The sequence below is a fragment of the Helicobacter pametensis ATCC 51478 genome (genome assembly GCF_000518225.1).
Classification (GTDB): Bacteria; Campylobacterota; Campylobacteria; order Campylobacterales; family Helicobacteraceae; genus Helicobacter_G; species Helicobacter_G pametensis.
Genome location: NZ_JADE01000010.1, coordinates 1 through 57,671, shown reverse-complemented (window position 1 = coordinate 57,671; position 57,671 = coordinate 1). Strand labels below are relative to the sequence as shown.

Genomic DNA, 57,671 nt, shown 5'->3' with positions numbered 1-57,671 from the left:
GTGGGGGATCGAACCCCAGTCCAAAAACCAAACCCACAAAGACCTCTACATGTTTAGACAGAGTTGAAAAACTTAAACACAGGAACTCAACTCCCAAAATACCCCGTATCGCAACCTATGTTCTTAGTTTGCACCCCTAGGTTTGATGCAAAAGCAGCTAGCGAGGATGACGACTGGATGGGTTAGCTAGCATGGCCTACCCAATCGGCTCCGAAGAGTTGGTTAAACTTACGCTACTTTTGCGTAAGCTGGAGCGAAATTTGTATTGTTTGCGTTTAATTTTAAACTGGCAGGATTACGGAATGCCATCCGACATGCAGTCTAAGCTATTTAGCTCCTGTCGAAAGCCAAATCAGCCCCAAAATTTTCCAGAATCGATGGAAAGTTGAGATTATACAAGCATTCTTGCCAAGACCAAATAAAAACTACTGGCAATTCACACATTCCACACTTCGATCCATCACCTGCTCTTGTGCATCAGGACTTTGACTTCTTAGATAATAAGTGGATTTAAGACCCAGTTTCCATGCAAGCATATAAATATCATTGAGCAGTTTTCCACTCGCACGATCAAGACGCATAAAAATATTCACACTCTGCCCTTGATCTACCCACTTTTGACGCACAGCAGCTGCACGGATAAGATCCATCTGATCCAAATCATACGCACTCACATAATAGTTCCAAGTCTCTAGGTTAAGATTTGGCACCACTACAGGCACAAGTCCTGAGAGATTTTCTTCAAACCATTTGCGCTTATAAACAGGCTCGATTGTTTGTGTCGTGCCCACAAGGATCGAGATAGAACTAGTAGGAGCGATCGCCATAAGATAGCCATTTCTCATCCCCTGATTTTTTACTTTTTCTCGCAAAGATTCCCAATCACAGGAGCTTCCAAAAAGCCCTCCACGATCTACAAGTCTAAGTGCTTCCTTGTTGGCCACATCAATAGGGAAAATCCCCTTACTCCAATTTGATCCTTCAAATTGAGGATAGATTCCTTTCTCTTTTGCCAAATCAGAGCTAGCAGAGATTGCATTGAAGCTGATCATCTCCATCACCTCATCAATTCTCTCCAAATGCTCAGCGCTCCCCCAAGTGATTTTTTCACTTGCTAGCATCTCTGCCTCTCCCATAACTCCTAGTCCAATCGCTCGGTTTTGTGCATTGGTTACACGCACTTTGCGATTGGGATAAAAATTGAGATCGATGACATTATCCAAGATTCGCACAGCAATGGGCACAACTCGCTCAATATCTTCTTGAGTATTGATTTTGCTTAGATTGACACTTGCAAGATTGCACACAGCAGTCAATCCATCACGCTGAATCCTTTGAGTGATAAAAATCTTTTTTCCATTTAAAGAATCAATACTTGTAAGCTTATTGGCTTTCTTTGTGATGCCACCATCTGTCGTGATCTCCTCAAACTCTTCAAACTCCTGCTTACTTCCATCCTCAAATTCCACTTCCACAAAATACTTGCTAGGTATTGTGTTTTGAAAAATCTCTGTGCAAAGATTTGAGCTTCTAATGATTCCCGCATGAGCATTAGGATTGGCACGATTGGCATTGTCTTTGAAAGCCAAAAATGGAAGTCCTGATTCAAAGTAGTTTGTCAGAATCTTTTTCCACAATTCTTTGGCCGCTATATGCTCTTTGAGGACATTTGGATTGTTTTCATACTCAAGATACTTGGCTTCAAATTCTTCCCCATATAGCTCAGTGAGCTCTGGGCACTCATAAGGATCAAAGAGCGTCCATTGTGCATTTTCTTCCACTCTCTTCATAAAAAGATCACAAATCCAAACAGCTGGGAAAAGATCATGCGTCCTTCTTCTCTCTTCACCGCTATTTTTTCGCAAATCAATAAAATCAAAAATATCAGTATGCCAGACTTCTAAATAAGTCGCGATCGCTCCCTTTCTAGTCCCTAGCTGATCGACTGCGATGGCTACATCATTAGCAATCTTTAAAAATGGCACAACCCCTCCAGCAGCATTCTTGTGCCCATCAATAAAACTTCCAAGTCCCCTCACCTTGCTAAAATCCCACCCAATTCCCCCTCCATATTTACTCAAAAGTGCCATTTCTTTGTAGGCATCAAAGATTCCCTCAATATTATCAGGTGTACTTCCAATATAACAAGAACTAAGCTGATGACGGGTAGTGCGACCATTGGCTAGAGTTGGAGTGGCAGTCACGACCTCAAACTTTGAAATCACATCATAAAATTTGATCGCCCATTCATTGGGATTGTTCTCTTTTTGAGCCAAAAACATCGCCAATGCCATAAACATATGCTGAGGCAATTCAATAGGGTAATTTTTGGAATCTTTGAGCAAATAGCGATCATAAAGAGTTTTGATTCCCAAGTAATTAAACTGCAAATCTCGCTTTGGATCGATGTGTGAGTGAAGTAGATCTAAATCAAATTTTTCCTTAAATCCTTTGAGGATCTTCCCCTCATTTTCCCCTTTTTCCAAATATTCTCTTAAATGTTTATAGCCTGTAAATCCACTAACTTTGTGATAAAGATCATAGAGAAAGAGTCTTGCAGCCACAAATGTCCAATTAGGTGTATCCACATCAATTTTATCTACAGCGGTTTTGATCAATGTTTGTTGGATTTCCTCTGTTGTGATGAGATCTTTGAAATGAAGCTTGGCATCGACCTCAAGCTCACTTTGGCTCACACCCTCCAAATCTGCCACAGCATCGGCTGTGTATTTTTGAATCTTGGTCACATCCAATGTCTCAATTCTTCCACTTCTCTTCACAACTCGCAACATTCTCTTCTCCTCCAACTATTCTAAAAACTCAACGATTTCATCCAAGGCTTGGCGATGCTTTGCTTTGGGTTCATTCAAACGATAACCAAAACACACAAGCAGAGCCACACGCTCCTCTTGAGGATTGATCTCCAATGCCTCCTCTACTTTTTCCCGCTCAAATCCTTCAAGATAACAAGAATCAATCCCCAAATACGCTGCACAATTCACCATCGAGCTTGCCATCAAATAGGCTTGCTTCATACTCCAATCCTCGATTTCTTTGCGTGATTTGAAATTTTCTTTTTGAAAATCTTCAAGGCGTTTCATATAGCGCTCATCTAGCCCTCGTCTCTGCATCGATTCTTCAATATATTGGGATGGGGCGATAATGTCTTTGACCCTAGATTTAAACACCACAAGCTCACTGCAAGTGGGGATTTGTTTTTGATTCCAGCAAAGAGGCTGAATTGTATTTTTAAGCTCTTGAGATCGAATCACCAAAAGGCGGGTATGCTCTAGTCCAAAAGAGCTAGGAGTAAGCCTACCAGCCTCTAGGATCTGATCAAACTGCTCACTTGGAATCTTCTTGGTTTCATCAAAAATTTTACACGCATGGGCAAACTTCATCGCCTCCAAAAACTTCATACTTTCTCCTTATTTGATTTGTAGTTTTTACTTTTTGGCCATTCTCTTGCGTTGATTTGGATCTAAATATTTTTTGCGGATTCGGATATTGATAGGTGTGATTTCCAAAATCTCATCATCCTCAATCCACTCCAATGCTCTCTCCAATGTGAGCTCTCTTGGTGGGACAAGCTTGATAGCATCATCGCTCCCACTTGCCCTCATATTGGTCAAATGCTTAGATTTGATGGGATTGACATCCAAATCATTATCGCGACTATGCTCACCAATCACCATTCCCACATATACTTTGGTTTGTGGCTGGATAAAAAGCACACCGCGCTCTTGAATATTGAAAAGTGAAAATGCTGTTGCATCTCCATTCTCCATAGAAATCAGTGCTCCATTGCTCCTGCTCTCCACGCTTCCACTAAAAGCTCTAAATTCCAAAAATGAGTGATTCATCACTCCCTCACCCTTTGTATCTGTCAAAAACTCACTACGATACCCAATCAGACCACGAGCTGGGATTTCAAACTCCAATCTTGTATAGCCATCTCCCATCGGATTCATAGCCTTCATCTCAGCCTTGCGTCGTCCAAGTTTTTCGATGATTGCTCCACTGAAATCTTGAGGCGTGTCAATCACTAGATGCTCAAATGGCTCCATTTTCACACCATTTTCTTCCTTGACAATGACTTCTGGACGCGAGATGCTAAACTCAAACCCCTCTCTTCGCAAATTCTCTGCCAAGATTGTGATCTGAAGCTCACCACGACCGCTGACTTTGAATTTCCCCTCACCCATTTCCTCACATCGCATAGCGATATTTGTCTGCATCTCTTTGAGCAATCTATCTTTGATTTTGTTGGCTGTGACATGCTTGCCTTCTAGCCCAGCCAAAGGAGAATCATTGACAGCAAAATACACACTCATCGTAGGCTCTTCTAAATGCATAGGATCTAGAGGCATTGGATTATTTGGATCCACTAGAGAATCTCCCACATCAATAGCATTGAATCCTGCAACTGCGACAATATCTCCTGCTTCTGCGCTCTCAATCTCTGTCCTTGCAAGTCCCAAAAATCCAATCAACTTAGTGATTCTTCCACTCTCCTTGCTTCCATCGCTTTTGGCAAGCATCACTGTTTCACCCTTTTTCACGCGCCCATTAAACACCCTTGCAATCCCAATCTTTCCGACATAATTATCATAATCAAGGGTAAAAATCTGCATCTGTAATGGATTTTCAGCTTTTCCCTCGGGTGCTGGGACATACTCCAAAATCGCCTCAAATAATGGCTCAAGATTTTTCTTCTCATCATCAAGATTTTTGATCGCATATCCATCTCTAGCTGCTGCATAAACCACAGGAAAGTCAAGCTGAGTATCATTGGCATCCATTGCCACAAAAAGATCAAATACCTCATCTACCACACGATCAGGCTCTGCTGCAGGCTTATCGATCTTATTCACAACAACAATTGGACGGATTCCAAAGCTTAGTGCCTTTTTGACCACAAATTTTGTCTGAGGCATCACCCCCTCTTGTGCATCCACAAGAAGCAATACCCCATCCACCATCTTAAGCACTCGCTCAACTTCCCCACCAAAATCAGCATGTCCAGGAGTGTCAATAATATTGATTTTTGTCCCCTTATAATGAATGGCTGTATTTTTAGAAAGAATCGTGATCCCCCGCTCTCTTTCCAAGTCATTGCTATCCATCACTCTCTCATCTACCTGTTCATGAGAACTAAAGGTTCCCGACTGGCTCAAAAGCCCATCAACTAGAGTTGTTTTTCCATGATCTACATGTGCGATTACTGCGATATTTCTGATATTTTGCATGTGACTCCGATGTCCAAAATTTAGTCAATAAAGCTTGAAATTTTAATCAAAACAGAACAAATTTAAATCCAAAATAATTCAAGTAATCCAGAGTCAAGTGATGAAAAAAATTCTTTTCAATCAAGGGGAATCTGTTGGGAATGTGTTTTGCTTATATAACTCCAAACAATACCAATTTATGAAGGACAACCCATGACTTCAAGCCCTCTTCAAATCTCTGTCTTACCTCAACCCAAAAAAGGCAAGAAAACTAGCAAATCTAAATCTATTTTGCCCATGATCCAGCAGCAAAATAAAAGCAAAGGCAAAATCAAAGAATCAAATTTCGCTCAAGTCCTTCTTCAACATCCACTCAATCCATCCAAAACACAAGAAATCCAAAACAAAGCAACACCGACAAATCTCAAAATCTCCAAATCCAAAACTTCTCTATCATCACAATCCACACAAATATCTCCCACCCAAAAGCAACTCCTCACTCAAAGCAAACTCCAGCTTCAAACTCCATCCCCAAAACCAGAAACTCAACACAATCTCAAAGAGGCACTAACCCTCAAACCCAAAAGCTCATCAAGAACTCTGCGTGATATTCAAAAAATAACACAAGATCACCAGCTCAACCTCACTAAGCTTGAAACCTCCTCCACCCAAAATAATCAAACAAAACCCAAAAAAGTGCGAGGAAAAACTCCTCAAATCAAACCTCAAGAAAATCCACAAAATATGATTCAAACCTCACCACACATCACGCAAAAAGTCCAAAAAAACACCCAAACATCCCAGATTTCCACACTCACAGAATCTTCTAATAAATCCAAACAAAGAATAGCTGCCACTCATTTCAAACCATCCATTCAAACTCACACAAACGAACACAGCAATTCTCAAATCCAAAATACTCAGTCCAATCTTCCCACACAGCCCATCCAAACCTCACAACCTACCCAATTCCCACTCTCCAAAGAGGGGACATTGGCTGCCTTATTGGCTCAAAAATCTCAAAATGACGAAATAAAAGCAGAAGAAAAGATCGAAGATAAAAAAAATGAAAAAACACAAGATCTAGTTTTAAGTGAAGCCAAAAGGGATACACAGCACAAAATCGCTCAAAGCAGAGAAACACTCAACCACTTCACGCAACGCCTAAGAGAAGAGATTGCCAACTACAAACCTCCATTTACAAAGCTTTCTATGGAGCTCAATCCACAAGAGCTCGGAAAACTTGAGGTCACCATCACCAAAAAAGGCAAAGAGCTTCAAGTCAATATCAATGCCAACAACACCAATGCACTACAAACCTTTATCCAAAATCAAAATGAGTTTAGAACCACTCTTGCCAATGCGGGATTTAGCAATGTAGAGCTTAATTTCTCTCAAGGCGATTCTCAAAAACAAAAAAACCAACAAGAAGAGCAGAATCAAAAAGGGAACAAAAATAGCTTAGAAAATCTCAATGAGACTCCATTGGCACAATCTATGGAGATCAAAATGGTGCAATACGCATAAAAAAGGATTTTTATGACAGAAACAATTTCAAAGCCTGCAACCCCTCCTTTGAACAATCCAGTCAAAGAAGAGCAGATTCAGACCAAAAAACCGCTAGAGCAGCCCAATGCCCTAGCCAAACTCACTGGCCAAGATATCAAAGAAGCTGAAAAGAAAAAAAATCAGCGCAATATCAATGAGCTAGACAATGATGCATTTATGAAATTGTTTCTCGAACAACTCAAAAATCAAGATCCAACCGCACCAATGGAGACAGATAAAATCATCACACAAACTGCTCAACTCACACAAGTAGAGATGATGGAACAAAATAAAAAAACTATGATGGAAGTCGCAGATGCGATGAAATCCACCAAGGAAGTCAATGAGGAACTCAAAAAATTCCAAGAAGCCTTTAAGGCAAGTTTGGAAGGGCTTGATAAGGGCATAGGAGAGAGTGCAAAGGCTAGTGATTCTATGACTCAAATGTCTTCTTTCAACACTGTAGCAATGATTGGAAAAATCGCTGAAACTGATGTGTTTGGAATCACGCTAGAGAAAGAAGGGAAGGCTGATTTTAGTCTCTATTTTGATGAGCCAATTGATGCCTCAAAAGGAAAGCCAATGATTAGTATTCTAGATGAGAAGGGGAATCTTGTCGCAAGTATTGATCTAAAAGACAAAAATGGAGAAAAGGGATATATCAATTTCAGCTGGGATGGCAAGCAAAAAAATGGAAATCAAGCCCAAGAGGGGACATACACAATCAAAGCTGATTACAACCTAAATGAAAAAACAGGAGAATATCATCATGCAAGAGTTGGCAGAGGTGAAGTGCAAAGTGTTATTTTCCAAAATGGAAAACCTATGCTAAGGATGGGAGAGCTCATCGTCCCCATCCAATCAGCCCTAGAATTTTATGAAAAGAGTTCATCATGAATGGAACAATCCTAAATTCCTATAGCGGAATCAAAACTCACCAATTTGGCCTTGATAGCGTCTCAAACAATATCGCCAATGTCAATACAACAGGCTATCGCGAGAGTCGCCCAGAGTTTGAAACCCTCATGGCTCCAAAAGCTTTAGGGAATGGACCAACAAGCAATGAGGTCAATATGGGTGTCACCGCAGCATCCAATGCCATCTCAACCCAAAATGGAAGCTATAGAGCTAGTGGAGGAGAATTTGATCTTGCTTATCAGGGCAAGGGATGGTTTGTCGTAGGGGAAAATAAAGATGGGGAAATGGAAGTCAAAAAAAATGGATTCACTCAAAAACAAGAGAATTTTTTCACACGAGATGGGAGCTTCAGTAAAGATGCTCAAGGATATCTTGTCAATTCCAAAGGATATTATGTCTATGGGGTCAATCTTGGAAAAATTCAAGATGGAGACTTTGTATCTTCTCCTAAAGATGATGAGAAAAATCTTGCCTCTGATAAACTCTCTCCACTTCAGATTCCTCAAAACCTCCGTTTTAAGCCTATTGAAACCACAGAAGTCAATCTTGGAATCAATCTCAATAAAACTCAAAATCCCACGAATGCTTATGGCACATTTGTTCAAGATGGAAAATTAGACGAATCTAGAATGCTCAATGCTGATGTCAATATTTTCTTTGCCAATCAAAAATCTCTTGATTCTGAGATCAACAATGAAGCCAACATCACCCTTACAGATAATGAAGGCAAACAACAAACTTATACTTTTTATTATGGAGATGGAAAAGAAAATTCTTTTAGAACATTGGGGGAACTCAAAACCCTCATCAAAGACAAAACTGGTCTAGATCTCAAAATTGCCATCCAAGATCAAAATACAAAAAATCCAACCCTCAACATCCAGCTCTCCAGTCCAGCACTTTTGCAAGATGGCATCCAAACAAGTGGGAGTTTCTTTGATAGTCTTGGTATGAGCGAGACAAAAGAGAGCAGAATCAAACCCATCACGCCCTATAGCCCAAACCAAAGCTATAAGCCAAACGAGCTAGTCTCCTATCTTGGAATCACTTTTAGAAAACTAAATGAAAATGAAAATTCAAACCCCATCAACAACTCCTCAGATTGGGAAGTCATAGACACAGAAAATATCAAAACATTTGATGGAAGCAAAACCTACACAGCTGGAGATGTGATCAAGCGTGATGGCAATGTGTATCTCTTAAATGATCAAAATCAATTCATCAAAATTAGTCAAGAAAAAAGCTTTCAATTCCCAACCTACAACCCCCAAGATCAATATGGTCAAGATACCTTTGTCGCTTTTGATGGCAAGCTCTATCAACGCATCGCAGAAACAGGCAACTCAAACCCAGCCCAAGATCCCAGCTCTTGGAAAGAGATCTCTCTTGGAACTATCTCAAGCAAACCCATTGAAGTCCCTCATTACACAAGCACTGTTGATATCTATGATGGAGATGGAAAAAAATACCATCTCATCAGTGAATATAGTCTGATTGAAGGATTGGATTTGGCAAGTCAAAACAACCAAAAATGGGAAGTAAAAAGCTATATCCAAGATATAGCCAGTGGCAATAAAGTCGGTGAGACAATCACGCATTCTATCTCCTTTGATCAGGACAACATCCCTACAGCAGATCCCATCGAGATTCCATTCAAAGGGAAAAAAATCTCTTATGACATTTCAGGGGATGGCAAGAGAAAAAGCACTAATGAACTCTATAGTGATTCCAAAATTTCTTCATATGAGCAAAATGGAAATCCAGAGGGAAGTCTTGAGAAAGTCAATATCAATGATAATGGTGTCATTTTGCTCAAATTTAGCAATGGCAAGCAAGAAGCGATGGGAAGGATTGGGATTGTTGCTTTTACCAATGATCAGGGGCTTGGCAAAATGGGAGGCAATCTCTTTGGACTTGAGAGCACGCTCATCGGTGGAGAAAAACAACTCAAAAGTGGGAATCCTATCCTAGGATGGAATGAGCAGGGAAATCTCACAATGGGCAATATCAAACAAGGCTATCTTGAGACAAGCAATGTCGATATCGGTAATGCCCTCACAGAGCTCATCTTGATGCAAAGAGGGTATTCCATGAATGCCAAAAGCTTCACTACAGGGGATGAAATGATCAAAGAGGCGATCAATCTTAAAAGATAAGAATCTCATTTATTTTTGCTTTTTAGTCTTGACATATGGGGGGGGGGGGGTAAGCTATCCTACATATTTTGTTTTGTTTTGGTTTTGTAGGAGAGATGCGATGCGTCAATTTTGGTTTCTATTAACAATCCTTTTTGTCACAGGATGCGCGATCAAAGAACCTAAGTGGAATTATGTTGAGAATGTGAGGAAATACCAATTTGTATTTATTGCTCCAACCTCAACAAAAAATGTCAAGAGTGGATCCATGATTCCTGTGTATGGATTTGGATATGTCGGATCATCTCAAGGGCAGAGCCTAGATCCAAGACAAGCCATCGCCAATGAGTTGATGAAATATGGTTTCATCATCACTGATGATAAAGATGGAGAAAATACCCTTTATGTATCCTATGGGGAAGGAGGGGATGGATATTCTCCAGAAGTTTCCATCCAAATGACTGATCTAGCCAACAAAAAATTAGTCTATTCCTGCAGCGCTAGCGGAGGTTATGCCATGAGCATGGGAACCTCGACAGATAATTTCAAATATGCAATTTCTCAATGCCTTTTAGGACTAAAAGCTTATTTTAAGGAGTAGATTATGAAAAAATTTCTTGTCTTATTGATCCCTCTAGGAATCAGCACCCATCTTCTATCACAAGAATTATCCGATTCTTCAAATCATCTCAAAAATGAAACACACACAATCAATGAAGATATCCCAAGCCAACAAGATATCAATGAACTCAAAAAAACCACAAAACAATGGGGATGGTTTTTGGGACTAGGGGCTGGAGGCACATGGGGCTCAGATTATAGCTCTCATACCTTTTTTATGGCAAATTTCAATGGTGGTATCATCCTCCCTCATTCCCCAAGATATAGCTCTATTTTTTCCATAGATATTGGCATCACTCCATTAGAGATAACAGAATCACTCTATTATTACTATCCCATTTCTCAATACCTAAACACTCACTTCAAGGGCTATACACTTGACTTTACTCTCAACTACAATCTTAGCTACACACTCTATCAGTCAGATATTTATCAATCCGCCATTCTTGTTGGAATCGGATTAGGCGGACGACACATCAATCAAAAAGTGACTTTGACTGATGTTTCAAATGTCTCCACAACAAGCTCAGTTACAACTTTTATCATGAATTCAAACTTTGGATTTAGAAATATTTTTTCCAAAAATCATGCTTTGGATTTTGTAGTTAAGTTCAATGCATTGCAATCAGGAAGCACTGGAGATACCTCGATTTATAGCACATTTGGAAGTCTTTCATTTTTTGTTGCCTATACTTTTTTGAAATTCTGATTAACAAGCAATCACCCCTCAAGCAGATCACTTTAACCCCTAAACTCAAAATAAGTGATCTCTGCCCTAGAGCCCACTCTCATAGGAGGACCCCAGAATCCACTTCCACGATTGACATAGATCTGAGTTGTTGTTGTGTGCTGATAAAGTCCTGCTAAATAAGGCTGATCTAATCGCACAAAGATTCCAAAAGGAAAGATCTGTCCCCCATGCGTATGCCCACTCAATATCAAATCAATCCCATCATCCTCCCCAATCTCTCGAGCAAATTTGGGCTGATGTGCAAGCAAAATCGTTGGCAGATGTTCATCTCTCTTGCTTAGAGCCTGTGCAAGATCGGGTTGTAAATCACCAAAACGCCTACCAAACAAATCATTCACCCCTGCCAAATTCACAAAATTTTTCCCATCTTTCTTGAGCACGATATTTTCATTTTTGAGCACATAAAATCCAAGCTTCTCAACAGCATCGATTACCTCATAAACCCCATGGAAAAATTCATGATTGCCAAGCACATAATACACACCAAGAGGAGCATTGAGCTTGCCAAGTGCACTCAAAGATTCTTGAAGATAAGCAACGCGTGTGTCGATGATATCCCCTGTGAGAAAAATCACACTTGCCCTAAGCTCCATCACGCTTCTAACGATCTCCTCCACCTCCATCTTGCCAATCAAGCCTCCGATATGCAGATCACTTATCTGAACTGCTGAGAATGGATGCTGCAACCCCTTGAGCACAAGATCAACTCTCTCAATCTTTGGCTTCATCCCTCCCTCAATCATCCCCCATCCCAAATAAGCCCCAGAAAGCACCCCACAAAACAATCCAGCCCCATCTTGCAATGTTTTACGACGCTTAAGCGAAAAGAAACTCAATCCAAGAAGAGCACGATAAAGCACCATCACCACAAAGAGAGCAAAGCATACACCAATACTAATTGAAGCCCAAAAATATACAGCTTGAGGCAATGCAAACTCATAGCGCCCTGCAAAATACACCAAAACTCCACAGAAATTGACAAGTATCCAAGCCCCAAGGATCCCGCGCACCCATCTTCTCTGAATCCATCTCTTAAAAAACAAAATATAGATTCCAAGATGCATCAGAGCAAAAATGCTCAATGCAACGACATAAAAAAGATTATTCATCTAAGCAAGCCAACAAATGCAATCTCTCAAACCCCTCATCAATTTCACATTCAGAAATTGTCAGTGGGGGTAAAAATCTCACGACATTTCTCCCAGAGCGCAACACAACAACACCAGCACAAAGTGCTTGGGAGATCACAGTTTGCTGTATTTGAGTGTCTCTAGCCTCTAGCCCACACATCAATCCTCTCCCCACCTTTTTCAAAAAAATATCAGATCGCTTAAGCAAACCCTCAAGCCTCTCCTCAAAAAGCTCAATTTTTGCTTGTAATTTCTTGCTATGGTATTCCTCTTCTAAGATCTCCAAAACCTCCAAAGCAACTCTTGAGCTGAGTGGATTCCCACCAAAAGTGCTTCCATGATCTCCTGCCACAAATACATTTTTGTGCGCACTCATAACAGCACCGATCGTGATACCTCCCCCCATCCCTTTGGCCAATGAAATCAAATCAGGCTGAATTCCATAAAGATGACTTGCTAGAAACTCCCCAGTGCGATATACCCCACTTTGGACCTCATCAACAAGAAGCAAAATTTGGTGCTGGCGCAAAAAAGCAGCCAACTCCCTCACCTCATCTTGAGGAAGAGCACAAATCCCTCCCTCACCTTGAATAAGCTCGATCATCACCCCACAAGTCTCATCATCGATTTTTTGATACACATCTTGAAGATTTTGAGCGATCACAAACCCATCAGGAAATGGTGCAAAATACTTATGATAAGCCTCCTGTCCCGTTGCTTTGAGTGTAGCAAGGGTGCGACCATGGAAGCTAGATTGCAATGTGATGATTTTGTAGCGTTTTTTAGGGAATCTGATCTCGCCATATTTGCGCGCAAGCTTGATCATCGCTTCATTGGCTTCAGCTCCAGAGTTTGCAAAAAACACATTCATATCCATCCTGCTTAGCTTGATGAGTTTTTGGGCAAGTAAGGCTTGATTGGGGATGTAGAACAGATTGGAAGTGTGGATTAGTTTTTGTGCTTGCTCACAGAGGACATTGATCATTCTTGGGTTGCCATAGCCCACACTATTGACCCCTATCCCACTCCCAAAATCAATATAATCCCTGCCCTCTACATCAAACAATCTCGCACCTTCCCCACGCTCAAATGCAACCTGCATCCTATGATAAGTGGGCATCACAAATTCATGATCTAGCGTCTGCACTTCATCAAGTTTCATCGCTCAACTCCTTGGTTTGCTAATATAATCCAAAAATTTTATCTCAAAGGAAAGCAATGGAGATTCTCAAAAAACCATTTGGAGACTATCAGACCAACTGCTATATCCTCAAAATGGAATGTGGAGAGCTTATCATCGACGCGGGTATGGGTGCGCATCGTTGGATCAAGCAAGAATGCAAAAACCCCCTAGCACTTCTTTGCACACATGGACATTTTGATCACATTTGGGACAATGCCAAAGTCAAATCACTTTTTCCTCATATCCCTCTAATTTGTCATGCAAATGATGCTTTTATGCTTGAGGGCGATTGCTTTGGCTTGGGACTTACCCCATCCTCCCCAGATCTCAAGCTTGAAGGGATCGAAAATGAGCTGAAATTCCAAGATTTCAATGTGAGATTTTTACTTTTTGCAGGACACACACCAGGGTGTTGCATGATCGAGGTCAATCACCATCTCTTCAGTGGAGATTTTATTTTCTATCATTGTATTGGGCGAAGTGATTTTGAGTATTCCAATCCTGCTGATATGAGAGAATCTCTTCAAAGATTCAAAACCTTCTCACCCAACCTTCCCATTCATCCTGGGCATGGAGAGGATACAGAAGTCACAGAAGAGCAGCGTCACATTGATTTTTGGATTGAAAGGACAAGATAAGGAGAGGAAATGCTAACAAGTGAAGAAAAAGCTCGCTATTCTCGCCACCTCATGCTAGAAGAAGTCGGCGAAGAAGGACAAGAAAAACTCAAAAATGCGCGTGTACTCATCATTGGATCAGGAGCCCTTGCAACACCCAATGCTCTGTATCTTGCTGGAGCTGGAATCGGGATGATTGGAGTGATGGATGATGATGTTGTGGATATTAGCAATCTGCATCGCCAAGTCATCTATCAAACCGATGATATCGGAAAATCCAAGGTTGAATGTGCCAAGGCAAGGATGCTTGCCCTCAATCCAGACATTCAAGTCCAAACTTATCCCAAGCGTTTTGATTTGAGCAATGCAAGAGAGATGATCAGAGATTATGATTTGATCTTGGATGCCACAGATAACTTTGTCTCCAAATTTCTCATCAACGATGCCTGTGTCTTGGAAAACAAACCCTTTATTCATGCTGGTGTGATGCGCTATTGTGGTCAGATTATGAGTGTGATCCCACACACAAGCGCTTGCCTTGGCTGCATCTTCCCTACTCCTCCTAGCAGTATGCAACTTTATAAAAATGGATTATTTGCCTCTATCACTGGACTTTTGGGATCAATTGCTGCAAGTGAGGTATTGAAATTCTTTACAGGTGTGGGAAAACCATTGATTGATTCTATTCTCAGTATCGATATCTCTTCGATGCATTTCTCCAAGCTCAAAATCTCAAAAAATCCAAATTGCCCCGTATGTGGCAAAAATGGCATCAAAGATATACGCAAAATCTCATGTGTCTAAAACTCTCCACACAACACTACCAAGCACTCCTAGAACATGCGACAAAAGATTCCAAACTAGAGTGCTGTGGATACTTACTTGGATACTCTCAACAAAACCAAAACATCCTTAATTCTATTTATCCGATGCGCAATGCCCACTCCTTTCCCCAAACCCATTTTGCCTTTGTACCACAGGAGCAACTCCAAGTTTTTCATCACTGCAAATCTCAAAATCTCCAAATCATTGGCATCTATCACTCCCACCCTTCCTCTCCTCCCATCCCCTCAAAAGAAGATTTGCGCTTTGCATACTTTGAAGAATTGAGTTTCTTGATCATTTCTTTGCAATATGGAATCAATCTTGCTTCCTATCGTATCAGCCACAACCACACAAGAGAAGAAAGAATTGAAATTCTTGGGAATTCTTTAAGGTAGAATTAGTGGTTTAGCTTCCAAAAATTAAGTTTTGCACAAAGAGGAAAAATGGATTTATCAACGATTTTGGGCATGATTTTGGCTGTGACCAGTATCTCTGTGGGTGATATCTTGGAGGGAGGGAATCCTCTGCATGTTATCCATCTTAGTTCGATTCTAATTGTGATTCCTACAGCATTATTTTCTGCAATGACTGGGACAAACTCAAAGTACATCAAAGCAGGATATAAAGAACTTAAAACCGTATTTGCTGCATCACCTGTGGATATTCCTGAGAAAATCAAGCTTCTTGTTGAGTTTTCAACTCTTGCAAGAAAAGATGGGGTTTTGGCTCTAGAATCTCGTGTCGCTCAGCTTGATGATGATTTTATGAGAGAGGCGCTGAGCATGATCATTGATGGGCGAGATGCACACTCTGTTAAAGAAGATATGGAGATTCAAATTGAGCAGATTGAAGAGTATTACCATGGAGCGGGTCATTATTGGATTTTGGCTGGTGAATCTTGTCCTGTATTTGGACTTGTAGGTGCTGTATTTGGATTGATGCTAGCCCTTCAACTCCTTGATAATCCTGCCAAGATGGCAGCAGGGATCGCTGGAGCTTTCACAGCGACAGTAACAGGAATCATGGGAGCATACGCGATTTTTACACCATGGGGCAATAAGATGATTGCCAAAAGCAAGGACATCATCAAAGAAAAGACTATGATCTTAGAAGGAGTGATTGGGATTGCCAATGGGGATAATCCAAGAAATCTTGAAGCCAAACTCTTTGGTTTCCTAGATCCTAGCCAACCTAAGATCTCTCAATTTAACTAGGATTAGTTATGGCAAAGAAAAAGAAGTGTCCTGAGTGTCCAGCAGGAGAGAAATGGGCTGTCCCTTATGCTGATTTTCTCTCATTGCTGCTCGCACTTTTTATCGCCCTATACGCAATCTCTGCGCAAAACACAGAAAAAATCAAAGCCCTCAAAGAAGAGTTTGTAAAAATTTTTGATTATGCCCCCAAACCAGAGCAGGCTCAACCCATCCTTCCTATCGCTCCAAACCCAGAAGATGGACTAGAAGATATGCGCGAACAGCAAGATGGAGGAGATATCTTCAAGCAACAATCTGAAGAGTCTCTTGCGGGTAAAATTCAGCAGGGAGGTATCCTTGAACAAGTTGAAGAAGGAGTTGTGCTCAAACTCCCGACAAACATTCTATTCCCTATCAATTCTGATAAGCTTGAAGACAAAGATTCTCTTTTGTTCTTGCAACGAATTGTAGAGATCATCAAACGCCTACCTCAAGGAATCAGAATCGATATCAGAGGCTTTGCCAATAATCCAAATATCACCAAAACACCCTATAAAACAGATTATGAGCTAGCCTCTGCACGAGCCTTATTTGTGATGAATACTCTCATCCAAAAAGGAATCAATCCACAACAGATTTTCTTCTCCTCTCAAGGAAGATTTGGCAAGCCAATTGAGGCAAAAAATGAAGAAGAACGATTGGCAAAAACTAATCGTGTCGAAATCTATTTTTTTGTAAGCGAGCAGCAAAGCCAACAAGCCAAAAATCTACTCAAAGGGATGTAACCCACCAAAGGGGGCTAGCTTACGAGATTATATAGCCTCTAGCCCTCTAGCTTTTTGACTTTGTTGCGCAATTCTTGCAAAATACACGCCAAAACATCATCATCATCTTTGCTTGCCGCCCTAAGAGTTTCTTTCTCTCCATTTTGAAGCACCAAAGAGATGTTTTGTCCATAATTTGAAATCGTCTTGATCTGACATTCTCTTCCCAAAACCTTGATCAAGATCAAATCTAAAAATTGCTTTGTCATAACATCAATTTTTCCGAAACGATCCTCGATCTCTGCTTGGATTTTAAACACAGATTCAGAATCTTTGCACAAAGATAGGCGTCGATAAAGCTCGAGCCTCAACCGATCCTCCCCGATCAATTCCGGATTGAGATAAGCGCTGACATTGAGCTTGAGATCAACGCTCTCTTGAGTAAGCTTGGATTGACCGCTAAGAGAATGGATGCAATCCTCCAACATACGCAAATAAAGACTATAGCCGATGTTTTTGATATGCCCACTTTGTGCCTCACCCAAAAGATTCCCTCCACCCCTGATCTCCAAATCATGGTAAGCCAAGCTTGCCCCACTTCCAAGATAAGAATTTTTCTCTAGTGCATTCAATCTTTTAAGAGCCTCTGGAGTGAGCTTTTCTTTGTCTTCAATCAAAAAATAACAAAACCCCTCTTTATCTCCTCTTCCCACTCTCCCTCTTAATTGATGCAAATCAGCAATCCCAAATCGATCTGCACTCTCTACGACCATTGTATTGGCATTGCTTAGATGAATCCCTGATTCCACAATGGATGTGCAAAGCAGGAGATCATATTTTTTCTCTGCAAACTCCTGCATGATCTTCTCACTCTGCACACTGGGGATCTGAGAGTGCAAAATTGCGATTCTCAAATGAGGCAAGAGCTCTAGCAAATCATTCTTTTTAGAATCAATGCTAGAGATATGATTGTGGATGAAAAAGATCTGACCCCCACGCCTTAGCTCACGACTGATCACCTCCTTGATCAATGCATCCTGATAGACTTTGACAAAAGTTCTCACCCCTTCTCTCTCCCTAGGAGGTGTGAGCAAGGTGCTCATCCCCTTGATCTGAGAGAGTGCCATATTGAGTGTTCTTGGGATTGGGGTAGCAGACATACACAATAGATGCACATTTTGGCTTAATTCTTTGATCTTTTCTTTTTGTTTCACACCAAATTTATGCTCTTCATCCACCACAACAAGTCCAAGATTTTTGAATGTTGCTCCCAAAATACTATGTGTCCCAACCACAATATCAACGCGACCCTCAGCAATATTGTTCAATACTTCAGTTTTGTTTTTGATACTTCCATCAAGACGCGCCAAACGCACACCAAAGCCCTCAAATCGCTGACTCAAACTTTTAAAATGCTGTAAGCTCAAAAGCGTCGTTGGGGCGATCAAAACGCCTTGCAAACCATTTTTGCAAGTTGCAAAAAGTGCATTCATCGCCACCTCTGTTTTGCCAAAGCCGACATCACCAGAAAGTAGGCGATCCATCACTTTTCCACTTTTGAGATCTGCAAAAATTTCTTGAATACTCTTTTCTTGATCTAGCGTGAGTGCAAAAGGGCATTGCTTTTGAAACAATACAATCTCTTCCAAATCGCAATCAATCCTATGCCCCTCAAGCAAATCCCGCTTAGCAGCCAAAGCAACAATCCCTGATGCCAGCTCAAGAAGCTTTGATCGCACTTTTTCTTTGAGTTTGGCAAAACTTCCTTTGCCCAAGCGATCAATCATTGGCACTCCACCAGAGTTTGCAATATAACGATCGATCAAGTGTAGATTCTCTACAGGAAGCAGTAAGCGATCCTCGCCCTGATAATCAATGCGAATAAAGTCCCTTACACTTCCCAAAATTTCAGTTTGCTCAATCCCCCTAAACACTCCGACACCATACTCGCTATGCACCACATATTCACCCACACTCAACTCATCAAGCAAGATTTTGGGTTTGCGCTTTTTCTTTTTGGGGATGGGTTGATTGAGTGAGAGGATCACCTCATTGGGTGTCAAGATATTGACAAATGCACTAGATTGCTTGCAGCAAACACCTTCTAAATCTAGGGAATATGCCAAATGCTCAAAATAAGATTCTTGCTGGGCAAGCAGTGTGATTGTTTTGCTTGCATGAGCTTTGAGGATGGATGCAAGACTTTTGGGATCAAATAAAATATCACTATACCCCTCAAAATGAGGCAATACATCAAGACTAGATAAAACTTCCTCATCCAAATCCAACTTCTCCCCAAAAGAAAAGAGCTCCATAGCCTCTTCTTTGGCTCCAAGAGTTATACGCGTAGAATACTGTCTGGGAAGCAAAATCTTATCTGGCAAAACCCAAAATCCAAGACTTTGAATATCAGCACTCAAAACATTACTTGATAATTGTCCAATTTTCTCTTGCAACACCTCTGGTTGATCCACTACAAACAAAGATGGAGTGATCTCAACTTCTATGATCTCATCCCCAGAGCATAACTGTGTCTCACACTCAAATCCCCTAATATCCTCAATCCATTCATCAAAAAATGAGATTCGAATCGGCCTTGGTTGATTGGGAACAAAAAGATCCACAATATCTCCACGAAAGCTTACCTCACCCTCAAGTTCTACAAGCTCCACAGGCTCATAACCATAATCCAAAATCTGCTTCTTAAAATCCTCAAGCCTCAACTGCATCTCTTTATGGATCAAAAATCCTTGGAGATGCTTGGGAGCTGGGAGTGCGAACACTGTACTAATCAGAGGAGAAATCAAGATTTTTGCTCCCTCAAAGCGATAAAAATTTCTCAATCCCTCACAAAGCAAATGAAACTCTTGAGAAAAAGATCGCAGATCATCCCCTTGCATGGCACGAAACTCAGGAAGCAAGAAAGGTTTGATTTTTGTTTTTTTATACATATACTCAAGCATTTCAAATGCATTTTGAGCTTCATTGCCATCCATGCACAACAAAAGCTCAAAATCAAGAGCAGAATCAAGAGCAAGCTTATATAAAGTACTAGCAACCATTAAGAAACCACACTCTCCCCATCTTCAACAATACTTTCACCCGTCAAAATTCCTTTGCGCTCGATCACAAGCTCATGGCTACTAACCTTCCCATCAATCTTGCCATAGGGCATAATCTCAACAATTTTAGATTTGACATTACCGATCATTTGGCCACTCACGACAAGCTTCTCAGCAAACACATCACCTCTGACGATTCCATCTTTTCCGATATTGACAGTATTGCTTGAGTGAATCACACCATCAAATTCTCCATCGATATGAAGATGACATTGGATATGAATCTCTCCTGTTATTCGTGTGCCTCCAGCGATGATGGTTGCTCCATTTGATCCATCATGGTTTTTATCGTTTCCAACAAAGACTGCCATGGTATATTTTTCTCCTTTTCAAAAATTAAGTCAAAAGTTCTCATATTCCAGTTCAAAAAATTCTTCGGATCGATATAAGCCCCCAAAAATCTTATTTCATAGTGTAAGTGCGGACCTGTGCTCTTCCCAGAATTGCCACTATAGGCAATGATTTGACCTTTCTTCACAAAATCTCCTCGCTTCACAATTAAGCGATCAAGATGTGCATAATAAGTCTTAAATCCGAAGGAATGATCGATTTTGACCATGTGTCCATACCCCCCATTAAATCCACTGCGGGCAAATTCTACCACACCATCTGCTGTGGCATAAACAGGAGTCCCAATTTCAGCACTAAAATCAATGCCTGCATGTAAATGACGACGATGCAAGATAGGATGCATGCGATACCCAAAAAAATCCGAAATCCTTCTGTAGTAATCCATGGGATAACCATTGGGGATAAATCTCATAAAAAATGCTTTTTGCACTCCAGCCAAAGATGCATTATCAATCCGATCTTGCAATCCATAATCCACCCTTTCATATTCTTCACTATCTGAGGGCACTCCGACCATACCTTCTAGATATTCCACCCTATCTCCTACAAGAGCGATCTCTTCGGTGCGCTGATTGATTTTGTCATTGAGAGATGTATTTTTTTGCAAAAGCTTTTCATAAGCTTTTTTCAAACTCATATTATCACGCTCAATCATCTCAATCTCGCTCCTAAAAGCTCCGATAGACATCACAAAAAACACAATCAAGCTCAACAAAAAAAGCACCAAATAAACAAAGATGCGCCTAAACACAGATCGCACACGGATAGAGCGACTGCCTTTAGAATCTGTCACAACAAGCACAAGATGATTGCCAAACATCTAACGCTTCTCTCTCTCCACATAAGACTGGAGCTGCTTGAGATCTTGGATCGCCCACAAAAGACGATTCCAATGGATTTTGCTACTTGCTTGAAAAATCTGATCAAAATGCTCTCTATCCCATTTGGCAAAAGCAAGCGCATCCTGATAGCTCCCCAAAAATCGAATCTCATAATAAAGTCGCTCACCGTTACTTGCACCACTCCGCCCAGAATAGCCAATCATCTGTCCCTTGCGCACAAAATCTCCCTTCTTCACTAGCACCTTGGAGAGATGTCCATACATTGATACAAAGCCATAGGCATGAGTGATCTTGACTAGTCGCCCATACCCTTTGATACTTGAGCTATGGCGTGCTAGCTCGATAATCCCATCTGCTGTAGCATAGACTGGAGTATGAGATGGCACAAGGTAATCAATCCCCGAATCAATGCCATATTGATTTTTAAGTGGATGGAGGCGTTCTTTGGTAGGAAGTATTTTTGTAAATATTTTCAATGGATGACCATTGGGGATAATCTGCAACAAAAAAAGCTTATCGCTAGAATCTAGCTGGATTGTAATGGGCTCATCTTGCAAAATCTTGTCATTATTTTTAGAAAAATCAATGATCTCCTCCAAATCATTCACGCGCTTATTGACATCAATCAGCTCCAAAGATTTATCTCTGATACGCTCTCTGAGAGTTTTGTTTTGGAGATAGATACTGCGATATTTCTCAATCATATCGGTTTTGATAAGATCAGCTTCTTGAATCTGACTCATCAAATACATCATCACAAACGATCCTCCAAGCACCAAGACAAAGAGAGACAAAAGTGCATAAAGTGCCACCTTTTTGGCAAATTGATGGAGAGCAAACTGTTTGCTACCCTTCTCATCAACAATGCTAATAAAGATCTTATGATTCAAGATAATGCTCCAAAATTTCACCCACTACACTAAAAGAACCAAACACAAGATAAGTTTGATCCTCACAAAACCCCTCAAATTCACAAAATGGCAAGCCTTCACTCCTCAAAGTCTGCTCCAATACATCTCTTGGAGTGATCCTCTCATGAGAGATAGAAACAATTTCAACTCTAAGGATAATTTCCTTCAGCACAGCCAACACAGAGTGGAGATCTTTTTGAACATAGGCATTAAAGACCAAAACAACTTTTTGCCCAGCTAACTCACGACAAACAGCTCGTGCAGCATCTTCATTATGTCCCACATCTAGCCAAATATTCTCACGCACCCTCTGCATGCGCGCAGGCAGATTAAGCTCTTGCTTCTGACACATCCTAGCACCCAAAAATTTCACAACTTTTGATGCTAGGGCAAAATTTTGGTTTAAAAAATCTGGAAAATGAGGATCCTGCTCGTATTGACATACCTCATAGAGTTTGCTCCCCTTATCCATAGCAATTCTCAAGGCAAGTTTATTGATCTTTGAATCTTTTTGGATTCCCAAAAATGCAACTTTTCCCATCGCATTAAGCTTTGTTGTGGCAATCTCTTCAAGAGTATTGCCCAAAAACTCCATATGATCCAATCCAATCTGAGTAAAAACTGAAATCTTATCATCCACCACATTGGTGCTATCAAACTCACCACCCAATCCAGCCTCTAAAATCAGCATATCCACATCTTTTGCCAAATAAAAAGCCAAAAATGTCGCATACTCAAAATAACTTGCCTTGTGCATATAGGGCTGATTGATCAAGATCTCATGTGCCTTTTGCAAATCCTCCCAAGACACAAGTCCATCATTGCGATAAAAACGCTCTCTAAAGTCAAAAAGATGTGGAGAGGTAAAATGGAGAATCTTGTGATCTTTTGCCAAACTCAATGCGATAAAACGACCCGTGCTACCCTTACCATTAGTCCCAATGATATGGATGATCTTGGCATGAAAATCCCCCCAAAAATCCTGCCTAAATCCTTCAAAAATAGAGCGAGCTCGACTAGGATCAAATGGAGCATACTCACGCCCCTTTGTTTCAAGATAGGCGATCAAATCTCTCACTGCTGCTTCCGTCTCTGAAAGAGAGCACCTTGATAAAAAATCTTAGAAACAAACTGATCGACGATACTACGCAAAGCTGAGTTGATCGCCTCAAGTTGTGCCTTCTCAATCGCCACAGAAGTCATCGTTTCACTCGCAGCATAATCACTTGATGCCCCCAAAACCATTTTGTATTCTTGCTCATCTAGGTCTTTATAAGTCAATGTGACTTGAACATTTGCTCGATAGTGGTTGGCAAAGCCTTGTGCATCTTGAGCAATCATATCAAACTTCAAATTTGAAACCTCAGCTTCAATCACACTTTGAGCTTCCTCTTTGGAGGCAAGTTCAAGATGTAGGCGTGCAAGAAGTGCGTGGTTTAATTCATTTTTGAGACTTACACCTGCCCTTGGAAAATCAGGATGAATTTTGATTTCGACATAAACACTCTTACCAAAGGCAGATGAGGTGTAATATGAAATAGGCTGATACCCGCAACCCACTAAGAAAATCAACCAAACAAGAGCGAAAAATCTCATTTCAAAACAAAATTGACAAGTTTATTGGGCACATAAATTTCTTTGATTATTTCTCCAACGAGCCATTTTTCAATAGCTTTTTTGGCAAGTCCCAAAACTTCTTCTTTTGAAGCTCCTTTAGGGATTTCGATATCTGCCCTCTTTTTCCCATTAACACTCACCACAATCACCTGCATATCTTCTTCAAGTGCCAAAGAATCAAACACAATTTCTCCCAAATTACTCCCCTTAAAGTATTGAGTGCTTAATTCATGACACACATGAGGAATCACAGGCTCCAAAATATTAAGCAATACAAAATACCCCTCACTCCACACCAAGGGATGCTCTTGATCGCTCAAAGCATTCAGTGCCTCCATACAGGAGCTAATCAGAGTATTAAATGGATAGCCAGCGATTATTTTATTGAAAATCTCATCACTTTTTTTAAGTGCCTCATAGACTTTCTTGCGTGCATATTTTTCTGTTTTTGTCAGAGTAGAGGCATCGATCTTGGGCTGAGAATCAAGAGGCTGCACATTTTTAGATCTCTCCCATAAGCGCTTGATAAATCGATATGCGCCCTCTAGCGCATCATCATTCCACTCTAGCTCCTTTGTTGGAGGTGCAGCAAAAAGTACAAATAATCTCGCACTATCTGCTCCATATCGCTCAATGATCGCATTGGGATCGATGGTATTGCCCTTGCTTTTGCTCATCTTGGCTCCATCTTTGAGCACCATTCCTTGAGTTAGAAGATGCTCAAATGGCTCACTGATCTCCAAATGCCCCAAACTCCTAAGCACCTTTGTGAAAAATCGCGCATACAATAGATGCAAGATCGCATGCTCCACTCCACCAATATACTCATCAACACTCAGCCAATATCTCAAAGAATCCTTATCCAATGCCTTTGTCTGACGCATTGCCTTAGGTGTGCTGTAGCGCAAAAAATACCAGCTAGATTCCATAAATGTATCCATCGTATCTGTTTCGCGTTTGGCTTCATTTCCACATTTTGGACATTTGCATACTCCCCAAGTTAAGTGCTTCTGCAGTGGATTCCCTTCTCCATCGATCACAACATCATAGGGCAAAAGCACAGGAAGTTTTTCTTCTGCCACGATTCCACAATGCTTGCAATGAATCAGAGGGATTGGAGTCCCCCAATAGCGCTGACGCGAGATCCCCCAATCCCTTAGCTTGAAATTAGTGATCCCTTGCCCCATTTTGTTGGTTTGAAAATATTGAATGATCTTTTGTTTTGCCTCAAGATTATAAAGCCCACTAAACTCTCCGCTCTCCACAAGCTCTCCCTCGCCACAGTAGGGAATCTCATCACTTTGGATAACTTTTTTGATAGGCAAATGATAAAGTGAGGTAAATTCATAATCTCTCTCATCATGGGCAGGAACCCCCATCACAGCACCACATCCATAATCACCTAACACAAAATTGACCACCCAAAGTGGGATTTTTTCTTGAGTTAGAGGATGAATCACCTCAATCCCCAAAGCCACTCCCTCTTTTTTTGCCATAGCACGATTGCGCGCATTAGTATTTTGCATAGCTTTGATCATCTTTTGAGATTCCAAAGGAAGAGAATCAAGCATAGCTTTTGTGATCTCATGCTCTGGTGCAATCGCACAATAAGTCACACCAAAAATCGTATCAGGTCTTGTTGTAAAAACCTTAAGAGAAGAGATATTGGTCTTAGCCATAGCATCTTCTGTGAGCTTGAGTTCAAACTCTAAGCCACTAGACTTTCCAATCCAATTTCTTTGCATATTGAGCACTTGAGAGGGCCATTTCCCCTCCAAAGAATCCAAATCATCCAAAAGCTCTTGAGCAAAATCTGTGATCTTGATGTAATACTGATACATTTCTTTTTGCACAACCTCTGTATCACATCTCCAACACTTTCCATCAATCACCTGCTCATTGGCTAGCACCGTTTGATCATTGGGGCACCAATTAAGCAGAGCCCTTTTGCGATAAATCAGCCCAGCATTCCAAAGATCAATAAAAAACTTTTGCTCCCAATGAGTATAGTCCTCATCGCATGTCGCGAGCTCATTTTCTTGTGCAAAAGAAAATCCCAAGCTCATCAATTCCTTTTTCATCGCCGCAATATTGGAATAAGTCCAATCTTTGGGGTGGATTCCATGCTTGATGGCGGCATTTTCAGCAGGCATCCCAAAAGCATCCCATCCAATCGGATGCAAGACATTAAATCCCTTTTTGCGATAGTGTCTTGCCATCGCATCACCGATACAATAATTCCTCACATGCCCCATATGGATATTTCCACTAGGATAGGGAAACATACTAAGAATGTATTTTTTGGGTTGTTTAGAATCTGCCTTCCATTCAAATGCTCCTTGACTGAGCCATTTTTGTTGCCACTTTTTCTCAATTTCTTTTGGATTATATTCTTGCATCTATGCCATCCTAATAATCAGAATCTTTGCTCTTAGCACACTCAATTAGCATCAGTGCTACTGAAAAAATACTTGCTGCAAGAGCCCCGATTGCCAAAGCATTGGCCATTTGAATATCGTTGGAGAGTTGATGAAATAAAAAGGCAGGAATCAAGTGAAGATCGACGACAAGAGAACTTGCAAGCATCTCAGATGACAAAAGATTTTTCACTCCGATTTTAAGTGTTGTTGAGATGAAATTCACCGCAGCTGCGATAAAAAGCATCACAAGATTAGAATCATACACATACCCTATCACGGAAGTCAAACTCATCAAGCTAAAGAAAATAAAAAAAACCCTACCCCAATCCATCCTATCCTACTCCTTTTTAAACCTGACCATTCTCATACATTTCACGCATTTTCTCTCGCTCTCTTGCGCGTTTTTGCTTCTCAAGTAATTTGTTGCGATAATCCTGCAAATCAAATCCAAAGAGCATAATCAGGCGAGGTGCAAAAAATAGAGAACTATAAGTCCCAACAATCACGCCCGCAAGCATAGGCAAACTAAATCCGATGATAATCTCGCCGCCAAAAACATAGAGTGTAAAGACCACAAAAAAGACGGTCAATGAAGTCAGAAGTGTTCGAGAAAGTGTTGAGGACAATCCATCATTGATCACAGATCTCAAATCATGAGCTTTTCCGCTGATAACCTGCTCTCTAATACGATCAAAAATAATGATCGTGTCATTGATGGAATAACCAATAATTGTCAAAAGTGCGGCAACGACTTCAAGGTTAAAATCCACATCAAACAAAATAATGCAAGCAGATGAAATCAAAACATCATGACACAGAGCCAAAACAGCAGCAAGTGCGAATTTCCACTCATAGCGAAAAGAGACATAAGCCAAGATTGCTAGCATCGCCAAACTCAAAGCCAAGAATCCCTTTTCTTGAAGCTCTTTTCCCACTTTGGGTCCAACAGAATCCACACGACGGATTTCAAATGTCCCGCTACTTTTAAGCAAAGCAGTGATGCGTGCATCAACTTCTGAAGTCTTAACATTTGGTGAAAAAGGGATTTTGATCAAGATTTCTTGTTTGGATCCAAACTCGCTGACCTGCGAGCCCTTAAAATTTGCATCACGATCAAGAAGGGTTCTAATCTTTGCAATCGGTGCATTTTGCTCATATTGAATCTGCACCAAAGTTCCACCCGTAAAATCTACACCAAAACTAAATCCCTTAAAAACAATCAAAAGAATTGAGCACACAATCACAAAGCAAGAAAATGTGAATGTAAAATGATTATATTTGACAAAATCTAGGACTTTATTATTTTTAATGAGCTCCATGCTTTACCCCAAGCCAAAAAGATGTGTTGCGACTTTTTGCAATCTTCTTGCTCAATGCGATATAAATCCCATGTGTGCCAATGATTGCAGTTAAAACAGAGACGACGATCCCAATTGCCATTGTGATTGCAAATCCTTTGATCGCCCCAGTCCCATACACATAGAGCAAAAATGCAGCAATAACCGAGGTGAAATTAGAATCAAAAATCGCCCTTGAAGCATTGGCATATCCCTCTTCAATAGCCTGCACAATATTGCGTCCCTCACGCAATGATTCTCGCAAGCGCTCATTGATAATGATATTTGCATCCACTGCCATCCCCACAGTCAAGACGATCCCAGCCATTCCAGGTAAAGTCAGCGTTGCTCCCAAGCACGCCATAATCGCAATAATCAATACGATATTGATCACCAAAGCCGATACAGCAATCACTCCAGCCATCGCATAATACACAATCATAAAGACCAACACGAGCGCAAACCCACTAAAAAGAGCGATCATAGAAGCTTTGATGCTATCTGCCCCCAAACTTGGTCCCACACTTCTCTTTTCAATCACTTGCACGGGTGCTGAGAGAGCTCCACTTCTTAAAGCAATAGCCAAATCACTTGCTTCTTGAGGGGTAAAATTGCCACTGATTTGCCCACTTCCTCCTCCGATTCTCTCCCTAATCACTGGAGCTGAATACACTTTCCCATCCAGCACAATCGCCATTCTTTTCCCCACATTATTTCCAGAAAAATCACCAAAGATCTGAGCCCCTCTAGAATCCAAACTAAAAGACACAACGGGCTGAGAGTTTTGATCATAAGCCACCCTCGCATCTGTGATCATTTCTCCATCAATAATTGGCACAGCTTTGAGAAGGATTTTCTGCCCTCCATCTACATAAGGAAGGATCACATCTCCATATTGTTTGGCTTCAGCATCACTCATATTTTCTACACGCATATTGCGCGCCTCATCTACAGCCATCATTTGCAAGTGTGCAGATTTAGAGATCAGATTGATTGCTCTCTTTTCTTCTGCTTGTGTTTTGATTCCAGGCAATTGCACTAGAATATTTTCTTGACCCTGACGCGTGACACTTGGCTCTGCTAACCCAAATAAATCAAGACGATTTCTAATCGTCCCAATCGCTTGATCGATTGCACTTTTTTCAATACGCTCTTTTTCTTCAAGAGTGAAAACGACCTGATATTTTCCCTGCTCATAGAGAACATCAAGACCCCCAAGCTTTGTCAAAATATCATCCATTTTTTGCTTTTCATCAGGATCCAAAAGCTCAAAATGCAAGATATTTTCACCCACTTCCATTCGATCTAGGAGGATTTTTTGCTCCTTGGTCTCAAAACTAATGGCTGTTGCCAAAGAATCATATTTGGATTGCACAGCTTTTTGGGTATCCACATCCAAAAGCATTGTGAGTCCCCCCTGCAAATCAAGCCCAAGATTGATCCTTGGTCCAGACATCGATGTGAAAGAAGGGAGGCTCAAAAAGAGCCCAACCAAGCCAGATATGATAAAAACAATCAGCCTATAATTCATCTCTACTGCTCGACCTTGTAAGACACATACTCTCTTGCAAGCTGCATCACACTCTCTCCAGATCGCACGGTGAAAAATTTCTCCTCTACCCTAACGATCTCACAAACAATGCCACCATAAGAGACAACCTTATCTCCAACCTTTAGAGCTGCAAGCATTTCTTTGTGCTTCTTTTGCTGATTGCGTTGTGGGCGAATAAATAGAAAATAAAAAATTGCAAAGATCACCACAAAAGGGATGAGGGAAGTTAGGATTCCCATTGCACTATTTTGTTCCATGATTGTTCCTTTAGCGTCTTGATTAAGCCCGCGATTCTAGCATATTGTTTTTCCCCCCAAGAAACAAAAGAAATAGGCTACCCAAGATTCCAGCAACTAGCGATGAACTCAAGATAGAAATTTTGGCTATCTCACCATAGAGAGGCACATCAAAGGCAAGATTAGACACAAACATCGACATCGTAAATCCAATCCCAGCTAACATCCCAGCACCCAAAATTGCCCCCCATGACAATCCATCAGGACGCGAAGCGATCCCAAATTTCTCACACAAATAAGTCAGCAAAAGAATCCCTACAGGTTTCCCCACTACTAATCCAAGTGCAATCCCATAGATGATATGTGAGCCTGACAGATCGATCCCTCCTTTTAGTGCAACCCCAGCATTGGCAAAAGCAAACAAAGGCATAATTAAAAATTTTGACCAATCATGCAAGGCATGTTCCATACGCAAAAGTGGATTTTGCACACTTTTGATGCTTGATTGAATCTTATGAAGACTATGGATTTGCTGCTCATCAAGCAAAGGATTGATAGATTGTGCAGAGGCAAAATATCCACCTTCATCTTTAAGAATCTCCAAAAATTTCTCTCTTGAAGTCTTGGGAGCAACAGGGATACAAAAGGCCAAAACAACGGCAGAAATCGTGGCGTGAATCCCACTCTCATGCACACACAGCCAAAGCAAAACACCAAGCAAGAGATAAGGGGGGAGTGATCTGATTTTGAGCATATTGAGCACTACAAGAAGAGCGACAATACATGCAGAGATTCCAAGCCACATCGCAGAAATTCCACTACTATAAAAAAGAGCAATCACAACAATCGCACCCAAATCATCCACGACAGCCAAAGTTACCAAAAAAAGCTTCAATGCTGGAGGGACACGACTACCAAGCAACAAAATCACTCCCAAAGCAAAAGCAATATCTGTCGCCATAGGGATTCCAAATCCATGAGCTGTAGGAGTCCCAGCATTGAAAATCAAATAGATTCCAGCAGGGACAATCATCCCACCAATTGCAGCAATCGCAGGAAAAGCCGCCTTTTTGAATCCAGCCAATCCCCCAAACAAAAACTCTCTTTTGATCTCTAATCCCACCATCAAGAAAAACAAAGACATCAGCACATCATTGATCCACAAATGCAAGCTAAAACCGATGAACTTCTCTCCCACCATAAAACCAAATTTCTGATGCCACAATGCAAAATACGCCTCACTCCAAGGGCTATTGGCCACAACCATAGCCAACATGGCACACACAAATAGAAAAATCCCTCCAAAACTTTCTTGATGGATAAAATGTTTTATTCCCTTAATCAGTCCCATAACCACTCCTTTTGTCAAATCTGAACAAGCTCACATTGATTTAAATAAAGCAAATACCCCTCAACCACAAGATCCACATACTGACTCTTTACAAAATCTACATAAGTTTGCACTTGTCTAATATGCTCATCCTTTTTTAGCCCGCTTTTGTAGTCTAGCACCACAACTCTTTGGAGTTCTCCATCCAAATTGGAACACAAAAGCAAGCAATCAATGCGATAAAGCTTAAAATCTTGGATAAATGATACTTCACTTTTAATTTGGGTCGATCCAAAATTTAAATTCAGCAATGTTTTTATTTGATCCAATGAGTCCAAAATCTCTTCTATCTGCAAATCACTAAGCCAGATTCCATAAATATTTTTTAAAAAATGTCTTAGCTCACTATTCTTTGCCAAATATCCCAAAAAAAGCTCTAGCGCTTTATGAAATGCCTCACCTCTCTTGAGCAAGGCAATATTTTTAAAGATCATTTTTGATTGTTCTTTTTGGATAAAGCCCTCTTGTGATCCAAAACTCTCTTGATGCACAAAAATCTCAGATTTCTCCCCAGAACCCTTGATCTGATGACTTGGCAAAATCTCTCCTCGAATCTGAGCGACAAGCACTTGCATTCCCTCCACAAGGCCAATGCATTCAAATTCACTTTTGGCCTTATTTTTGCAAATAGGCATAATATGCAATGACTTGCAAGCGCGTGTAAGCGCCACATAAAGGAGATTTTTCTTCTCTTCCTGCTTTTTCTCCCTCTCTTGATCCAAAATACGCTTATACATCGGATCAATCTTGGCTCTCATACTATCTGTGACAAATAATCTCCCCTCAAGTTTCTCATCATATTGGCAAAAAAATAAATCCTCTCTTTGATGAGATCCACTGAGACGATCAAGCACAATGAGATGCTCAAACTCAAGCCCCTTGGAGGCATGGATCGTCAAAATTTTCAATCCTTTTTGTTCCTCTTGAGCATCTCTACTGCCCTCAACTCTCTCAAAAAAATCTTGGATTCCATCACTCATACACGCCAATTCCAAAACTTGCTTAGCCACTCTAGAATTCAATCCATAAAACTCAATCGCCCTATAAATATAACTCCCCAGATCTCCCCCCTCAAAAGGCAAAAGCTCCACATCATCCTCAAGCTCTCCTCCCAATAATTTCACCAATCTCACTCTCTCAAGCTCTGATGGATTCTGAGAATACCGAAGTGATCCAAGCAAGATTTGCGCATCTCTTTTAAGGGAGAGTGCGATACTCTCTTTTGTCGATATGGGAGAAAAAAATTCTTTAAGATAATCCCCAAGCCTCATCACATCTGCATTGGTAAAAGCCAAAATCGCAATCTCATCAAGAAGCACACCCTGAGCCAAAAGATCATCGATTGCGACTTTCACACAAGCAAAAACATCCAAATCATCATAATCTTCACCTATCTCTTGGGTATCCCAAATCCGCACATATCCACCCTTTTTGTGTGATTTTTGAGGTAAATAATCCTTGATGTGAGGAGCAAAGACTTCATTTACAAACTCTACAATCTCAGCACAACTTCGATAATTTACTTCAAGATTCTCGACACAAACCTCACTTGAAAGCCTCTTGAGAACATCCAAAAGCTCTCCACACCCTCCTCGAAACTGATAAATGCTCTGCTTCTTATCTCCCACAGCAAAAAAACTACGATTCCCAATGCGTCCATCCCCTGAGAGAATCTCCTCAATCAAAGGGAATAAAATCTTGTATTGCATCACACTAGTATCTTGGAACTCATCAAGCAAGATATGAGAGATCTTCTCATCCAAACGAAAATAAAAAAATTCCCTAGAGATCTGGTTTTTGCACAGAAGATCAAAAGCCTTGAGCATAACATCAGAAAAACTTAAGATATTTTTTTGTCGGATTTCATCATCTCTTGATGCTTGATATTTCCACACAATTCCGCTCAAAAGTCCAAGCATCACTTGCTCACGCTTCTCCAAAGCCTCAATGACCAAACATCGCAGAGACTCAAAAAGATCTTCATCAAGATTTGCTTTTCTAAAAAATGTGAATTGTGAGCCTGCGACAATCCACCTTTCCCCCTTCTTCAATAGCTCCTTAAAATTAGAAAAATCAACAGCATTCTGTGCTTTTTGTGAGAGTTGTGGAAGCGATCTGATCAATTCTTGGATTTTATAAGCCTCCTCCATCGCACGCTTCTCACACTCCTCAATCCCCACTCTCACTCCCCCATCTTCATCCACAGCATCCATAAAACGCACTCTAATCTTCTCAATACGCTCAAAAAAATCATTTAACTCACGGTGTGTGTGCAAACAAAGAGCGAGAATCTCGCTTTGTTCTTTTGGACTCAAAGATCTCACAAATCGCTCTTCAACTTCTGAAGAATCTAAATCTCTAATTTGAAATTGATAAGGAACTCCAGCATACCAGCAAAAACGCTTCAAGATCATATTGAAGAATGCATCAAGGGTCAAAATCCTAGCCCCATACCTCCAATAATCTTCCAAAAGAGAGGGAGCCAAAGCAAGCACTCTTTCTCTTTGCCATCCATATTCTGCCTCTAAAGCATCCAAAAGTTCATCACGCTTACTCACTTGATTCTCATCATATCCACCAAGCAAAGACAAAAAATCCCCAATCCGCTGACGCATCTCCTCCACAGCTTTATTGGTAAAAGTGAGTGCAAGAATCTCCCCCATATTGGCTCCCTCAAGCAGCAAATACACATATCTCAAAGCTAAAGCAAAGGTTTTTCCACTCCCAGCTGAAGCCTCTAAAATCAAAAACTGCTTATCAGTCATCTCGCTTCTCTAGAAACTATACTCCACTCCAAGATTTCCAGCCAATTTTCTCTCAATCGCTCCAAGCTCTGAACCCACACTAAAATTCACAAATGCTCGCTCAAAAAGTCTAATCTCTCCACCCAAGCTCAATGCGAAATTCAAATCTTTAGAATCAATGTCCTTTGCTCCTAGAACATTGGCTCCAGCAAAGCGCATCTGACTTGTCTGTGGAGCCCAAGAATACACATCTTGATAAGCCTCAAACAAAAGCCACCAATAAGTATTCTTTCCTGTTGTCAAACGCGTCTCAAGTCCCAAATTTGCACTCACAATATGGCGACTATCCTCACCCATCAAGAGGGATAAATCCTGATTTTGTGACCAAATAGCCTCACCATCAATTTTTGAACTTGTCAAATAGGCATAATTGACCGACACAAGAGGTTTGATTGCAAGTTGTTCTCTCCAAAAGCCAAAGGCATATCCATAATCAAGATTGACATTTGCACTTCTAGCATTGTAGTGGTATTGCTGAGAGAGTTGCTGTGTGACCTCTTCATCCCCCATAATGCTCTCCTGATTCCATCCCATCATCCCATTAACTTCAAAATCAATCTCACTTCTACCTGCAAAAATTCTTCCATAAAGCCCCACACCCGCATTGTGTCCATGTCCATTCAATAATCCTCCCCTATAAGATCCATAGCCATAAGCTACAAATCCTCCCAAAATTGCTTGCTTCATGACCTCATCATAACCAATACTTGCTCCATAGAGCGATCCTTGATTGACCTCAAAAGATCGCACAGCAGCAATCCCTGACCCCCACAAATTTGTATACTTTTCTTCTCTTTGTAGTTGTGTATTTTGTCCAAGAGTGAGTTTGGCCAAACGATTTTCTTTTTGTGTTTTGAGGGCAAAATGGAGCAAATCTAGATCATTTGCTTTTCTTTGCAATGACTGGGTCTGCTTGATGAGATCTTGAATATTTTGACCAACTTCAACAAGATGAGTCTCATCATGTCCCATGATCACACCATTGGTCCAAACATCTCCATTTCTAGTCATCATCAAATCTTGGAAAAGATCCATCATCCCCTCTCCCAAAGCATTGACACGATTGACTAGATCTTGTCCTCCTCGATGATATAGCCAATATTCAACCCGATTTGTCGCATAGGGATTGGCTGGATTGTTTGAAACATCCACCCTAAATCCCAGAGTATTAGAAGAAAGTGTCTTTGTAAAAGTCAAACCTTTATAATCAAAACTATAAGTATTATCAAATCTCGCGCCACCTTCTTTTTCATAGAATCCAACAAAGTCCAAAAGATTTTTTCCACCAAGATCAGGAGAAGTGATCCCTCCACTAGAGGTCAAAAGAGTGTAATTTTGTCCGCTTCTAAGCCCTTTGATTTGATCAATATTATAAATGCCAAAGATTGGATTATTTCTTTTGCGATCTCCTACAAAAATCTCTGTCTTCCCCTCGATGGTAATAGGGGTATGATCCATATCACTAGAGAGCAATCGGATCTCCCCATATATTTCAAGATTTTTGGCAGTCAGAGAGCTTTTATTTTGCAAAGTAATGCTGCCTCTTCGATCCAATGTAAGCTTCTCAAAAGTTGCTTTGCTTCCATTATTAAGTCTTAAATCTCCAAGGCGGACACTGCCAGCGGCACTCAGTGTTTTTGCACTCCCATCTAGTTCAATCCTTGCTTGGGTGGCATTGACTTCTTGAGCTTTGAGCTCTAGTGTATTGGTAGGTTTGAGCAATCCCCCCAAAGTCAAAGAGTTGTTTTGATATTCATAGCTTCCTTGGATGTCCTGATTGTTTGCATTCTTAAAGCTTCCCCAAGTCAATGTCCCATTCATACCTTGAGATTGGAAGTTTGTATTGCTTGTTGTGATATTGCTGATTTTTGTATGAGCTTGAGTTTTGGTTAAATCTAGTGTCCCTCCAGAGAAAGAAAGAGAATTAATGACAATCTGACCAGTTCCTTCAGATTTTCCTTCAAATGCCACCTTTCCACCGTGACTTGAGATACTCTTGGCATGAAAATCAAAAGAATCTGCCTTGAAGGTGACATCTCCCCCTGTCTCATTTTTGATTGAGATATTTTTAGCTTTGATTGCTTGCGCAGTCAAAGAAAAGTGAGATTTTTGTGTCCCAGCCTTCATAAGCTCAAGATTCCAATCTTGTAAGTTTGCATTTGTGCTAGAAGTAAAGTTGAGCGTCGCACCTCCTCCTGTTCGAATATTGTTCCCCGCACCCAAGGTTCCAGTGAGATAGATCTCTTTGGCTTTAAAATTTGCAGTGATATATCCAACATAACCATCTTGTCCAAACCACACTCGTCCATCTCCACTTGTCTGAGATGAGTTACCAAAAATCAATATCCCATTTTGATAGCTCTGGGTAAATTCTTTTGTGAATCCCCATTGGTAAGTTGTCATTTTATGAAGGTAAAACTCTCCAGTACTATCATTGTTTTGATTCTTCAAACCATGAACGAAGTTATAAATATCCACCCCACTAGCCACAGCACAAGACACCCCAGCCACGCAAGACAACACAGCAAGACTTATTGTTTTCATCATTTCTCCTAACTTCTAGCCCATCTTGAGCAAAAAATAGAGAATCATAGTGAAATAATAGATTTTCTTGCACAAAACCCTCTATAAACTCTCATCTTTTTCAATGTTGATTGATATGGGCTAAAGTTTTATTATAAAATTCACTAAACTTTTCTCTAATAATTCTCATAACAATATAGGTGCAATACAAAGGAGTTTGAATGGCAAAAAGTCTTTATCAGACACTAGAAGTCAGCGAAAATGCAAGCATGGAAGAGATCAAAAAATCCTATCGCAAGCTTGCACGCAAATACCATCCTGATATCAACAAAGAAGCAGGAGCAGAAGAGAAATTCAAAGAAATCACCGCCGCCTATGAAATCTTAAGCGACCCTCAAAAAAAAGCACAATATGATCAATTTGGTGATGGTATGTTTGGAGGACAGAATTTCAGTGATTTTGCACGCGGTGCAGGGGGAGGAATGAATCTTGATGATATTCTCTCTCAAATCTTTGGCAATGGTGGAGGGTTTAGCTCAAGGAGCACTGGCGGGGGATTTGGATTTGGCGGGTTTGGCAATGGATTTGGTGGAGGATTTGGCACCCCAAATCTTGATATACAAGATGCAATCACCATCCCTTTTTTGATCGCTATCCTTGGAGGAAAGTATCATTACAGCAAAAATGGAGGATTTGATATCAAGATCCCAGCAGGGATTCAAGATGGAGAGACAATCCGTCTCAAAGGCAAAGGTTACTCTCAAGGAGGATTGAGTGGGGATCTTCTCCTCAAGGTTCGCGTCGCTTCAAGTGATGAATATACTAGAGAAGGAAATGATCTCATCAAAACCATAGATATCTCTCTCAAGCTTGCCCTCTTTGGAGGAAGTATCGAAGTTGAAACCCCTCACAAAAATGTCACACTCAAAATCCCTCAAGGAGTGAAAAATGGTCAAAAATTCCGCCTCAAAGAGCTAGGAGCCATCAATCGCAAAAATGCAACAAAAGGTGATCTCTATCTCAAAGCCAATGTGATCCTCCCCTCCATCGATACACTCAGTCAAGAACTCAAAGACCTACTTCAAAAGGAGCTCTAATGTATAGCTATGATGAACCCGTATATCTAATCAGCGTCGTTGCCAAGATTCTAGAAATCCATCCTCAAACACTCAGACAATATGAAAAAGAAGGATTGATCCAGCCTGGACGCACAGATGGAAAGATGAGACTTTATTCTCAAAGAGACATCGATAAGATCAAGACGATTTTGCGCCTCACACGCGATATGGGGGTCAATCTAGCAGGAGTAGATATCATTCTAAGACTCAAAGAAAGATTAGATGAAATGGATGAGCTGATGGAAGAGTTGCGCGCTCAATCCCCCAAACCCAAATCTGTAGCAATCAAAAAAAGCTCTTATGAAATCATTCTCAAAAAATGAAGCATCTCTCCTCTCTTCTTCGTCCTCAAAAACTTGAGGATTTCTTCGGGCAATCCCACATCATCGGTGCAAATACCCCACTCTATCAAGCCTTCAAGCAAAATACTCTGCCTCATTGCATCTTCTACGGTCCCCCAGGGAGTGGAAAAACAAGTCTTTCTAGAATCTTAGCTTCAAGTATGGGATGTGATTTTTTTGAGTTCAATGCCACACATTTCAAGCTTGAAGAATTACGCAAAATCATCCATCCCCAATCTTTGCTCAAACCCATTATTTTTATCGATGAAATCCATCGCCTAAGCAAGACCCAACAAGAATCTTTGCTCCCTATTATGGAAGAAAATCAAGCCTATATCATCGGCTCTTCCACACTCAATCCTTTCTACACACTGACCAATGCCATCCGCTCCAGAGCCTTTCTCTTTGAGTTTTTACCTCTTGATTCTAAAGCCTTAGAATCCCTTTTGGATAAAGCCTCCTCTATGATCTCTACCCCCCTCTCAGATGAAGTCAGATCCTATCTCATTGCCTCAAGCAATGGAGATGCAAGAGCGATGCTCAATCTCTTGGATCTTGCCTCACTCTCCTCTCCCATCACGCTTGAAACTCTCAAATCTCTTCGTCCTCATTCTTTGAGCGAGGGGACAAGCGAGGATGACACACATTACAACCTAGCAAGTGCGCTTATTAAATCCATCAGGGGAAGTGATGTGGATGCGAGCATTTATTATTTGGCTAGATTGATAGAGGCTCAAGAGAGTGCTGAATTTATCGCAAGACGCCTAGTCATTAGTGCTAGTGAAGACATCGGCAATGCTAATCCCAATGCCCTAAATATCGCTACAAGCACCCTCACAGCAGTGAGCAAAATCGGCTATCCAGAAGCTAGGATCATCCTCTCTCAATGTGTGATCTATCTTGCCTCAAGCCCCAAAAGCAACACAGCCTATAAAGCCATCAATCAAGCTCTTGAATATGTGCGATCCAATCCCACCTCTCCAATCCCCTCCAATATCCTTCCAAACTCCAAGGACTATCTCTATCCCCATGATTTTGGAGGATGGGTGGAGCAAAACTATCTCTCCTCACCCCTTCAATTTGTCCAAAAAACCTCAAAGGGATTTGAAAAAACACTCAATGAGTGGCTAGAGAAGATTCACACCAAATAAACTCTTGTCACCATTGATCTCCAAAGACATTGATTCCATCAATTAAATCAAATTTCATTCATCAAATCTCACAAGAGAAATCTCCTCCAAGTCACACTACTCTCCAAAGATTTTGAATCTTGGAAATTTCAAAGTACTATCCAACTCATACTTTCAAAAATCTTGAAATGATTGATTTTTCCCCACAATCTCAAAAACTACATTTGCAATTTTTTTGATTGATTCAATCTCACATCGCTCATCTGTAGAGTGAGGATGATAAATATTTGGACCAATCGAGCAACACTCTAGCCCCTCAAACTTAGCTCCAATGATCCCACACTCAAGTCCAGCATGGATTGCATAATATTTTGCATGGGGATTATGGTGCTGCATCACACCAAGCACCTCTTGTGAAAATGCACTCTCTCTAATCTCCCAAGGCAGATAGAAATTCTCCTCTCTCACCTCACATCCAAATGCCTTGAAATATTCTTTACTCTCAAAGCAAATCTCTTGCAATTCTCTAGAATCATTGGAGCGCGCAAATAAATCAATTGCGATCTCTTTGTCTTTGAGCCTTGCAATAGCAAGATTGATGCTGGTTTGAGCGATATTTAGGGCAGGATTGAAACTTCTAAGTCCATGAGCAAAACACAGAATCATTTTCAAAAACTGCTCACTCTTTAGAGGGATCTGAACACTCCCTCTCCCCAAAAAGACGCATTTGATCTGCTCCATTTCTTGAGGAGCTTTGAGGAAAATCACTCTAGCCTTGGCATATTTGGGGATGGAATTGATCCTCTCTCCTCCTTCAAACTCAATGATCTTGCCCTCATTTTGTGCGATAAACAACGCCAAAGTCTTAATGGCATTTGTAGAATTGGTCACAATATCCACACCAGAATGCCCCCCTTTAAATCCACATGTCTCTAGCTCATAAATCTCCCCCTCTACCATTTCAACCTCACTCAAAGAACGCGCAAAAATATCCACTCCCCCAGCACAACCAATCGTCACTTCATTATCATTTTCATGATCAAGATTGAGCATTTTTTTGGATTTGATTTGATGAGCAAGACCATTTGCCCCGATCAATCCCACTTCCTCATCACTTGTCCAAAGACACTCAAGATGATCAAATTCTCTTAATGCCTCCATCATAATCGCCACACCGATTCCATTATCAGCACCCAAAGAAGAATTTCGTGCCCTAAGATATCCCTCTTCTTCGATAAGCTCAATCTTTGGAGCCTCACCCATACACACCATATCATAGTGACTTTGAAGACAGATTTTAGGCTCCCCTTTGTAGGCATATACATTGCCCACTTCATCCACGCTCACCTGTGCTCCACAGCTTCTGGCAAACTCGACTAGATAATCTCTCAATTTTTGAGCCTCAAAACTACAATGCGGAATCGCTGCGATTGTTTTAAAGTGATTTAGAACTGATTGCATCTCTTCTCCTTTCAAAGCGCTTGGGACTTCTAATCCCTAAAAACAATAATTCTCGATAAAAAACTTCAAGTCCCCTTTTCTCCTTGGGTCCAAGTCGATAAGAGATTTTTTGAAGATAGCTCAAAACATCTTTGGGATGAATCCCCCTTGAATCACTGGCATCCTTGAGAAGATACCAAGGGATTCTGATGCGCGATCGAACAAAGGCTGAAGCGATACGCTTTGCTTCATGTTTGTTTTTGGACACACAAAAAAGACCAAACACAAAAGGGAGGCGTTTTTGCTCTAGCCAACGCTTCCCTAGATCAATCGCTTCTCCCCCTTTGAGCTTATAGATCAATGCACGATCTCCTATAAGCACCTCTGCATGGATTCTAAGCACTTGGATGAGTGCATTAGATGAAGCAGATTGATAATCTCCTTTGGCTTCTTTGGGCAAAGCCAACACACTCCAAACCTCTCCATGTGAGATGATTCCACAAGGCAGTCTCATCCCCCTCTTGCCATAAGCCATAATCGATGAGAGAAACCCACCATCTAAGCGCGCAAACAAAAAATCGCGATTGAGTTTGGCAGGATAGGACTTCCTATGCGCAAGAATCGCCTTGCTTTGCCAACTCAAAGGAAATCTTTTGATAAACACATCAAAAGGAAGCAAATTCAAATAATCAATCTTGCCTAGTCGCATCAGTTTTATAGCACCATCCTGACTTCATCTTGATCTTTGAGGGCAACAAAAATCTGATCGCGCTCTTCTTGATTCTCCACCTCCACACTCACAACAACACAAACAAAGCGCCCCCCACTAGAGCTCTGCCCATCTCTCCACTCAAAATCTTTTTGGATCATGCGTGCGATGATCTCTTTGAGCACTTCTCTATTTTCACCGATGACACGATATTCCCACTTTGTGGGATAATCAATCTTTGGCTTTCCTTCTATAACTTGCATAAAACCTCCATTATTTTTTCTGGGATTGCACTAGGCTTCCCTTTCTTAAAATCAACAAACCCAAGCTTAACCTCCATCTCAAAGAGCAGTTCATCATCTCTGAAAACTTCTTGATGGAGTAGTAAAGAAACTTTTTTGATCTCAAGCACTTTTGTTTTCACATGGATCAAATCACCCAAAAATGCACTTTTGTGAAAATTAGCATGCATAGATCTCACCACAAATCCCCCCTCTAAGCTCTGTGGGGATTGATTTTGCTTGAAAAACACCTCGCTCCTTGCACGCTCACAAAATTTCAAATAATTAGCATGATAAACAATCCCCCCACAATCAGTGTCTTCATAGTAGATTCTAATATTCATTGCGATAAATTGCCTCACTATGGTTTTTGATCCTAATTTTTTGAGAATCAATGCGTTTTTTAATTTTTTTGTATTTGCTTGTGTTTTTGGATACAATCCACTCCCTCTTTGATACCCAATCTATACAAATATCGATTCTATTGGATGTAGATATTCATCATGGGGTACAAAGAAGAATTTTCAAATACAAAGGATAAAGATGAACAATTTTAGCAAATTAGGTTTTATCTTGGCAACCCTAGGAAGCTCGATAGGTCTTGGGCATATTTGGAAATTCCCTTATATGGCAGGACAAAACGGAGGGGGGGCATTCGTGCTTTTTTATTTATTCTTGGCTATTTCTATTGGTGTCTCAATGCTCATTGCTGAAATGCTCATAGGAAACAAAGCCAAAACCAATCCAGTCGACAGCTTTGTCAAACTTGAACCCAACCATAAGAGTACATGGAAATTTATCGGCATTATGGCAATTGGTGGCCCCCTTGTCATGACTTTCTATGCAGTTGTGTTGGGATGGGTGCTCTATTACCTATTTGTTGGAAGTTTCAATCTACCTACAAATCTTCAAGAGGCACAGACTTCATTTGAAACACTCGCGACAGGATCCCTCCCCATCCAGATCGCTGGCTTTCTTGGCTGTATGCTTCTCACAGGCTACATTGTCGCCAAAGGAGCAAAAGAGGGGATTGAGAAACTCAATCTCATCTTGATGCCCTTACTTTTTATCATTTTTATTGGACTATTGATCTATGCCATCACACTAGATTCATTCAAAGAAGCTTGGACCTTTATGTTTAGCTTCCAACCTGAAAAAATCACAGGCGATGTTGTTCTTAGTGCGCTAGGACAGGTTTTCTTTGCTCTTTCTTTGGGGCTTGGAACAATCCTCATCTATGGAGCTTATGCCAATGATGGTGAAAATCTACTCTCAAGCTCACTATGGGTGGTAATCTCAGGAATTTTTATCTCTGTTGTAGCAGGGCTTATGATCTTTACATTTATTTTCCAATTTGATGGACAGGCAAGCGGAGGGCCAGGGCTTTTATTTATCTCACTGCCTTTGGCATTCTCACAAATGGGTGTATTTGGCAATATCATCTCTTTCCTCTTTATGCTTTGTGTCGCATTTGCAGGAATCACCTCAACAGTTTCAATCGTTGAGCCAGCGATTGCTTACCTCAGAGATCGCTTTGAGTGGTCTCAAGCCAAATCCACTTGGGTTTGCTGTGGTGCAATCACAATCGTGGGATTATTTGTCATTCTCTCAATCACCAAAGATTATGGTGCGCTCTTTACATTCTTTGGAATCAATCTCTTTGATTGGATGGATCTCATCACATCTAAATTCTTGATGCCTCTAGGAGGATTCTTGACACTTATTTTTGCAAGCTATGTCGTAGGCAAACAACGACTCAAAAGCTTCACACAAGGATTCCTTTCACCTGCTCTTTTTGAGATCTGGTATATCATCATCGCTTATCTTGCACCAGCCATTATTGCCATCATCGCACTGGCTCCCCTATTTGTCTAAAAGATAAATCCCCCTTTCATCTTGTCCAACTTTTTGGGCAAGTGACACTAAGGCTCTCTTTAGAGCCTTTTTGCTCATCTGACATACTCTGACCACCTCTTGAGGCTCACTTTCTTTGCCGATCTCTAATCGCCCTCCATTTTTGTGCAAAAGATCTAGCAAGGCTTTGGCTTCATCTTTGGGTGCGAGCTTGAGATCTATCTTGCCATCTTGGCGTGTTTTTTTGACCTGCACAGCATAACTTTTGCCAAGCTCAATGGGCTCAAATATCTCATTGGCAAAAAGCATCCCTTGATACTTTTTCTCCACAATACACTCAAACCCCAAAGGACTTCTTCTATAAGCCACAGCTTCCAAACACACAAACTCTCTTCCACGATATTTTTGAAATCTTAGATTCTGACTTGCTAGCAATCTCCCTTCTTTGTCCTTTTGGATTTGCACAGCCACTCTATCTCCTAGTTTAAAACGCCCAGCATCCTTGCATGGCATCAAAATATCTTTGGCAATCCCCAAGTCCAAAAACACCCCATAAGGACTTATATCTACAACCTCCAAACACACAATTTCTCCCAAGATTCCATAAGGATTGAGTGTGGTAGCAATGATACGATCTTCACTATCTGTATAGACAAAGACCTCTACCTCCATCCCCACTTGCACTTCTTTTGGCGCATATTTTGTAGGCAGCAAGATCTCTTCTTTGCCCAAAATGCAACCAAAGGGGAGAATTTTTTCAATTTTTAAGCACACTTTTGTCCCAACCATTTAAAAACCTCTCATAACATTCAAAAATTTATTTTACTTTGATAAGGACGGGCATGCAAGTTCAAGAGATTTATAGACTTCTTGATGAGATTTCACCCTTTTCTCTTCAAGAAAAATGGGATAACAGCGGCTTAAATCTTGGGAATCCATTTCAAGAATTTCAAGAGATTTACACCACACTTGAAGTGGATATGCTCCTTGCTCAAACCATCAAACCCAATTCCCTTATCATCGCTCATCATCCCCTCATTTTTACTCCGATCAAAACTCTTGATGCACAGACTTATCCAAGTAATATTGCTTCCATTCTCTTGGCCAAAAATTGTTCTTTGATTGCGATGCATACAAACTTTGATCGCACACATCTCAATCGTTTTTTTGCCTCACAGATTCTGGGATTTAAAAATCTCATTGAAAAGGATCTCATTATCTCAGCACGCCTTGCTCCCCAAAGCTTTGAAACTCTTCTAACACGCCTCAAAATCTCCCTCAATGCTTCACTATTCAAAGCACTCAAGGCTTCAGAAAAAATCTCACAAGTTTTTGTTGTTTGTGGGAGTGGGATGTTTGCACTCAAGCAGATTCCTCCGCATTCTCAAAGCTGTTTAATCACAGGAGATATCAAACATCACGATGCCATGGAAGCCCAAAGTCTTGGAATCTCTCTTGTGGATGTTGGGCATTTTGCAAGTGAAGTCTTTTTTTCGCAAATCATGGGGAAAATTTTGCAAAATCTTGGCTATGAAGCTATAATAAACGATTTGGAAAACCCACTAAGGTTTTATTAACCAAAGTCATAGATAAAAGGAAAGTTGATGAATAAAAATCTACAAGAGCTCATTGAAGTATCACTCTTGGACAAAGAAATTGATCTCATGGAACCAAAGATTGCTCAAATTCGCAAAAATCTCACAGCCAAAGAAACAGAAAAAGAAAAAAAAGAGATTTTGATTGCTGATCTCAATGAAGAAAAAAATGAATATGCTATCTTGCTCACAAAATGCGAAGAAACCCTAGCCGGTGCAAGCTCAAAACTTGAAGAAATCACCAAAAAAATGACTGATGTCAAGACAGACAAAGAACTCAAAGCGCTCAATATCGAAGAAGAAATCGCCAAAGAGCAAATCACTTTCCAAAATTCTGAAATCCAAAGGATCGAAAAACTCATCCAAGCCACAGAAGAGAAGATCCAAACCTCACATCAAGAGCTCGCAGAGCTTGATACACAGATCCAAGAAATTGAAGGTGCGATCTCTTCAGAGATTGATGAAATCAAAAAAGAACAAGCTGAGATCTCCAAGAAAAAATCAACTCTTGTTGAAAAGATGGATCAAAAAGTTGTTGTTTTTTATGAAAAAGTTCGCAAATGGGCAAAAAGTACAAGTGTCGTCCCAGTCTATAAGCAAGCCTGTGGGGGATGTTTCATTAGATTGAATGATCGTGCATATTCTGAGCTTCTCAAAGGAGATTCTGTCTCGACCTGTCCTCACTGTGGCAGAATCCTCTTTGTCGAAGAAATGACTCATTGAGCACTGCTCCACGATTTCCTTTCGTTTATTATTGTTTGTGCTGTGTGGCTTATTGCCTCGCCGCACCTTTCTTACTTCTTCTCACACTCAAATCCAAGTATCGACACTCCATCCCTGCAAGATTTTTTCCCACTCGCTTTAGGTTTGATTTTTCTCCCAAATACTGGTTTCATGCCTGCTCACTTGGTGAGAGCAAATCTTATGAGCCCATTCTTGATGCACTGCTTGCTCAAGAAAAACACTCCCAAATCCTTCTCACATGCACGACCTCTACAGGCTTTCAATATCTTCAGATATTGACAGATCGCTATCCCAAACAGCTGAGCGTTGCTTATTTGCCATTTGAGATTTTTCTTCCCTTCTATCTCCCTTATCTTAAATCCCTTCAAACCTTAGTTGTGACCGAGGCTGAACTCTGGAAAATGCTTTTTTGGGTGGCCAAAAAAGTTCAAGCTCAGACACTTCTTGTCAATGCACGCATTTCAGATTCATCACTCAAAAGTTATATGAGGCTACGCTTCTTTTATCGCTCTCTTTTCTCTCTTATAGACATTGTTCTTGCTCAAAGCAAAATTGATCAAGAAAGACTAGAAAGTTTGGGGGCAAAAAATGTCAAATCTTTTGGTAATCTCAAGACCTTTTCCGTCCCAAAAATCACTCATCATTACCCCAAATCTCGCGATATCATTCTTTGTGCTTCAAGTCATAAAAATGAAGAAAAGCTTGTGCTTGATGCCTTTCTTCCTCTCAATCTTGATGCCACACTCATCATCATCCCACGCCATCCTGAGAGATTTGATGAAGTGGAAAAACTTTGCAAAGAGGAGTGCAAAAAATACGCCAAAACTTTCTCCACCTACAAAGAATCTTGGGGAGATATTGTGCTTGTAAATGCTTTGGGGGAACTCAATAACTTTTATGCGATAGCTGATTGCGTGATTTTGTGTGGGAGCTTTGTCCCCATAGGAGGACACAATCCACTAGAGCCAGCCTTCTTCCAAGTGCCAATCATTACTGGGAAACACATCTTCAATCAAAAAGCACTTTTTGCTCTCATTGAAAACTATGAACTCATTGAAAGGGAAGAATTAAGCAAAAAACTAGAGAATTACAAGTCTTTATCTCGATCTTCTATCAGAGAAAATGAAAGCAAGTTTGATGAGCTTATGGGACTGATTATCTACCGAAAAAACGCTTGTAACTAAGAGCGAATAAAGCTATTGTTATAATACAAACAAAAATTTATATCGCAAATATAGCTTTTATAACATTGGAGATTGCGTGAAAAAAACTTTTTCTGTTGCTGATATTTTTTGCGGTTGTGGCGGATTGAGTTTTGGCTTTTCACAACACCAAAATTTTAATATTTTATGGGCTAATGACATTGATAAAGAAGCAATTTTGAGTTACAAAAAAAATCATCCAAACACTCAAACTTTTTGTTGTGATATTGCAAAACTCAAGGATAAAGATATTGAAAATTTGGGAGAGATTGATATCTTGCTTGGTGGTCCACCTTGTCAGAGTTATTCCACTCTTGGTAAGCGAAAAATGGACGATCGAGCAAATCTATTTCGAGAATATTTGAGAATCTTAAAATTAGTTAACCCAAAAATATTTATTTTTGAAAATGTTGTTGGTTTGCTATCAATGCAAAAAAAACAATTATTCTCATACATATGTGAGGAATTTAAAAAATCAGGCTATCACATCCAGCATTCTGTTTTAAACTCTGTGCACTATGGAGTTCCTCAAATTAGAGAAAGGGTGATTGTTGTTGGGATTTCTGAAACTTTTTCTCACTCTTTTACCTTCCCAAAACCAAATCTAGAGAGAGTTGTCACATTAAAAGAAGCTATAGGCGATCTACCACAAATAAAAAGTGGAGAAAATGGAAATCATCTAGGCTATTTATTTAAAGCAAATAATGATTTTTTAAGATTTGTGCAAAAAGCACAAAATTTGACTGAACACGAAAGTCCAAAAAACAATCCAAAGCTCATCGCCATTATGGAGACTCTTCAAGATGGGCAAACAAAAGACGATTTGCCAATTTCCATCCGCCCAAAATCTGGCTATGTAAATACATATGCCAAAATGTGGTGGAATGCCCCCGCCCCAACCATTACTAGAAACTTTTCAACACCCAGTAGCTCTAGATGTATTCATCCACGAGATTCAAGGGCCTTAAGCATTAGAGAGGGCGCAAGATTACAAAGTTTTCCTGATGACTATATTTTTTGCGGAAGTAGCACTTCCAAGAAACTTCAAATAGGAAATGCTGTACCTCCATTGATGAGTCTTGCGCTTTCCAATGCCGTATTTCATTTTCTACAAGGAGCAAAGCAATAATGTTTGCAAATAAAGATTTTCAGGACTATAGAAGATTGATAGGTTTCACAAACAAAGAAAATTTTAAGCAATTTCTAAAGGCTAAAGATATTGAACCCAGTATTGACTTTAGTTATATTATGGCTCTCAATGCTAGATTAGTAGATATGTTTTCAAAATTCAATAATGCATACTGTTTTCGTTACAGAGAACAAGAGTTGGACTTATTCTTTAATACAGCACTTTTTAGGGTTTATGAAACCATGAAACTCAATAACATTTTCCAAATATTAAACAATCAAGGGAGAAGAAGAGAAGAAGTATATTTTTCTTGGATGAGAGGATATTTGGTTGGAGAATTTTTCAAGCAATTCATTGCAACAATCTGGAGCGTTTCTGAAAATCAAATCAAAAAAATAGGGGATGACGATTTTACTTCTTTGGAAAATTTCAACAGAAGCGGAAAGCCTGATTTTGAAATTCCCAATGTTTGTCGCCTTGAAATACAAAGTGGCTTTCAAGGCATTAATGATATTAAACAGCATAAGGTTTTAGATGCAAAAGCAAGATTTCGTGAGGATGGTATAGAAACCTATGCCATTCATTTTGATCTTTTTAATGGACAAGTTGCTTGCATTAATCTTTCCAAAATACAAGATGATGATGTAAATTGGATTACTCGTCAGCAAATGGAAGGACAAACTGTTTTAAACATAAATCAGGAATTCTTTTTGTGGAAAATAACAGAAAAACCAAATCCCTTAAACTTATCAAGACAAAATTAACTATCATTCAAAGGAAAACGATATGCAAAAAGCCTATAAACTCCTAGCACTCCAAGAAAACATCTCCAACAAAGAAGCAAAAGCCCTCATTGACAAAGGATTGGTGAGCGTCAATGGCAAGCGTCTTAGTATCGCAAGGGGCGAGCTTAGCCCCAAAACAATCTTTGTGATTCAAAAAGTCCAAAAGCCCCAAATTATCTTCCAAGATGAACAGATTCTCGCTCTTGAGAAGCCTGCATTTGTTGAGAGCTATGATTTGTGCAAGTTTTTTCCCACTTGGAGTCTTCTCCATCGCCTAGATCGTGAGACAAGTGGAGTCATCCTCCTAATCAAAGAAAATAGTGATTTTCACACCAAAGCCAAGATGGAATTTAAAAACCAAAAAGTCTATAAGGAATATCTTGCTATTGTCAATGGGATATTGAGTGAAGAAATAGAGATCAACAAACCCATTCTAACGATCAAAAAAGGCTTTGCCAAAAGTAAAATCAGCAAAGATGGCTTACCCGCACTCACGCAAGTCACACCATTGCAAATCAGTGGCAAAAAAACTCTCATCAAAGCAGTGATCAAAACAGGGCGCACACATCAGATCCGCGTCCATCTTGCAAGTATCTCTCACCCCATCTTTGGAGACACACTCTATGGAGGTAGCCCTTCAAGTCGCCTTATGCTTCATGCGCATAAAATTACTCTTTTTGACTATGAGTTTAGCTCCCCTCAACCCACGATTTTTCAAGGAATCATTCAATGAAACTCACATCAACGATGCTAGATGGACTGATTTCATTTTCTTGCAAAGACAAACTCAAATCACCCCAAGAACTTTTTGCAATCAAGCGATCAATCCTCAAACTTACAAATCAATATCCAGAAATCAAAAAACTACATTTCTTGCTTGAGGCCTTCCCCCTAGATCTCTCATTTCTTGGACTTTTGCTCACTCTTAGCAATGCCTATCTCTATGAAGTGCAAATCACAGTCACACATTACTCCAACTATCGTATGCTAGAAAGCCTCTATCTAACACAGAAATTCCATGTCCAATACAGGAAAATATAATGCTCACAAATTGGTATGCTCATTTTGATCCCGTTGCTTTTTCTCTCTTTGGAATCCAAGTCCATTGGTATGGCATCGCCTATGTCATGGCACTCTTAAGTGCTTTCTTCATCGCATCACGATTCAAAAAATCTCCTCCATTTGATTCCATCTCAGACAAACATCTAGAGCTCTACTTTCTTTATGCTGAACTTGGGATCATTTTGGGAGCTAGGGTAGGTTATATCCTCGTATATTCCCCCAATAGATGGGAATATCTCCTTGCCCCATGGGAAATCTTCAATCCTTTTGATGCACATGGGAACTTCATCGGAATCTCAGGAATGAGCTACCATGGCGCCATTCTTGGATTTCTTTTGGGAAGCTATCTCTTTGCTAGAAGTTACAAGCAAAATCTATGGCGCTATCTTGATTTGCTTGCCTTGAGCATCCCACTTGCCTATGTTTTTGGGCGCATTGGCAACTTCCTCAATCACGAACTCTATGGGAGAGAAATCCCTCCAAGTGACACATTTTGGATGCAATTTGGTGTCTATATCGATGGGGCCTTGCGTTATCCAAGCCAGCTTATTGAGGCATTTTTGGAGGGAATTGTTGTGTTTGTGATTGTTTATATTGCTCGCTTTTTCATCAAATTTGAGGGTGGACTCATCGCAATCTATGGCATCAGCTATGCTTTGATGAGATTTGTAGCAGAATTTTATCGCCAACCTGATGCCCAGCTAGGCTTCTATGGGATTTTGAGTATGGGGCAGATTCTGTCTATATTGATGCTGCTTGGAGGATTGTGGATCTTATTTAAGCGCTACAAAAACACACAGATATCCTAACCCCATCTTTCTTACAAAAACTATCCTTCAATCTATGCTTTTATCCTTAAATTTGTTATGATAATAATTATCATTATCTAAGGACAATTTATGAAAAAATACTCTTTATTACTTTCTTCTGCTGTGGCTACTGCACTTTTTTCAGCAGATCAACAATACAATCTTGATGAAATCGTGACTTCTGCCTCTGGTTTCGATCAAGAACTCAAAAATGCTCCAGCTTCAATTTCAGCAATCAATCAAAAAGATCTCCACAATAAGCCCATCAGGGATCTAGGTGAAGCCCTCTCCCAAGTCTCAGGAGTGAGCATCGATGCAGAAGTAGGCAAAACAGGAGGATACAATATCTCCATCCGTGGAATGCCCTCAAGCTACACGCTCATCTTACTTGATGGCAAACGCCAAAACACAACAAGTGCGGGACTTCCCAATGGATTTACAGAAGCTTTCACGGGCTTTATGCCTCCAATCTCTGCCATTGAACGAATCGAAGTGATCAGGGGTCCAGCTTCCACACTCTATGGAAGCGATGCAATTGGAGGGATTGTCAATATCATCACCAAAAAGCAGCTAGAAAAATGGAGTGGAAGTATCACACTTGATTCAGTCATCCAAGAAGAAAAACAATTTGGGAATCTCTATGGGGCTAGCCTTTGGGTGGGTGGGCCACTTGATGAGGCAAAAAAATGGACGCTTTCATTGCGCGCAAAAGATCAATACAGGGCAAAAGTCCCCACAAAAAATCTCATCATCATCCCATCATCCAACACATCTCTCTCTCGAAATGGTGTCGTGGGACTAAGCCAGAGCAATACTCACAATATCGGAGCAAGACTAGGATATACACCAAGTGAGCAAAATCACTTTTATCTTGATATCGATCATGGGATGCAATGGTATGACAACTCTCAAAGCCTCCTTGGCACAGCCTCACTCAAAGGAGGATATGACAAAAATCTCTACTTCTATAGAAATAACGCTATCTTCGCTCACATCGGAACCTATGAGAATCTCCAAACCGACACAAGCATCCAATACAACTCCACCCTCAATCGCGGAAGACTGATCACCCCATCAGCAGCTCCAAGTGGCAGCCCACTCATTGGAGAAGATAGAAATCTTTTGGGACAAGATGTGATTTTGGAACACAAAAGCGTCTTTGGGATTGGAGATTTCAACACAATGAGTGCTGGAGGGCAGTATTGGTTTACCTCTCTTTATGATAAGGCTGTGCCAAGCCCCTTCATGTATCAACACAATGCAAGCTTATTTGTCGAAAATGAAAGTGTCTTTTTGGATCATATTTTTCTCACTCTTGGACTCAGAGGGAGCTATAACTCTGCCTTTGGATTCAATATCTCTCCTAGAGCCTATCTTGTCTATCAACCCCTCCAAGGCTCCATTATCGGTGATCTGATCTTGAAGGGTGGAGTCTCCACAGGATACAAAACTCCCACAGTCTCTCAACTTGTCAAAGGCATCAATGGTCTCACCTCTCAAGGAACTGTACCCACTTATGGGAATCCAAATCTCAAACCCGAGCAATCCATCAACTACGAACTCTCCATCACCAATGAAAATCGATGGAGTGAGATTTCCATCACAGGCTTTTTCATCCAATTTAAAAACAAAATCCAAAGTGCAAGCGTAGAGAGTGGGGCAAATGTACCAGTCAGTGGTGGGGGGACATGTGGTGCAAGTTCTGGCAATACCTGTAGCTACAATATCAATGCAGATCAAGCCATCTCCTATGGTGTAGAGAGTCTCTTTGAATTCAAACCCTATGACACACAATATGGGCATATTGGCTTCAATATCTCCTACACTTTCAACAAAACAGAGCAAACCTCAGGAGTAGCCAAAGGATTGCCTCTCACAGGCATCCCAGAGCATTCTCTCAACTCATCTATCACCTATGATTTCTTGGGAATGAATTTTTATTTGAGGGGAGAATTTAGAGCTAAGCAATTACGCACTCAGATTGGTAGCAGAAGTGCATCAAGCCTAGCTGCCCTCGAAGATTTCAAACGCCAAAACCCTCACTTAAGCGAATATTACAAGCCCTATTTCCTCCTCCATCTTGGCGGTGGATATCGATTCGATCAACACTTCAAGCTCAATTTTGGTATCTACAATCTCCTCAATCAAAACTTCATCGACTATGTAGAGATCGCAGGAAGCACCCCAACCTATGCCAACAACTACAACTATGTCAGAGAAGGCAGACGATACTACCTATCGCTCAATGTGGATTTCTAATCCACACCCCATCCTGATTTCCAAATGATTGATCATACATAACACAAAGCAATTGCACTTCTCTAATTTGATGTGATCGGAGGGAAAAAATGGATAAAATCTGATCGTGGAGTTGCTTCCCTTATGGACTAGCACTCCATAAGGGGAAGTTATGCACTCCATAGAGGAGGACATGATGAGAATCATATTGATAGCATTTCTGCTGTCTGTGATTGTAACAAAACTTTATTAAAATGTTGTTACAAGATTAAGCTAGGAGTTGCAAACGCTCCTAGCCCTTATCTTCTCACCCCCCTTTGTTTGCACTATCTCCCTCTCCCTCTCTCATTCTGTTTTTCAAGCTCTACTTTTCTTTGAAGTGATAGTTTTTAAGTATTTTGTCTCATGTTTTGCTTAAAAATTTCCATCCTCTCTTGCTCTTTAGCTTGAATTTGTTTTGCAAGTGCAAAAAAATCATCAAGCTTTTCTCCCCTCAAAATGGCAATGTAAAGGTTTTTATCTTCTTTTTGAATGATGGGCGGGAGAATGTTTTCTTGCAAACAAGAATAAAAAATAAGCAATCTCCCCGATCTTCCATTGCCGTCGCTAAAGGGGTGAATTCTTTCAAAATCAAAGTGTGTTTTGAGAATTATTTTTAATTTTTCATCATCATCTTTTGCATTTTGAAGCTGATAATCTAAATTATCGCAAAGCTCATGGATTCTTGTTGGGACAAGATAGGGTTTTGTTGTTTCAAAATCTGCTCCGACAATGAGGTTTCGTATTGTTTTAAAGCTTCCTGCATTATCAAGAAGATTTTCCATAGTAAAGGCATGGATTTCTCTAATGAGTTGAGGGGTGAGTTTTTGTTTATCTTGAATACTTTGCAAAATAAATGGCATTACTTTCTTGTAATTTTTAACTTCATAAAACTCTCTCTCCAAAACATTGCCCATGATCACTCCACTTAAGAGAATTGAAGCCGTTTGCTCTTGAGTGAGTGTGTTTCCCTCAATAGCTGTGCTGTGATGTGTCATTCTGACTAAATAATCTTGCATATATTCTGATGATCTGAGCATAAATTCTAGTAGGTTCATCTCCCTCTCCCATTTTGTTTTTCAAGTTCTGCTTTTCTTTGAGTACTCATTCTTTTGCTTTTAAAATTTAAGGACATTCCTAGCCCCTCTGATCACTTTGAAAATCTTGCCACAACTTCCACCAAAAAGCTCTCTTGCATTATTCATCAAATAGCGCTTCAAATTCTTCTTTGACCCTTTCATTACACCCCATTTTCTAGTCATAAATTCAAAGACAAAAAGCACCAGAATCTTGATCCAAGCTCGACTAAGCGCTTAGACTATAGATGATTGGCACTTTGATTCTGACCTTTTGACTTGGCAGTGGAAATTCCCTTGAGGCTCGCTTGAGGGCTTTGAGAGCACTTTTGTTGAGTATCTCACCTGCTGTGCTTGAGAGGATTTTCACACCATCAAGAGAGCCATCGATATCCAAAACAAACTCCAAAACCACCTCACCTTGCATTTTCCTCAGACGAGCCATACGCGGATAAGGATTGTGCGAGGCGATTGCTGTGCGAATCTTGGATAAAAACTCATCACTCACTCCCTCATTATATGCCAGCGTCTGAGTATTGCTATTGCCCTCTTGCGTGAGGTTTGACGCTGGCGTGGGTTTGGGAGCTTGCTTGACTTCTTGAGTCTCTTGGGGGATACTTTTTTGAGCGATTGCTTTGTTTTTTTGTTCTTTGTGTTTGCGCTTTTTATGTTTTTTGGGCTTGGGTTTGGGAGGGGGGGAGATTTTTTCTGTGAAGATGCTTTGATTGCCTCCACTATCGATGCTTGATAGTCTCAAAGTCACAGCACTATTTCCCTCTTGTTTGGGATTGACATTGGTTTCTTGGATCATTCCAAAGATCAGTCCGCCACCCACACAATATACTCCAAGTGCACAACCAAACCCAATCCAGCTAGGAGTCTTAATCTTTTTGAGTAGAAATTGTAAAATGTTCATGTTGCTTTTCTTTTAGCACATTGAGGACTTGGATGAAGGTATCAAACTTGGAATCTTTATCACTTCTAAGCTCGACAAGAGTTGTAGAGGGGATACTCTCAAGAGAGTGACGCAACCCCATCAACCCTACCTCTTTCTCATCGACAAAAATCGCATTATCTGCCCTAATAGCGATCACCACACTTCGCTCATCTTTTGGATTCTCTGAAGCACTTGCCTTGGGCACCTCGATAGGAATCTGCCCTTGTGCTATAAAAGTTGAGACAGAAAGAATGATTGCCAAAAGCACGAGCATGATATCGATAAAAGGAACGATATTGAGCCCCTCACCCCTTTTAATGCGCATTTTTGGCCCTATAGCGATTGATGAGAAGATCGATTTTTCTAAGCAGAGCGTTATAAACCACAAGCACAGGGATGGCTACAAGCAAGCCAGCTCCTGTGGCTTCAAGCGCCAAAGACAAATCCCCCATAATCTTCTTAGCATCAATCCCACTCCCCTCACTCATCCCATAAAAAGTGACGATGATTCCACCCACTGTCCCAAGAAGTCCGACATAAGGGGCGTTGGAGTAGATAATATAGAGCGTTGTCATATGCTTTGTCAAAGCCTCCTCCAAGTCATTCAAAGAAGCAAAACTCTCCAATTTAACCCTAGACAAGAAGATCAAGCGCTCGATACTAAGCCAAATCGCGACAAACCCCATCAAGCCCAAAATGGAGAAAATAATATAATCCAAATAAAGTCTCAAAAATTCCATCACTACCACCATATTCAAAATGAGAGCAATTATACATTATAATAATCATTTTTATTATCGTTTGTAAAGCTCACAACCTTTCCAAAAACTATTTGATCCTATTTAATATTTGATCCAAATTCTAGTTTGTAAATAAAAATTCTCTATCTTTCTTATATAATCCGCCGCTTTTTATGGACTTATCCTAATACAAGCAAATATATCAAACTAGACAAGGAAATAAATATGAAACATCCTAAGCTTCCAAATCATATAGGGGGGGGGGGGGATAAATCATTCTAAGACTTCAGGTCTTTTCAAACCACTGATTGCTAGTTCTCTAGCACTGACACTTTCTAGCTCTTTTGTGATGGCAAATACCTGTGCCTCAACACAATCAAATGGCAATAATCGACCGATCTTTTGCGTAGATGGAGTGGATAAGAGTGAGGAGGCTTATCATTATATCGGTACGCCTTTTCCCTCACCTCCAATCTTTCCCTCTAACCCCCCAACAGAAGAACAAGAGAATAATGGCTTAATCCCCAAACAATCTCTTGCATGGGGTATAGATAACAACTACTACACACCAAATACTTATGTAGCCTCATATGGTGAAAGATTGGCAGTGAGGTTTGGCAAAGGAGGCACGAAATTTGATGGACGAGTAGGCATCGAAGTCGATCAAAATGTATCAAAAGTTGAGATGAGGATCAAAGATGGCAAGGGTCTAAAGATCCCAAGTGGTGGATTAGCCTTTGACAAACAAAAATTTACTATCGGTTTCGACTATCAGACAGATAAGACATTTATCCTAGATATTGATGGACCTGCTAGCGGAGGACCTTCTCTCATCGGAGATCTTCAGATCCAGCACCAAGATCCCAAAAGCCGTGCCAATCTTCCCAACACCTTTACTGCCACTTTGGGCAAGGGGATGAAGGGAAGCATCTGGCTTATAGATGCTTCTGGCAATAACACAGTCAAGATCAAAGAAGGCAATCTTGAAGGAAATATCCGGACTGGCTATTGGCATTGGGATGGTAGAGAGCACATAAATAGCAAAATCACCATCGACTTCACAGATAACCCTCAAGGAAGAATCATAGGGGATATTTTCAATGCCGATCAAAGCCATGGTGATACTTCTTCCACTGCCTCATCTCCAGCACAACAAAATCGATATCACCACCTAGCCGTGACAGTCAAAAACGGAGGATTGCAAGGAGATATCCGTGATTTTACAGTTTATGGAAGCCAGATAGGAAATCTCTCTGTTACTTTTGAAGAGGGTGCTACGATGGAGGGAAATATCATGGGTGGAACTCAAGCTGGTGACAATAATGGGATAGGAAACGACCATCAGAAAAAAATCGTGACCTTCAAGGGTGCGAACTCAGCTAGCACGATCGTGATGACTGGAGACATCGTCTCCTATGGGACAGGATCCACAAATGGCAACAATGGTGGCTACAAAAATGCTGGAAACCATGTCACATTTGATCAAGGCTCGATGAGAGGAAGTATCCTTGCCTCTCATCCTACTGGTAGTAGCACCACAAGCTATGGTCGAGGCTACAACAAGATCGTATTCAAACAAGATGGAGCGATGATCACTTCAATTGGCAAAAAACGAGACAATATTCTTGCCCAAGGCGGGGGCGCCAATGATATCCGATTCGAAGGACATGGGATCGTGGATGTTTCTGTCCAATCAAGCAAAGGGGGTTACAATGTCTTCAATCTTGGAACCACTGACAAATCCCTAGACCTCCGCCACACTTTCAATGCTGTAGGTAACAGTAGTAGTAGTGGTATTGGACGCAATATCATCTATCTTGGTGATATGAGCGCCGCAACAACTTCTCAAAACACTAATAATGGCGAAACCTACACTCTCAAAAATACCAAAGGTGGAACCATCACTTTCACTGGGACTGGATCCAATTCTAATGCTGGACAAAATCTCATCAACTTCACACAAGATGATGCAACGCTCTACATCGGAGAGGGAGGCAGGGGAACACTTCTCACCACTGGAGGACACACCATCATCAATGATGGCTACAATGCAAATGGTGCAGGCTCGCAAAATAGCGTTAGAATCGAGACCAAAACTGGAATCACAGTCGTTGCTCACACGATCAAAGCGGATGGAAAAACCAACGGAGCTCAAAACAAACTAGAACTCCAACACGGAAAGTTTAATAAGGTTATCGCAACTGGAACCAATGATCAAAACACCTTGATCTTCACCGCTGATAAGGCTAGCGTTACTGCTGGCAGAAACAATGGAGCTAGCAATGGCACTCTCAGTGCTCAATCTGGAAGCACGATCACTTTTAGTTCAGCAGGCAATGGTAGCAGTAATAGCAGCAAAAATGTCATCACATTCCAAGGTAAAACTAACAACACAACCCTAGCATCAGCAACTCTCACCATTGG

At 40.6% G+C, this 57,671-nt stretch carries 53 protein-coding genes and 1 other RNA gene (1 of these 54 running past the window's edge); 24 read left to right on the top strand and 30 right to left on the bottom strand.

The features are described 5' to 3' along the window. The 4 genes from ssrA to typA all read right to left on the bottom strand — a co-directional run. Positions 1-360: a transfer-messenger RNA gene (gene ssrA / locus T391_RS08510) on the bottom strand (it extends 10 nt beyond the left edge of the window). Positions 361-425: 65 nt separating this feature from the next. Continuing rightward, positions 426-2,792 carry a ribonucleoside-diphosphate reductase subunit alpha gene (locus T391_RS0103545; RefSeq protein ID WP_027327181.1) on the bottom strand — a complete coding sequence of 789 codons (2,367 nt, stop codon included), beginning with the start codon at positions 2,790-2,792 and terminating at the stop codon, positions 426-428. Between the two features lie 15 nt (positions 2,793-2,807). Then, the gene (locus tag T391_RS0103540; protein ID WP_027327180.1) at positions 2,808-3,419 is read right to left on the bottom strand and encodes an NAD(P)H-dependent oxidoreductase; all 612 of its coding nucleotides are present in this window, start codon (positions 3,417-3,419) and stop codon (positions 2,808-2,810) included. Between the two features lie 27 nt (positions 3,420-3,446). Continuing rightward, a complete protein-coding gene (typA, locus tag T391_RS0103535; RefSeq protein ID WP_027327179.1) occupies positions 3,447-5,249 on the bottom strand; it encodes a translational GTPase TypA in 1,803 nt (600 codons plus the stop codon). Between the two features lie 192 nt (positions 5,250-5,441). On the opposite strand from typA, the gene fliK reads away from it, so the two are divergent. The 5 genes from fliK to T391_RS0103510 all read left to right on the top strand — a co-directional run bounded on the left by fliK (position 5,442) and on the right by T391_RS0103510 (position 11,159). Beyond that, a complete protein-coding gene (fliK, locus tag T391_RS0103530; RefSeq protein ID WP_027327178.1) occupies positions 5,442-6,755 on the top strand; it encodes a flagellar hook-length control protein FliK in 1,314 nt (437 codons plus the stop codon). Positions 6,756-6,767: 12 nt separating this feature from the next. Continuing rightward, positions 6,768-7,673, top strand: a complete 906-nt coding sequence (flgD, locus tag T391_RS07855; protein WP_084340110.1) for a flagellar hook assembly protein FlgD — start codon at positions 6,768-6,770, stop codon at positions 7,671-7,673. Further along, the gene (locus tag T391_RS0103520) at positions 7,670-9,850 is read left to right on the top strand and encodes a flagellar hook-basal body complex protein (RefSeq protein WP_027327177.1); all 2,181 of its coding nucleotides are present in this window, start codon (positions 7,670-7,672) and stop codon (positions 9,848-9,850) included. Before flgD ends, T391_RS0103520 begins: the two co-directional genes overlap by 4 nt. A 100-nt stretch (positions 9,851-9,950) precedes the next feature. Continuing rightward, positions 9,951-10,430: a DUF4136 domain-containing protein gene (locus T391_RS0103515; RefSeq protein WP_027327176.1), complete on the top strand. Its 480-nt coding sequence runs from the start codon at positions 9,951-9,953 to the stop codon at positions 10,428-10,430. A 3-nt stretch (positions 10,431-10,433) separates the two neighbouring features. Then, positions 10,434-11,159, top strand: coding sequence for a hypothetical protein (locus T391_RS0103510; protein ID WP_027327175.1), 726 nt, complete (start codon positions 10,434-10,436; stop codon positions 11,157-11,159). 32 nt (positions 11,160-11,191) lie between these two features. Here T391_RS0103510 and T391_RS0103505 read toward each other — a convergent pair whose 3' ends face one another. Both T391_RS0103505 and T391_RS0103500 read right to left on the bottom strand, forming a co-directional pair. Then, positions 11,192-12,310 (bottom strand): metallophosphoesterase, encoded by a 1,119-nt coding sequence (locus tag T391_RS0103505; protein ID WP_027327174.1) that lies wholly within the window; start codon positions 12,308-12,310, stop codon positions 11,192-11,194. Further along, the gene (locus T391_RS0103500; protein WP_027327173.1) at positions 12,303-13,493 is read right to left on the bottom strand and encodes an aspartate aminotransferase family protein; all 1,191 of its coding nucleotides are present in this window, start codon (positions 13,491-13,493) and stop codon (positions 12,303-12,305) included. The genes T391_RS0103505 and T391_RS0103500 overlap by 8 nt, the downstream gene beginning before the upstream one ends. Before the next feature lie 56 nt (positions 13,494-13,549). Here T391_RS0103500 and T391_RS0103495 point away from each other — a divergent pair, with 56 nt between their 5' ends. From T391_RS0103495 to motB, 5 genes are read left to right on the top strand one after another with little or no spacing between them, the layout of a single operon-like run. After that, on the top strand, positions 13,550-14,152 hold the full coding sequence (locus T391_RS0103495; protein ID WP_027327172.1) for an MBL fold metallo-hydrolase: 603 nt from the start codon (positions 13,550-13,552) through the stop codon (positions 14,150-14,152). Positions 14,153-14,161: 9 nt separating this feature from the next. Next, a complete protein-coding gene (locus T391_RS0103490; protein WP_027327171.1) occupies positions 14,162-14,935 on the top strand; it encodes a HesA/MoeB/ThiF family protein in 774 nt (257 codons plus the stop codon). Continuing rightward, on the top strand, positions 14,926-15,351 hold the full coding sequence (locus T391_RS07850; protein WP_051420576.1) for a M67 family metallopeptidase: 426 nt from the start codon (positions 14,926-14,928) through the stop codon (positions 15,349-15,351). The genes T391_RS0103490 and T391_RS07850 overlap by 10 nt, the downstream gene beginning before the upstream one ends. Positions 15,352-15,399: 48 nt before the next feature. Then, a complete protein-coding gene (gene motA / locus T391_RS0103480; RefSeq protein ID WP_027327170.1) occupies positions 15,400-16,170 on the top strand; it encodes a flagellar motor stator protein MotA in 771 nt (256 codons plus the stop codon). 8 nt (positions 16,171-16,178) lie between these two features. Further along, positions 16,179-16,934, top strand: a complete 756-nt coding sequence (motB, locus tag T391_RS0103475; RefSeq protein ID WP_027327169.1) for a flagellar motor protein MotB — start codon at positions 16,179-16,181, stop codon at positions 16,932-16,934. A 38-nt stretch (positions 16,935-16,972) separates the two neighbouring features. On the opposite strand, the gene mfd is transcribed toward motB, so the two are convergent. The 14 genes from mfd to T391_RS0103405 are packed head-to-tail and all read right to left on the bottom strand — an operon-like array spanning position 16,973 to position 36,039. Continuing rightward, positions 16,973-19,975 carry a transcription-repair coupling factor gene (gene mfd, locus T391_RS0103470; protein ID WP_027327168.1) on the bottom strand — a complete coding sequence of 1,001 codons (3,003 nt, stop codon included), beginning with the start codon at positions 19,973-19,975 and terminating at the stop codon, positions 16,973-16,975. After that, positions 19,975-20,346 (bottom strand): bactofilin family protein, encoded by a 372-nt coding sequence (locus T391_RS0103465; RefSeq protein WP_027327167.1) that lies wholly within the window; start codon positions 20,344-20,346, stop codon positions 19,975-19,977. Before T391_RS0103465 ends, mfd begins: the two co-directional genes overlap by 1 nt. Beyond that, positions 20,268-21,206, bottom strand: coding sequence for a M23 family metallopeptidase (locus T391_RS0103460; protein WP_027327166.1), 939 nt, complete (start codon positions 21,204-21,206; stop codon positions 20,268-20,270). Before T391_RS0103460 ends, T391_RS0103465 begins: the two co-directional genes overlap by 79 nt. Beyond that, entirely contained in the window at positions 21,207-22,118 is a 912-nt protein-coding gene (locus tag T391_RS0103455; protein WP_051420575.1) for a M23 family metallopeptidase, read from the bottom strand. Further along, positions 22,108-23,217 carry a Mur ligase family protein gene (locus tag T391_RS07845; RefSeq protein WP_051420574.1) on the bottom strand — a complete coding sequence of 370 codons (1,110 nt, stop codon included), beginning with the start codon at positions 23,215-23,217 and terminating at the stop codon, positions 22,108-22,110. Before T391_RS07845 ends, T391_RS0103455 begins: the two co-directional genes overlap by 11 nt. Then, a complete protein-coding gene (lptE, locus tag T391_RS0103445) occupies positions 23,214-23,735 on the bottom strand; it encodes an LPS assembly lipoprotein LptE (protein WP_027327164.1) in 522 nt (173 codons plus the stop codon). The genes T391_RS07845 and lptE overlap by 4 nt, the downstream gene beginning before the upstream one ends. Beyond that, positions 23,732-26,155, bottom strand: a complete 2,424-nt coding sequence (gene leuS / locus T391_RS0103440; RefSeq protein WP_027327163.1) for a leucine--tRNA ligase — start codon at positions 26,153-26,155, stop codon at positions 23,732-23,734. The genes lptE and leuS overlap by 4 nt, the downstream gene beginning before the upstream one ends. Positions 26,156-26,165: 10 nt before the next feature. Further along, complete coding sequence (locus T391_RS0103435; RefSeq protein WP_027327162.1) at positions 26,166-26,507, bottom strand: DUF6394 family protein; 342 nt, start codon at positions 26,505-26,507, stop codon at positions 26,166-26,168. Between the two features lie 16 nt (positions 26,508-26,523). After that, positions 26,524-27,495, bottom strand: a complete 972-nt coding sequence (secF, locus tag T391_RS0103430; RefSeq protein WP_027327161.1) for a protein translocase subunit SecF — start codon at positions 27,493-27,495, stop codon at positions 26,524-26,526. After that, positions 27,482-29,044 carry a protein translocase subunit SecD gene (gene secD / locus T391_RS0103425; protein ID WP_027327160.1) on the bottom strand — a complete coding sequence of 521 codons (1,563 nt, stop codon included), beginning with the start codon at positions 29,042-29,044 and terminating at the stop codon, positions 27,482-27,484. Before secD ends, secF begins: the two co-directional genes overlap by 14 nt. A gap of 2 nt (positions 29,045-29,046) precedes the next feature. Further along, positions 29,047-29,322, bottom strand: coding sequence for a preprotein translocase subunit YajC (yajC, locus tag T391_RS0103420; RefSeq protein WP_051420573.1), 276 nt, complete (start codon positions 29,320-29,322; stop codon positions 29,047-29,049). Positions 29,323-29,344: 22 nt separating this feature from the next. After that, positions 29,345-30,652: a Na+/H+ antiporter NhaA gene (gene nhaA, locus T391_RS07840; protein WP_051420572.1), complete on the bottom strand. Its 1,308-nt coding sequence runs from the start codon at positions 30,650-30,652 to the stop codon at positions 29,345-29,347. A gap of 14 nt (positions 30,653-30,666) precedes the next feature. Beyond that, on the bottom strand, positions 30,667-33,456 hold the full coding sequence (locus T391_RS0103410; RefSeq protein ID WP_027327158.1) for a RecB-like helicase: 2,790 nt from the start codon (positions 33,454-33,456) through the stop codon (positions 30,667-30,669). 9 nt (positions 33,457-33,465) lie between these two features. Next, positions 33,466-36,039: a vacuolating cytotoxin domain-containing protein gene (locus T391_RS0103405; RefSeq protein WP_027327157.1), complete on the bottom strand. Its 2,574-nt coding sequence runs from the start codon at positions 36,037-36,039 to the stop codon at positions 33,466-33,468. A 200-nt stretch (positions 36,040-36,239) separates the two neighbouring features. Here T391_RS0103405 and T391_RS0103400 point away from each other — a divergent pair, with 200 nt between their 5' ends. The 3 genes from T391_RS0103400 to T391_RS0103390 are packed head-to-tail and all read left to right on the top strand — an operon-like array spanning position 36,240 to position 38,628. Beyond that, positions 36,240-37,115 carry a DnaJ family protein gene (locus tag T391_RS0103400; protein ID WP_027327156.1) on the top strand — a complete coding sequence of 292 codons (876 nt, stop codon included), beginning with the start codon at positions 36,240-36,242 and terminating at the stop codon, positions 37,113-37,115. Next, complete coding sequence (locus tag T391_RS0103395) at positions 37,115-37,459, top strand: heat shock protein transcriptional repressor HspR (RefSeq protein WP_027327155.1); 345 nt, start codon at positions 37,115-37,117, stop codon at positions 37,457-37,459. Before T391_RS0103400 ends, T391_RS0103395 begins: the two co-directional genes overlap by 1 nt. Further along, positions 37,456-38,628 (top strand): replication-associated recombination protein A, encoded by a 1,173-nt coding sequence (locus T391_RS0103390; protein ID WP_027327154.1) that lies wholly within the window; start codon positions 37,456-37,458, stop codon positions 38,626-38,628. Before T391_RS0103395 ends, T391_RS0103390 begins: the two co-directional genes overlap by 4 nt. A 153-nt stretch (positions 38,629-38,781) precedes the next feature. On the opposite strand, the gene T391_RS0103385 is transcribed toward T391_RS0103390, so the two are convergent. The 4 genes from T391_RS0103385 to T391_RS0103370 are packed head-to-tail and all read right to left on the bottom strand — an operon-like array spanning position 38,782 to position 41,381. Next, entirely contained in the window at positions 38,782-40,068 is a 1,287-nt protein-coding gene (locus tag T391_RS0103385; protein ID WP_027327153.1) for a M20/M25/M40 family metallo-hydrolase, read from the bottom strand. Continuing rightward, complete coding sequence (locus T391_RS0103380) at positions 40,043-40,756, bottom strand: MqnA/MqnD/SBP family protein (protein ID WP_027327152.1); 714 nt, start codon at positions 40,754-40,756, stop codon at positions 40,043-40,045. The genes T391_RS0103385 and T391_RS0103380 overlap by 26 nt, the downstream gene beginning before the upstream one ends. Before the next feature lie 5 nt (positions 40,757-40,761). Beyond that, positions 40,762-41,019 carry an HP0495 family protein gene (locus T391_RS0103375; protein ID WP_027327151.1) on the bottom strand — a complete coding sequence of 86 codons (258 nt, stop codon included), beginning with the start codon at positions 41,017-41,019 and terminating at the stop codon, positions 40,762-40,764. Further along, a complete protein-coding gene (locus tag T391_RS0103370; RefSeq protein ID WP_027327150.1) occupies positions 41,007-41,381 on the bottom strand; it encodes a YbgC/FadM family acyl-CoA thioesterase in 375 nt (124 codons plus the stop codon). The genes T391_RS0103375 and T391_RS0103370 overlap by 13 nt, the downstream gene beginning before the upstream one ends. A 199-nt stretch (positions 41,382-41,580) precedes the next feature. On the opposite strand from T391_RS0103370, the gene T391_RS0103365 reads away from it, so the two are divergent. Then, positions 41,581-42,912, top strand: coding sequence for a sodium-dependent transporter (locus T391_RS0103365; RefSeq protein ID WP_027327149.1), 1,332 nt, complete (start codon positions 41,581-41,583; stop codon positions 42,910-42,912). On the opposite strand, the gene T391_RS0103360 is transcribed toward T391_RS0103365, so the two are convergent. After that, positions 42,901-43,680, bottom strand: coding sequence for a S1-like domain-containing RNA-binding protein (locus tag T391_RS0103360; protein WP_027327148.1), 780 nt, complete (start codon positions 43,678-43,680; stop codon positions 42,901-42,903). The genes T391_RS0103365 and T391_RS0103360 overlap by 12 nt on opposite strands. A 53-nt stretch (positions 43,681-43,733) precedes the next feature. Between T391_RS0103360 and T391_RS0103355 the strand changes: the two genes are divergently transcribed. The 9 genes from T391_RS0103355 (at position 43,734) to T391_RS07830 (ending at position 52,476) form a co-directional block, all read left to right on the top strand. Then, positions 43,734-44,468, top strand: coding sequence for a Nif3-like dinuclear metal center hexameric protein (locus T391_RS0103355; protein WP_027327147.1), 735 nt, complete (start codon positions 43,734-43,736; stop codon positions 44,466-44,468). Between the two features lie 27 nt (positions 44,469-44,495). Further along, entirely contained in the window at positions 44,496-45,209 is a 714-nt protein-coding gene (locus T391_RS07835) for a zinc ribbon domain-containing protein (protein WP_034583725.1), read from the top strand. Beyond that, a complete protein-coding gene (waaA, locus tag T391_RS0103345; RefSeq protein ID WP_084340107.1) occupies positions 45,206-46,414 on the top strand; it encodes a lipid IV(A) 3-deoxy-D-manno-octulosonic acid transferase in 1,209 nt (402 codons plus the stop codon). Before T391_RS07835 ends, waaA begins: the two co-directional genes overlap by 4 nt. A gap of 76 nt (positions 46,415-46,490) precedes the next feature. Next, positions 46,491-47,561, top strand: a complete 1,071-nt coding sequence (locus tag T391_RS0103340; protein WP_034583723.1) for a DNA cytosine methyltransferase — start codon at positions 46,491-46,493, stop codon at positions 47,559-47,561. Beyond that, on the top strand, positions 47,561-48,325 hold the full coding sequence (locus T391_RS0103335) for a hypothetical protein (protein ID WP_027327144.1): 765 nt from the start codon (positions 47,561-47,563) through the stop codon (positions 48,323-48,325). Before T391_RS0103340 ends, T391_RS0103335 begins: the two co-directional genes overlap by 1 nt. 22 nt (positions 48,326-48,347) lie before the next feature. Further along, on the top strand, positions 48,348-49,079 hold the full coding sequence (locus T391_RS0103330; RefSeq protein ID WP_027327143.1) for an RluA family pseudouridine synthase: 732 nt from the start codon (positions 48,348-48,350) through the stop codon (positions 49,077-49,079). After that, positions 49,076-49,387 carry a hypothetical protein gene (locus T391_RS0103325; protein WP_027327142.1) on the top strand — a complete coding sequence of 104 codons (312 nt, stop codon included), beginning with the start codon at positions 49,076-49,078 and terminating at the stop codon, positions 49,385-49,387. Before T391_RS0103330 ends, T391_RS0103325 begins: the two co-directional genes overlap by 4 nt. Next, positions 49,387-50,217: a prolipoprotein diacylglyceryl transferase gene (gene lgt, locus T391_RS0103320; RefSeq protein ID WP_034583720.1), complete on the top strand. Its 831-nt coding sequence runs from the start codon at positions 49,387-49,389 to the stop codon at positions 50,215-50,217. Before T391_RS0103325 ends, lgt begins: the two co-directional genes overlap by 1 nt. 90 nt (positions 50,218-50,307) lie before the next feature. Beyond that, on the top strand, positions 50,308-52,476 hold the full coding sequence (locus T391_RS07830) for a TonB-dependent receptor domain-containing protein (protein WP_051420571.1): 2,169 nt from the start codon (positions 50,308-50,310) through the stop codon (positions 52,474-52,476). Positions 52,477-52,844: 368 nt separating this feature from the next. Here T391_RS07830 and T391_RS0103305 read toward each other — a convergent pair whose 3' ends face one another. The 5 genes from T391_RS0103305 to exbB all read right to left on the bottom strand — a co-directional run bounded on the left by T391_RS0103305 (position 52,845) and on the right by exbB (position 55,247). Further along, the gene (locus T391_RS0103305; protein ID WP_027327139.1) at positions 52,845-53,552 is read right to left on the bottom strand and encodes a Fic family protein; all 708 of its coding nucleotides are present in this window, start codon (positions 53,550-53,552) and stop codon (positions 52,845-52,847) included. 60 nt (positions 53,553-53,612) lie between these two features. After that, complete coding sequence (locus T391_RS08745) at positions 53,613-53,735, bottom strand: hypothetical protein (RefSeq protein WP_267891539.1); 123 nt, start codon at positions 53,733-53,735, stop codon at positions 53,613-53,615. Positions 53,736-53,799: 64 nt separating this feature from the next. Next, positions 53,800-54,486 (bottom strand): energy transducer TonB, encoded by a 687-nt coding sequence (locus tag T391_RS07825; RefSeq protein ID WP_051420570.1) that lies wholly within the window; start codon positions 54,484-54,486, stop codon positions 53,800-53,802. After that, positions 54,452-54,832, bottom strand: coding sequence for a TonB system transport protein ExbD (exbD, locus tag T391_RS0103285; protein WP_027327138.1), 381 nt, complete (start codon positions 54,830-54,832; stop codon positions 54,452-54,454). The genes T391_RS07825 and exbD overlap by 35 nt, the downstream gene beginning before the upstream one ends. Continuing rightward, on the bottom strand, positions 54,822-55,247 hold the full coding sequence (gene exbB, locus T391_RS0103280; protein ID WP_027327137.1) for a TonB-system energizer ExbB: 426 nt from the start codon (positions 55,245-55,247) through the stop codon (positions 54,822-54,824). Before exbB ends, exbD begins: the two co-directional genes overlap by 11 nt. Before the next feature lie 349 nt (positions 55,248-55,596). Between exbB and T391_RS07820 the strand changes: the two genes are divergently transcribed. Further along, on the top strand, positions 55,597-57,671 hold a 2,075-nt coding region (locus tag T391_RS07820), incomplete at its 3' end, for an autotransporter outer membrane beta-barrel domain-containing protein (protein ID WP_034583716.1).

Bases quoted from the DNA above. Each gene is read 5' to 3' on its own strand.
- T391_RS0103545 (WP_027327181.1), bottom strand. From the start codon at position 2,792: ATGTTGCGAGTTGTGAAGAGAAGTGGAAGAATTGAGACATTGGATGTG.
- T391_RS0103540 (WP_027327180.1), bottom strand. From the start codon at position 3,419: ATGAAGTTTTTGGAGGCGATGAAGTTTGCCCATGCGTGTAAAATTTTT.
- typA (WP_027327179.1), bottom strand. From the start codon at position 5,249: ATGCAAAATATCAGAAATATCGCAGTAATCGCACATGTAGATCATGGA.
- fliK (WP_027327178.1), top strand. From the start codon at position 5,442: ATGACTTCAAGCCCTCTTCAAATCTCTGTCTTACCTCAACCCAAAAAA.
- flgD (WP_084340110.1), top strand. From the start codon at position 6,768: ATGACAGAAACAATTTCAAAGCCTGCAACCCCTCCTTTGAACAATCCA.
- T391_RS0103520 (WP_027327177.1), top strand. From the start codon at position 7,670: ATGAATGGAACAATCCTAAATTCCTATAGCGGAATCAAAACTCACCAA.
- T391_RS0103515 (WP_027327176.1), top strand. From the start codon at position 9,951: ATGCGTCAATTTTGGTTTCTATTAACAATCCTTTTTGTCACAGGATGC.
- T391_RS0103510 (WP_027327175.1), top strand. From the start codon at position 10,434: ATGAAAAAATTTCTTGTCTTATTGATCCCTCTAGGAATCAGCACCCAT.
- T391_RS0103505 (WP_027327174.1), bottom strand. From the start codon at position 12,310: ATGAATAATCTTTTTTATGTCGTTGCATTGAGCATTTTTGCTCTGATG.
- T391_RS0103500 (WP_027327173.1), bottom strand. From the start codon at position 13,493: ATGAAACTTGATGAAGTGCAGACGCTAGATCATGAATTTGTGATGCCC.
- T391_RS0103495 (WP_027327172.1), top strand. From the start codon at position 13,550: ATGGAGATTCTCAAAAAACCATTTGGAGACTATCAGACCAACTGCTAT.
- T391_RS0103490 (WP_027327171.1), top strand. From the start codon at position 14,162: ATGCTAACAAGTGAAGAAAAAGCTCGCTATTCTCGCCACCTCATGCTA.
- T391_RS07850 (WP_051420576.1), top strand. From the start codon at position 14,926: ATGTGTCTAAAACTCTCCACACAACACTACCAAGCACTCCTAGAACAT.
- motA (WP_027327170.1), top strand. From the start codon at position 15,400: ATGGATTTATCAACGATTTTGGGCATGATTTTGGCTGTGACCAGTATC.
- motB (WP_027327169.1), top strand. From the start codon at position 16,179: ATGGCAAAGAAAAAGAAGTGTCCTGAGTGTCCAGCAGGAGAGAAATGG.
- mfd (WP_027327168.1), bottom strand. From the start codon at position 19,975: ATGGTTGCTAGTACTTTATATAAGCTTGCTCTTGATTCTGCTCTTGAT.
- T391_RS0103465 (WP_027327167.1), bottom strand. From the start codon at position 20,346: ATGGCAGTCTTTGTTGGAAACGATAAAAACCATGATGGATCAAATGGA.
- T391_RS0103460 (WP_027327166.1), bottom strand. From the start codon at position 21,206: ATGTTTGGCAATCATCTTGTGCTTGTTGTGACAGATTCTAAAGGCAGT.
- lptE (WP_027327164.1), bottom strand. From the start codon at position 23,735: ATGAGATTTTTCGCTCTTGTTTGGTTGATTTTCTTAGTGGGTTGCGGG.
- leuS (WP_027327163.1), bottom strand. From the start codon at position 26,155: ATGCAAGAATATAATCCAAAAGAAATTGAGAAAAAGTGGCAACAAAAA.
- T391_RS0103435 (WP_027327162.1), bottom strand. From the start codon at position 26,507: ATGGATTGGGGTAGGGTTTTTTTTATTTTCTTTAGCTTGATGAGTTTG.
- secF (WP_027327161.1), bottom strand. From the start codon at position 27,495: ATGGAGCTCATTAAAAATAATAAAGTCCTAGATTTTGTCAAATATAAT.
- secD (WP_027327160.1), bottom strand. From the start codon at position 29,044: ATGAATTATAGGCTGATTGTTTTTATCATATCTGGCTTGGTTGGGCTC.
- yajC (WP_051420573.1), bottom strand. From the start codon at position 29,322: ATGGAACAAAATAGTGCAATGGGAATCCTAACTTCCCTCATCCCTTTT.
- nhaA (WP_051420572.1), bottom strand. From the start codon at position 30,652: ATGGGACTGATTAAGGGAATAAAACATTTTATCCATCAAGAAAGTTTT.
- T391_RS0103410 (WP_027327158.1), bottom strand. From the start codon at position 33,456: ATGACTGATAAGCAGTTTTTGATTTTAGAGGCTTCAGCTGGGAGTGGA.
- T391_RS0103405 (WP_027327157.1), bottom strand. From the start codon at position 36,039: ATGAAAACAATAAGTCTTGCTGTGTTGTCTTGCGTGGCTGGGGTGTCT.
- T391_RS0103400 (WP_027327156.1), top strand. From the start codon at position 36,240: ATGGCAAAAAGTCTTTATCAGACACTAGAAGTCAGCGAAAATGCAAGC.
- T391_RS0103395 (WP_027327155.1), top strand. From the start codon at position 37,115: ATGTATAGCTATGATGAACCCGTATATCTAATCAGCGTCGTTGCCAAG.
- T391_RS0103390 (WP_027327154.1), top strand. From the start codon at position 37,456: ATGAAGCATCTCTCCTCTCTTCTTCGTCCTCAAAAACTTGAGGATTTC.
- T391_RS0103385 (WP_027327153.1), bottom strand. From the start codon at position 40,068: ATGCAATCAGTTCTAAATCACTTTAAAACAATCGCAGCGATTCCGCAT.
- T391_RS0103380 (WP_027327152.1), bottom strand. From the start codon at position 40,756: ATGCGACTAGGCAAGATTGATTATTTGAATTTGCTTCCTTTTGATGTG.
- T391_RS0103375 (WP_027327151.1), bottom strand. From the start codon at position 41,019: ATGCAAGTTATAGAAGGAAAGCCAAAGATTGATTATCCCACAAAGTGG.
- T391_RS0103370 (WP_027327150.1), bottom strand. From the start codon at position 41,381: ATGAATATTAGAATCTACTATGAAGACACTGATTGTGGGGGGATTGTT.
- T391_RS0103365 (WP_027327149.1), top strand. From the start codon at position 41,581: ATGAACAATTTTAGCAAATTAGGTTTTATCTTGGCAACCCTAGGAAGC.
- T391_RS0103360 (WP_027327148.1), bottom strand. From the start codon at position 43,680: ATGGTTGGGACAAAAGTGTGCTTAAAAATTGAAAAAATTCTCCCCTTT.
- T391_RS0103355 (WP_027327147.1), top strand. From the start codon at position 43,734: ATGCAAGTTCAAGAGATTTATAGACTTCTTGATGAGATTTCACCCTTT.
- T391_RS07835 (WP_034583725.1), top strand. From the start codon at position 44,496: ATGAATAAAAATCTACAAGAGCTCATTGAAGTATCACTCTTGGACAAA.
- T391_RS0103335 (WP_027327144.1), top strand. From the start codon at position 47,561: ATGTTTGCAAATAAAGATTTTCAGGACTATAGAAGATTGATAGGTTTC.
- T391_RS0103330 (WP_027327143.1), top strand. From the start codon at position 48,348: ATGCAAAAAGCCTATAAACTCCTAGCACTCCAAGAAAACATCTCCAAC.
- T391_RS0103325 (WP_027327142.1), top strand. From the start codon at position 49,076: ATGAAACTCACATCAACGATGCTAGATGGACTGATTTCATTTTCTTGC.
- lgt (WP_034583720.1), top strand. From the start codon at position 49,387: ATGCTCACAAATTGGTATGCTCATTTTGATCCCGTTGCTTTTTCTCTC.
- T391_RS07830 (WP_051420571.1), top strand. From the start codon at position 50,308: ATGAAAAAATACTCTTTATTACTTTCTTCTGCTGTGGCTACTGCACTT.
- T391_RS0103305 (WP_027327139.1), bottom strand. From the start codon at position 53,552: ATGAACCTACTAGAATTTATGCTCAGATCATCAGAATATATGCAAGAT.
- T391_RS08745 (WP_267891539.1), bottom strand. From the start codon at position 53,735: ATGAAAGGGTCAAAGAAGAATTTGAAGCGCTATTTGATGAATAATGCA.
- T391_RS07825 (WP_051420570.1), bottom strand. From the start codon at position 54,486: ATGAACATTTTACAATTTCTACTCAAAAAGATTAAGACTCCTAGCTGG.
- exbD (WP_027327138.1), bottom strand. From the start codon at position 54,832: ATGCGCATTAAAAGGGGTGAGGGGCTCAATATCGTTCCTTTTATCGAT.
- exbB (WP_027327137.1), bottom strand. From the start codon at position 55,247: ATGGAATTTTTGAGACTTTATTTGGATTATATTATTTTCTCCATTTTG.